The sequence below is a fragment of the Arthrobacter mangrovi genome (assembly GCF_026011795.1).
Taxonomy (GTDB): domain Bacteria; phylum Actinomycetota; class Actinomycetes; order Actinomycetales; family Micrococcaceae; genus Crystallibacter; species Crystallibacter mangrovi.
This window is the reverse complement of the sequence record NZ_BRVS01000004.1, coordinates 167,842-223,564: the sequence shown is the minus strand read 5'-3', so window position 1 is coordinate 223,564 and position 55,723 is coordinate 167,842. Positions and strand designations below refer to the sequence as shown.

Sequence of the window (55,723 nt, the reverse complement as noted above, 5' to 3'; positions counted from 1 at the left end):
CGCGCGGGCAGAGCTTCGTCTGGACCGGCGATACCGCCGGGCAGGGCTGGGGCATCAATGAGGAGATCGGCGGCATGCTCGGCTACCGCGCGATGCACCGAACCCGGCCGGACTTCTTCATCCACTCCGGCGACACGGTCTACGCGGACGGCCCGATCACCGCCGAAGTGGTGGAGCCGGACGGCCGGATCTGGAAGAACGTGGTGACCGAAGAGGTCTCCAAGGTGGCCGAGACGCTCAACGAATTCCGCGGGCGGCACCGCTACAACATGATGGACGCCAACCTGCGCGCCATGTACGCGGAGGTCCCGGTCATCGCGCAGTGGGACGACCACGAGACCACCAACAACTGGTGGCACGGCGAAACCCTCGACGACCCGCGCTACACGGTGCGCGACGTCGACACCCTCGCCGCCCGCGGGCGGCAGGCCTGGCAGGAATACATGCCGATCGCCGACTCCCGGGCCCTCCGCAAGGGCACGGGCTTCGAGCCCGCGCGCATCTACCGCAAGATCGAGCGCGGCCCGCAGCTCGACGTCTTCGCCCTGGACATGCGCACCTTCAAGGGCGAGAACACGCCCGGCCTGGAGCCGCACGCCACCAGCATCCTCGGAGAGGAGCAGCTGCAGTGGCTGATCCGCGAGGTCACCCGGTCCAAAGCCACCTGGAAGGTCATCTCCTCGGACCTGCCGCTGGGCATCATCGTGCCGGACGGCAAGGCCCAGGAGTCGATCGCCAACCGGGACAACGGCGCGCCGCTCGGCCGCGAGCTGGAGCTCGCCCGGCTGCTGAAGGCCTTCAAGGATAACAAGGTCAGGAACGTCGTGTGGCTGACCGCGGACGTGCACTACTGCGCCGCCCACCACTATTCGCCGGAGCGCGCCGCCTTCAAGGACTTCGACCCGTTCTGGGAGTTCGTCGCCGGGCCGATCAACGCCGGCAGCTTCGGCCCCAACGACATGGACCTGACCTTCGGTCCCGAGGTGGTCTTCAGCAAGGCCGGCTACACCAACCAGTCCCCGCGGACCGGCGAGGGTCAGTTTTTCGGCCACGTCGAGCTGGCCGACGACGACACCTTCACGGTCAGCCTGCGCGACGCCGCGGAGAACGTCCTCTGGCGCAAGTCCCTCAGCCCCGAGCGCTGACCCGGTCCGGCCGGGCCGCAAGCGGCGGCCGGACACCGCCCGCGCCGCCGCGCGGGAATGCCGCATAACCTCCTGCGGACCCGGCCAGGCACCGGCGGTAGGCTGAACCGGTGAGCACCCACGAATTTTCCCAGGTCGATGTCTTCACTACCGGGCCCGGCAAAGGCAACCCGCTCGCCGTCGTCGGCGGTGCCGAAACCCTGACCGACGCGCAGATGCAGTCCTTCGCCAACTGGACCAACCTTTCCGAGACGACGTTCCTCCTGCCGCCGGCCGATCCCGAGGCCGACTACCGGGTACGGATCTTCACGCCCAGCGGCGAGCTCCCGTTCGCCGGCCACCCGACGCTCGGCACCGCGGATGTCTGGCTGCGGGGCGGCGGCGTGCCGCGCACCGAGGGCCGCATCGTGCAGGAGTGCGCGGCGGGCCTGGTGGAGATCAAGAACGACGGCGGACGGCTGGCTTTCGCCGCGCCCGTCCTGCAGCGGACGGGGGAGCTGCCGGAGGAGAACGTGCAGAAGATCTGTGCCGCCCTCGGGCTGGAGCGGTCGGAGGTCCTGCGCCACCAGTGGGCGCACAACGGGCCGCGGTGGCAGGCACTCCAGCTGGCCGACGCCCAGGCCGTGCTCGACGTGGAACCGGATTATGCCGCTTTGGCGCCCTTCGGCGTCGGGCTCATCGGCGCCTACCCGCCCGGCGGGGACATCGACTTCGAGGTGCGCGGGCTCATGGGCTTCGAGGCCATGCCGGCCGAGGACCCCGTCACCGGGAGCCTGAACGCGGCGCTGGGACAGTGGCTGATCGGAGCCGGCCTCGCCCCCGAGAGCTACGTGGCCCGGCAGGGCACCCGGCTGGGCCGCGACGGGCGGGTCTACGTCTCGGCGTCCGGCGGGGAAATCTGGGTCGGTGGCGACGTGCAAACGGTCATCCGCGGAACGGTGGAGCTCTAAGGTGGCCGCGGCACGAACCGGCGTCACCGCAGCCTCCGGAACTTCCACGCGCTCCGCAGCCTGGGCCCTCGCCTCGTCACTCCTCGGGGTGCTGCTGCTCGCGCTGATGCTGGCCTACGGGCTCGGCACCGAGGGGGCCGGACTTGTGCTCGCACCGTTCGTCGCCCTGCCGGTCCTCATGTTCGCGCTGATCGGGGTGGTGCTGGCCGCGGTCGCCCTGGCCCGGAGGACGCCCCGCCGGAGGACCGCCCTGGCTGCCCTCGTCATCGGAATCGCGGCCGCGGTCCCGCCCGTCTGGCTCTGGGTGTGGCTGCTCGCCGGCTGACGCAAGCGAGGCAGTCAGGCCAGGGACAGCACGTAGGACAGCACGAAGCCGGCTGCGGTGCTCAGGGCGACCGCCGGACCGCCGTGTTCGAACGCCTCAGGCATCAGGGTGTCCGCCAGGGCGGCGATCACCGCCCCCGCGGCGAAGGCCAACGGCAGCGAGATCGTCTCAGGATCGCTGGTCGACAGAGGCCCGGCGCCAACGACCACGGCGGCAACCAGCAGCACGGAGCACGCCACCCACAGCCAGATGACGGAGGGCCTCGACATGCCCTGGCTGCGCATGGAGGCCGCGCCGACCAAGGCCTCCGGCAGGTTGGAGACGAAGATCGCCGCCAGCAGGGCCAGGCCGCCGCTGCCCTCGCCGAGCGCCACGCCCAGCGCCAGGTTCTCCGGCACGCCGTCGAGCGTGGCTGCGGCCAGCAGGGCCAGACCCGCCGCGCCTCGCGTGGACTCCGCGGTCGGGGCATGGCCCTTGGCGGCGGCATCCGTGTCCAGTTTGGCGCTGCCCCGGTACTCGTCCGCGGGGATCGATTTCGATCCGGCCTGCGCCCAGCGGTCGAGCAGCGCGCTCAAGGTCGTGAACACCACGGCGCCGACGAAGAGGCCGCCGGCCGCGCGCCAGATGCCTCCGCGCTCGTAGGCATCCTCGAACAGTTCGAAGGTCAGGGCGGTAACCAGGGCCCCGGCCGCAAAGGAGAGGATGATGGCCAGCACGCGCTTGGGCAGTTCGAACCACACGCCGATGAGCCCGCCGATCACAAGGGCGCTGGAAGTTACGATGCCGAACAGCAGCGACATTGCCACAGGGTCATTATGGGCGCTGGCTTCGTGGACGACAACGACAGGCCCATCATCCTTGCCCGGGAGCGGCTCGCTGCCGGCCTTCTTGCTCAGGCTTGGCCGGGGTGCGATCCGTGGTCGTGGGTGGTCATGAAGCGGTGGCCTGCGGTGACCAGTTCGCGCAGCACCTCCGGATCCACATCCGCGAGCTTGTTGATGTACAGGCACGCGGCTCCGGTCTTGTGCTTGCCCAGCCGCGCGAGCAATTGGGCGGACTCCGGCGCATAGGTGAGGCCGTAGAGCGCAAGGCTGGCCTTCCGCGGAGAGAACCCGACGGCCAGCGCGTCGCCTTCGCGGCCGCTCGCATAGCGGTAGTGGTAGCTTCCGAAGCCCACCATGGACGGGCCCCACATCAACGGGTCTTCGCCCGTGACCTGGCGCATCAGCTCCAGCAGCGCCTCGCCGTCCGCGCGGCGCACGGGGTGCTCGATGCCCGCGAGGAACTCGTCTACCGGCACGTCGGTCGGGGCGGTCTTGTTCTCAGCCATGGCCACAGTCTGCCAGAGTCTTCGGCGCAGGCCAGCCCGCTCGTTTCCCCGTGCTCGGCCACCATGCCGCCGGGCTAGCCTCCGGCGCTGCGTTCCTGTCGCAGTGCCGGCTAGCCCTCGGACTTGGCCGGCGGCTCGGGCTGGATCAGGCGGACGAACTCCCTCGCCTGCTGCTCGTCCGCGTCAGAGTGCTCCATCAGGAGCCGGACGGCGGCCTCCCGATCGCCGCCCAGGGCCTGGTCCTTGATCCGGCCGAAGACGTCATCGTTGAGGCGGGTGCTGGCGATCTCGCGGATCTCGTCGCCCTGCGAGACAATCGCGCGGTAGCGGTACCCGCGTGCCGCCTCCTTCGGCCGCCGGGCGAATGCGGGGGCATCGGCGGCTTCCGGGCGCGGCGTGGGAGCCGGCCCGGCAAGTGATTCGGGCGTGTCGGGGACAACCGGACGGGCCGGCGGTCCGAGCGGACCGGAGTCCTGGGACCCGGCCCCGCCGCGACCGGCAGCATCCCCGGACAAGCCGGAACCATTGGCTTCTCCTGCCGATCCGGAAGCGGCATCCTTTGCCTGACCCGGACCGGCTTGCCCGGCCAACCCTGAGGCAGCGTCCGGGGACAGGCCGGAACCTGTTCCCCCGGCAGTGCCCGGGCGGCCGGCTTCTTCGGACCGGTCCGAAGCGGCGACACCATCGGGTCGGCCCGATCCTCGTGCGCCCTCGGCGCCATCCGTAGCCGGCGCGGCCCCGTAAGCCTGTGGGTAAGCGGACATGCTGGCGACGGCGGTCGCCGCCTCGCGGAGCTTGGCGCCGGTCGCCTTCCGGTATTCCATGATTGCGTTCAGCGCGTCACCGCGCGCCAGCAGCGCGTAGATGGCCGAGTGCTGCTGCTGGTTCAACCGCGCGCTGGCTCTGATCGACTCCTCGCGGGACGCCACCGCCGCCGGTCCCCGGGACGAGCGCCCGCGGGATCCGCCGTCGTTCCCGGTCCTGGAACGGCCGCCCAGATACTTCACGGCCAGCAGGCCCAGCACCACAACGACGACGACAATCAGCAGGGGGATCAGGAAGGACTCCATGTGATTAATCCTACGGGCACGTTCGCGGGACCTTGGGGCGGGGTCGCGAATGGCAGCCACCCGATTTTGGGGCTATGCCGTCCGCCGAACAGGTCCCATCGGGCATCGATGCAGGCCCAGCCGCGAAGAACCACGGCGTTATCCACGGGAGAAGCCGCGCATCCTGTGGATAACGGTGTGGACATTCGTCCCCTACGGCCCTTTCCCACACTTGTCAAACCCACAGTGTTGGGGAAAAGATCACGCTGATTTTCTTTGATCCACAGGCTGTGCAGGGCATTTATGCAGGTCAGAGGCATGTTACTGCCGAGTTAACAAGGTTATCCACAGTTATCCACACAGTCTGTGCACAAGACACGCCAGCCAATCCACAATGTATCCACAGGACCGGTGGATAACTGGCTTTGCGGGCCGCACAAAGAGGACTAACGTACCGGGTATTCCTCCTTGTTTCGGCGCCGTCCGGGGCTATATTGCCCTGCCCGGCGCCGGGCGGAAGTGTCGGAAGCGGTTGATACATAGGAATCGGCCGGCCCCCTCCGCCAAGGAGTGTGCCGGCTGGCAGAAGCAGCGTCGAGGACAGAAAGCAGGCAGCGGTGACAGCAGTTCAATCGGACTCCGCCCAAACAAGTCGGGAACCGGATTTCGCCAGGACGCCGCCGCAGGACCTCGTCGCCGAACAATCGGTGCTGGGCGGCATGATGTTGTCCAAGGACGCCATCGCCGACGTCGTGGAGATCCTGCGCGGCAATGACTTCTACCGGCCGGCCCACGAGAGCATCTATGAGGCCGTCATTGACCTCTACGGCCGCGGCGAACCGGCCGACGCCGTCACCGTGTCCGACCTGCTGACCAAGCGCGGCGAAATCACCCGCATCGGCGGTCCGGCGTACCTGCACACCCTGATCCAGTCGGTTCCGACGGCGGCCAACGCCGGCTTCTACGCGGAGATCGTCCGTGAGCGTGCCGTGCTCCGCCGCCTCGTCAACGCCGGCACCAAGATCGTCCAGCTCGGCTACTCCCAGGACGGCGAAGTCGACGACATCGTCAACCAGGCGCAGGCGGAGATCTACACTGTGGCCGAGCGGCGCAGCGCCGAAGACTACGTGCCGCTCAAGGACATCATCGAGTCCACGGTGGACGAGATCGAGTCCGCCGGGCATCGCGGCGAGGGGCTTACCGGCGTCCCCACCGGCTTCTACGAGCTCGACGAGCTCACCCAGGGCCTGCACGGCGGCCAGATGATCGTCATCGCGGCCCGGCCCGCGGTCGGCAAGTCGACCTTCGCACTGGATTTCGCTCGATCGGCCGCGATCAAGAACAACATGACCACCGTGTTCTTCTCGCTGGAAATGGGACGCAACGAGATTGCCATGCGCCTGCTGTCGGCGGAGGCCACGATCGGCCTGCAGGACCTCCGCAAAGGCACGATCAAGGACGAGCAGTGGGGCAAGATCGCCACCACGATGGGCCGGATGAATGACGCGCCGCTCTTCATTGACGACAGCCCGAACATGTCCTTGATGGAGATCCGGGCGAAGTGCCGCCGGCTCAAGCAGCGGCACGACCTGAAGCTGGTCGTGCTGGACTACCTGCAGCTAATGTCGTCCGGCAAGCGCGTCGAATCCCGCCAGCAGGAAGTGTCCGAGTTTTCCCGTGCGCTGAAGCTGCTGGCCAAAGAGCTCGAGGTGCCCGTCATCGCCCTGTCGCAGCTGAACCGTGGTTCCGAGCAGCGGACGGACAAGAAGCCGATGGTTTCCGACCTCCGCGAATCCGGCAGCATCGAGCAGGATGCGGACATGGTCATCCTGCTGCACCGCGAGGACATCTACGACAAGGAATCGCCGCGCGCCGGCGAGGCGGACGTGATCGTGGCGAAGCACCGTAACGGCCCCACGAAAACCATCGTCGTGGGCTTCCAGGGCCACTACTCGCGCTTCGCCAACATGGCGGTCGAGAGCGGGTAGCGCTGTAGGGCCTCCATCCACTTGTCGCTTTCTCATAGTGCTTGTCCCCTGTTCGTAGCGCCGGCAGTATGCTGGCTTGCATTCTGGAAGCCAGCAGTTGACGAGGCCATCGCGGGGATTTCAGCTCAAGATCGACGTCGGGCAGTGACTGACGACAGACAATTAGGAACCAGTGGAGTTCGCTGGCTTGGAGCGCTTGAGGTGCCATCAGCGGGCTTTTTTGTGGGCGGGGCATACGCCAATCCGAGAACCCCGGAAACACAGCGTTTTCTGTGCGTGGTTTACGGCAAGTGAGCGGTGCGGTGGAGGACCGGCTTATGCGACAGGGGTCGCGGGCTGGCATTAAGAGCAGCCAAGCGGTGTCCAGCGGACCGGACAACAACTTCACAAACACGGCAGCATGCCGTGGCTCTGCCTGCACGCTGCTCTCAGTGAGCCCCGTTCTAGACTCCGCTAGCGCTCGAACCGCTTCTAAAGATCCTCGTCTTGGGAGTCCATTGCATTCCTCCGATCTTGGTCTGCCGGGGTGACCGTCCAGATCTCAAAAGCACGCACAGAACGGGCGAGCGGACCTCAGCCCTGCCCGGTTACGGCGTCGTCGTAGTTCTCGCGTGCCTCGAGGATGGACGCGGCTTGAGTTCTGCCCACTGCCGTACGGCTTAGGAACGGCGGGCGGCATCGGGTGACCGTAGACGCCCGTCCTTCCGAAGCGGCGTGACAGGAGAAGCATTGAACTGGTGACAGTGCTGCGCAGACTGAACGTTTTATGCCAGCCGGTTGCGCTCGTGGTGTTCATGGACCAGTTAAGCGGGGGCCGTCCATCATCGGTTATCCCCTGGGCGTGCAGCGGTGCGGACCAGTTCGCACAAGGTAGCCAGTACGGGAGTGCTGACGCCGTTGTCCTGTCCGAGTCGAACGACCGCTCCTCCAATTGTGTCAATCTCTGTGGGGCGGCCTGCCTCCCGGTCCATCAACATGGAGGTCTTGTGATGTGTGTGGTGAGCGAATGCGTTATCGAGCGCTGCCTCGATGCGCTGCCGGGAGACGTCGATTTGCAGGCGTCCGGCCACAGCCAGGGTTTCCTCAAGCACCGAGGCAACGAGTCCGCGGGCGTGGGGATCGGCGCCTATCCCTCCTACGGTTAGGCCAGTGACTGCGCTGAGTGTGTTCAAAGCGGCGTTGAAAGCGACCTTTTCCCACACGGGGATTCGGATGTCCTGCTCCACTGCCGCATGCAGGTCAGCGGAGTCCAAGAGTTGGGCGATGTTGGGCAACCTGGGTACGTTGCCGAGGGCCCCGAGTCTTACTTTCCCACGACTGTTGCTGGACACCATGCCGGGTGCTGACAGATCGGCGGGGAAGTCGGTCACTCCCAGCAGGGTTTTCGATGGTCCGAAGTACTCCTGGAGGCGTTCGGCATTCCCGAGGCCGTTCTGCAGCGTCAAGCCGCAGCTCTCAGCGCCGATGAGGTGCGCGATGGAGGCTACGGCCGCCTGCGTATGGAATCCCTTGGTGAAGATGATGAACAGATCGAACGTTTCGTCCAGCTCGGAGGCTCGGGCGGCTCGGGCTGGAGTGTGCTCGGTGCGAGACTCGGTCTGGAGAGTCACTCCCCGCGCGTTGAGCACATCGATGGTGGCCTGGTTCGTGTCGAGGAAGACTACGTCCGTGCCTGCCAGCTGCAACCGGGCGCCGAAGAGTTGGCCCATGGCACCCGCCCCCACAATTGCCGTTTTCACTTCATGGCCCCTTTTCTTTCCGAGGACTCAAACTCTGCTCGCTTGCCGGCATGAGCCTGTCCCTGTGCTGACGCCTTGCGGCGGTTTAGTCGGCGACGACCTGTGCATCGATGAGAAAGGGGCCGCTTCCCTCCAAGGCCTTCCTATAGACCAGCTCGAATTCCTCGCGGGTCTCCGTCCTCTGGGCCGGAACCCCGTAGCCTTCGGCAATGGCGACGAAATCGATCCTGCCGAGCTGGAGACCGGGAACGTCCGGCACACCCATGCGCTGGGCGAACGCCGCCAGAGCCCCGTAGCTGGAGTTGTTGACGATGACGAACACTGTTCGCGTCTGGCGCTGGGCCGCGGTGTACAGGGCAGTGATCCCGTAGTTGGCGGAGCCATCGCCCACCGTCGCGACGATGGTCTTCTCGGGATCGCCCAGCGACATTCCGACCGCCGCCGGGAGGCCGAAACCGAGGCCGCCCGATGCCGGGAAGTGGTACATGCTTGGGCGCTCGATGGCGATGCGCTCGAGGTATTCCAGATCCAGGGTGGTCGTCTCGTTCACGTAGGCCACGGTATCGTTGGCGTGGGCGTTGAGGACTTCGAGGATTTCGGTGCCCGTCATGCCTTCCGGGGAGGTCTTGGCCGCGGGCAGGGCGCGGGTGCCGCGTGCCCCGCGCCGCTGGCCGCGGTCCGTCACGCCCTCAGACAGGGTCTTTGCTGCGCTGGCGACCTCGGCGACGACCGCCCGCCCGTAGGGTGCCCGTGTTGCTTCGCGGGGGTCCTGAGTGAGGTGTACGACCTGTGTGCCTGCGGCAAGGTAGTTGCCCGGCTCCCAGCGGTGGTAGCGGAAGACGGGGGCGCCCAGGACGAAGACCACGTCGTGGCCGGCGAGGCGCTCTCGTACCGACGTAATGCCCGGGACGAGGACACCCTCGAAATTCGGGTGCGTGGTCGGGAAGGGACACCGCGATGGAGAGGGCGCAATGTAGACCGAGGCATTGGCCTTCTCCGCCAGAGAAGCCACTGCCTCGAAGATGGCAGGGTCCTGCACGGCAGCGGCGTCCACCTGGGGGCCGACGATAAGGGCAAGGCTCTTCGCGCCGTCAACGATGGAGATAAGTTCCTGCGCCAACGCGGGAGCCAGGTCGCCGGAGGTGGCGACTGAGCGCTCAGTCAGCAGCGAGTCGTCTTCAAGGGCCGTTTCGGCCCAGTCGTCGAGGGGGACCGACACGTACACCGGACCGCACGGCTGGATAGAGGTCTCAAAAACGGCCTGGGCCAGGGTCCGCGGCACGTCGGCGGCAGCGAGGGGTTCGTGCGAGTACTTCACGAGCGGCGCCGGCAGTGTTGCGGCATCCGCGCTGGCGAGCATTGTCTCCTGGCCCACGGTGCGCCGAACCTGCTGCCCGGCCAGAATGACCATGGGGATGTGCCCGTAGTGGGCGTTGGTCAGCGCCCCCATGGCATTGCCGGAACCTGACGCCGCATGAAGATTCACTAGGGCCGGTCGCCCTGTGGCGCGGGCATAGCCCTCGGCCATGCCCACGACCACCTGCTCGTGCAGGCCAAGGACGAAATCGAAGTCTTCGTCGAGGCCAGCGAGGAACGGGAGTTCATTGGACCCGGGGTTCCCGAAGACGGTGGTCACGCCGTGGGCACGAAACACATCCAGGCTCGATTCCAGAACGGTCTTCTTGGTGGTCATGCGCGTTCCTCTTTCAAATATTCGCTGCGTAGGTAGCCGCGGGCGTGGTGCTGGCGGCGGCTTGCTGCCGATCCGGACCATGCCGCACACGTTGCCGACAGGGGCAGCGATCGCCGATCCGAATCCGTCGGGGGATCAGAACGGGACGGGCCCCATGGCAGAGCGCACGCCCACCCAGTGCAGGGTCGTGAAATCCTCGATCGCCTGCTCGCCGTTGAACCGGCCCAGGCCGGAGTTCTTCTCGCCGCCGAACATGACATGCGGTTCGTCGTTAACCGTGGAGTCGTTGACGTGGGTCATGCCTGCCTTCACGCCGCGGGCAAACCGGACACCGCGCTCAACGTCCCGGGTAAAGACGGCGGAGGACAACCCGAATTCGGTGTTGTTGGCGATCCGCAGAGCTTCTTCTTCGCCATGGGCCTTGATGATCCCGACGGCGGGACCGAAAATTTCGTCCCTAGCGATGTCCATGTCCTCGGTCACGTCGGCGAAGACATGCGGGCCCACCAGACGCCCGTCGAGCTGGCCCCCGACGACCTCACGGGCGCCCTGCTGGCGGGCGGCCTCAATCAGCCCGGCCACCGTGGCAACCTGTTCGTCGTTGACGACCGGTCCGATAATGACGCTGTCGTCGGTGGTGTCCCCGGCCACGAGCTCTCGTGCCCGGGCGGCGAAGCGGTCAACGAACTCGTCGTAGACGGACGCGTCCACGATGATGCGGTTCGCGGCCATGCAGATCTGGCCCTGGTGGAGGAACTTGGCCATCAGGGCGCCGTTGACGGCCCCCTCAAGGTCGGCGTCGTCCAGGACCACCAGTGGAGCGTTCCCGCCCAGTTCCAGAGCGACCTTCTTCAGGTGGCCCTGGGCGGCCAGGGATGCCACGCGTTGTCCCACCGGGGTCGATCCGGTGAAGGAAATCATCGAAGGGATCGGATGCTGGACGAAGTGATCTCCGATCTCCGACCCGGCGCCGGCCACGACGGACAGCAGGCCCTGGGGGAGGCCGGCTTCCTCGAAGATCTCGGCGATGACCAGTCCGCCGGAGACCGGGGTGTCCGAGGCCGGCTTCAGGACGACCGCATTGCCCAGGGCAAGGGCCGGAGCAACGGAACGAATGGACAGGTGCAAGGGAAAGTTCCAGGGGGAGATCACGCCGATGACGCCGAGGGCCTCGCGGTAAACGCGGTTTTCCTTGCCCGGGAAAGCGGACGGATGCAGGGTCCCGTGGGACCGGTTCGGGAACGTTGCGGACTCACGCGTGATACCCACGGCGGCGCTGACCTCGATATTGGCCTTAAGAGCCGAGGATCCAGATTCGATGCGCAGCAGCGCGGTGAGCTTGGGTCGACGGCGCTCCAGGATGTCAGCGGCCCGGCTGATGATGGCGGCGCGCTCGGTAGGGGGAACGTTGGCCCATTCCTTTTGGGCAGCTGCGGCGGTTTCGTACGCCTGGTCCACATCTTGGGCAGACGCTCCAGAGAAGCGGCGCAGCACGGTCCCGTCCAACGCAGCGGTGACAGTGATAGGACGCTTCGAGGAGCCGTCCCTCCAGACGCCGCCAATGAAGCTTCCGGCCTGAAGTCCGTCAATAACGGAGACGGCGGCAGTGCGGACGTCGGGGGAGGTGGTGGCCGTAGCAGTCATGAAAGCCTCTTTCGGTAATCGAAGTGGTCTCCGAACCGCAGTTCTGAGAAGACATATAGAGGTTAGGTGAGACTGATCACCGGGGTCTAATAAAGAATGAAGGCAGGTTCCATAGGTCCAGCTTATGAGTTGGTCCCATGACTACCCTCCGAAAGACTGATGCCCTAAACCCTCCAAAGATGGAGAGGCGGGCGGACGCTGAGCTAGGCGTCGCTATAGGGACCGCATTGTCTCGATCGCCCACTCAACGAACCAAGCCGTTGCCGAGGATGAGGTGTCGAGAGCCGCGTGGGCGCGAACGGGGGCCGCGAACTCCTCACGCGGCAAGGGACTGACCGCGAAGCCCCATCGAGCGACCCAATCCGCGGTCACCACCTCCGGGACGAAGGCGATCAGCTCTGATGCAGCCAGGATCCCCGGAATTGCCCCGAACCCTGACACGTGAACCGAACCTTCCACAGGGGGCGGCAGGAGGGAGTGCATGAGCGCATGTCCTGTCGTTCCCCGGACCACCACCCGAGGCAGCAACGTCATTTCTTCCAAGGTGGGAGTTCCGCCTCCGAACCGATCGCGCTTCGACACACAGCAGTACCGATCCCAGCGAATGATCGAAGTGCGCAGCGCTCCCTCGAGGAGCGTAGACGAGACGGCGAGGTCCAGGTCCCCCGCAACAAGGCCGTCGCCTGCCGTCTCGGTGTCGAGATTAACGACATCCAGACTGCAGTGCGGAGCAGCCGCCGCGAGGCCCGACACCAGCGCCGGGAGGAATACAGTCTGCCCGAGATCAGTTAGCGCGACGCGAAAGGTAGTCCGGGCGGTCGGCGGGTCAAACCGCGAGAGCCGATCAATAGCCGCATCGGCAATCATGGGAAGCCTGCCGACCTCTTCATACAGCTGCAAGGCCGCGCGGGTGGGGGCAATTCCACGCCCTTGGCGCCGGAATAGATCACTTCCCGTTGCCCGGCGCAATCTGTTCAAACCTTGGGTGACGGACGGCTGGGACATCTTCAATCGCTCCGCGGCCGCTGTCACCGAGCCTTCCTCGATGACAGCAGAAAATACCCGGATCAGGTTCAAATCCACCACGGATGGCCTCCTACATCTGGTCTCTAAGGGGTGCCGAGGGATCACCGAAACAAGGGGCCATTGGGTCACGCGCGGAGCCTATTGCGCCGATGCGGCGAATCGGCGCGCTCGTGGCCCTCATGAGATCGATCATGCCACGGGTCCTTCCCCGGGAGCTTTCGCCCGCACGCTGGAGGGCTCCGTCCGGAATGGCATGGAGAAACGAAGACAGGGCGGGCAATAGATAGATCCAATGAAATCAATGCAATTTATCGATTGGCTCAATGACTTGCTTTTCCCTACAGTGAGTAGGGCCGCTTTGTGACGAGCGGCACGGTGCAGGTGCCGGAGGCAAGCTGCTTCCATTACACGCCCGGGGACCGTCCCGGGGTTGCTCGAAGCCTACTTCTGCACCCTGTGCGTCGAATGATGGTCTGCAGCCTCTGGTTATGGTGCGAGACGAAAAGCACCTGATCGATACCTTCCCTTCGAAGTACCTAGGAGTTCCCATGTCGAACAGAGAAATGGCGTCGCAACGGGTTGCGGTCTCCAGCCAAAAGGAACAGCGCAAAGTCCTGGCGGGGACACTCGTGGGCACGACGATTGAGTGGTACGACTTCTTCATTTATGCCCAAGCTGCCGGGCTCGTTCTCGCTAGCTTGTATTTTGCGCCGATGACCACCGAGAATCCGGCGCTGGCACAGATTGTCTCGTGGGCGTCGCTGGGTATCAGCTTTCTGTTCCGCCCCTTGGGTGCGGTCGTGGCCGGTCACTTGGGCGACAGAGTGGGGCGCAAGATGATGCTCGTATTCACACTTGTCCTTATGGGTGCCGCCACCGCGCTGATCGGCCTCTTGCCGACCTATGCGGCTTGGGGTGTCTGGGCGCCGATCCTGCTCGTTGTGTTGCGCATCGTCCAGGGTTTCTCGGCAGGTGGCGAGTGGGGTGGCGCGGCTTTGATGTCCGTGGAACATGCACCCCTAAGCAAGCGCGGGTTCTTTGGTGCTTACCCGCAGATCGGTGTGCCCTGCGGGATGATCCTGGCGACGTTCGTCATGTTTCTCACGACGACGCTGTTGAGCAATGAGGACTTTCTGGCCTGGGGCTGGCGGCTGCCGTTCCTCTTCTCCGTCGTCCTCATTCTGGTGGGTTTCCTCATCCGGCGCTCGGTGGACGAGAGCCCGGTCTTTAAGGAAATGCAGCAGCGCAAAGCTGAGTCAAGCGCGCCTCTGCGCCAACTCTTCCGCTCCAACTCGAAGCAGGTACTGCAGACTGCCCTTATCTTCCTCGCCAACAACGCTGCCGGCTACCTGCTCATCGCCTTCTTCTCGGCATATGCAACGAAGCACCTCGGTATGGAGCGCGGCCCCGTTCTGCTCGCGAGCACGCTGGCGGCGTTCTCCTGGCTGGTCTTCACGATGTTCGGGGGCATCATCTCGGACAAGCTGGGCCGGATACGGACCTTCCAGATTGGTTACGTCGCGCTTCTGCTGTGGGCAGTGCCTATGTTCATGCTGATAGATACCGGGGACATCCTCTGGTTCACCGTCTCGGTCCTGGTCCTCACCATCGGGCTCGGTCTCTCCTACGGCCCCCAGGCGGCCCTGTATGCGGAGATGTTCCCGGCCAACATCCGCTACTCCGGCGTGTCGATCGGTTACGCCATCGGGGCGATCCTCGGCGGTGCCTTTGCGCCCATGATCGCCGAGCTTATTTTGGCCGAGACCGGGGGCGGGATGGCCATCGGTATCTACATCTCAGCTCTATCCGTGGTCTCCCTGGTGGCCGTCTCCACCGTCAAGGAGCCGCAGGGGCGGGACCTGCGAAGCTAATGCACCGCACAAAGAGGCAGATTATACAAATTGCACAGAAAGCCTGTGGATCAATATCGCTTGCGTCCGTATCGTCGACTGCAAGTGAAAGGAACGAAACGATCATGCCTGCCAAAGAAGTTGGCTACGAGCTGACGATGAAGAATGGTCTGCCGACCATTTTCGGAAACCTCGGCTCGAGCGAGTTGCCGTTCCTTGGCCCGATTTCGGCGGCCTTTCGTTACATCAGTCTTCAGCCTGGGCCGCGCCGGTACGCCGTCTGGTCTTAGGGCTGCCGCCTCTGTCCGGATCTGCAGTGTCGGCCCGGACAGAGGCATGTTCAAGAACGACTACCCAGAGTGACAGGACAGCACCACCATGACCAAGAACGACCTAACCAGCAGTGGCGGTAGCCGCAGCGCATGGCCCTCCACCGTGGCCGTTATCGGCGCGGCCGGGCTGATCGGTTCCGGTGTCGTTGAACGACTAGCCGTTGAAGGGCTGGCCGACACCGTGTACCTGACCGACCTACGGGACAACATCCTGCAGGCGCACGCCATCGACATCGCCGAAGCACAGATCCTCGCGGGTTCAACCCATACCCAACTGGTCGTCGGCCCGCCTCCGCCCGGCCTCCCCGTCGACCTGGTCATCGTCGCCGCTTCAGCGCCGGAAACACCGGACGGTGACCGTCGGGACTTCCTCCTCGCCAACCTCCGCCTGCTTAGGATCCTTCTGCCCGACATCGAACGCCTGGCCGGGGACCACGGAGTGGTCATGCTCCTCTCCAACCCGGTGGACGTCCTGTCGGACGCGCTGCACCGGATGTCCTGCATCGCTCCCGACCGCATCGTCGGCTACAGCCTCAACGACTCCATCCGTTTCCGTGCCGCCGTCGGCCGGGAAATCGGGGCACGTCCGGAACACGTTTCCGGCCTCGTGCTCGGTGAACATGGCGACGGGCAGGTGCCCTTGTACAGCACGCTTGCCGTTAACAGCGTCCCCCTGGTCCTGAGTTCCGACCAGCGGGACCGAATCACGGCCGACATAACAGGGTGGTTCTCCCGGTGGTCCGCCCTCAAGCCCGGCCGTAGCAGCGGATGGACCACGCCCCTCGGAGTCGCCCAGATCATCAAGTCCATGGCTTCCGGGGGCGTGCATCCGGCGACGATCTGGACCGGCGCGCTCCCCGAACTTCCCGACACCTTCGTTTCCGTGCCCACCGTGTTTCGGGACGGGCGGCTGGTTCCCGTGCTCCCCACGCTCTCGGAACAAGAGATTACGGGCCTCGCCCAGGCGGCGAGGTCAGTGGGTACCGCCGCCGCCGAAGCAGTGGAAGCCTTGCAGGCTACGCCCAAATAGCAGAGCCATAACCGAGTCCTCGACGTCTATAACAGGCGCGGGTCAGATCGGCAGACTCTATTCTTGGATCATGACAGGAATGGATCTGAATCTTCTCCGGGCCTTCACTGCCATTTATGAGACCGGAAGTCTGACCCGCGCCGCGCTGGAACTGTCGATTACCCAGCCATCGGTCAGTTACGCGCTGGGCAGGCTGCGCAAGCAGCTTGCAGACCCGCTTTTCGCACGCACCGCAGAGGGAATGGTGCCGACCCGGCGGGCGACGGAACTTTTCGAAACGATCAGGCCGGCCGTCGCCGCGATCGACGCGACAGTGGAAGCGGGACGAGCCTTTGACCCCGCCTCAACGCGGCAGGAGTTTCGCTTGTGCCTCACTGACCTGGGGGAACTGGCCTTTCTGCCGCCGCTTCTCCGGGTCTTCGGGAATGAGGCCCCCCATGCGACGTTGGAAATCGTCCCGATGCAGATCGACTCGGTGTCCCAATGGCTGATGCGGGGAGAAATAGATGCCGCGGTCGCCAGCGTGCCCATCGAAGGGGCTGAACACCACAAGATCCTCTATGAGGAACGGTACGTGTGCGTCCTGCCCGAAACGTTCGCGGGATCAGACGAACCGCTGGCACTCGACGAATTCGCTGCCCTTCGTCATGTTGCCATCCATCAGTCCTCCGGCCATTCCCAGGCCGACCGCATGCTTGAATCCATGGGTGTCGAGCGGCGGGTGGTGCTCCGCCTCCACCACTTCTCCGTGCTCCCACAGATCGTGGCCAGCAACGATTGTGCGGCAATCGTCCCTTTGCGCGTCGCCGAACTGTTCGCCGCCCAGCAGCCCGTGACTTTTCGCGAGCTTCCCTTCGCCATCCCGACGTTCAACGTTTCTCTCTACTGGAACGGGGCACCACCCGTATCGTCCGCCCGGACATGGTTCCGAGAGACGATCGCCGATGCGCTGAAGTAGGTGCCCCCGTCTGTTGCGGGCGCCGGCGGCGGACCGCACCCGTCCCAGGGACTGATGGCCCTCGAGGGCGCTACGATGCGTAACGGGAACGGAAGCACCTGCGCGGGGACGTTCAGAGGCGGCTCTCTCTTAGCCGGCTGCGGACGCAATCGGGAGCCGTCGAAGAATCATTCAAGCAAGCCGAAGGAGTCGTTTTGTCCCAAGTCGCCAAAGCACCGATAACCGTGACTATGTCCGATCGGCGCCGCGCGTACAGGCAAGCGAACAAGACCTCCTGGCGCTCTAGCCGCAGATGCGGGACTGTGATCATCGGCCGTTCTGCCTGGAACGTGCGTCAGCCTCGGTATGGTCCCGGTGCAGGGTGGCCCGGGACAAGACCAGCTCCCGGGTGAAGCGTGCAGCGGCGCTGTCTTCATTCCCTGCGGTAGAGAGCCCCATCAGCCTTTGGTGAATCTCCTGTGCCCTATCGGCAATGGAGCGCGGAGCCAAGGTCGGATGACAGTACACCCAGCCTCGGAGGCAGGTCTGTGCATCTAGAGGAGAACGGCGGTCATTGACGCATGACAAGTGACAAGTGCGTTGAGATCCTGCAAGTGCGTCAGGGGCTCCGGACGCCCAGCCAGCCACAGCGCGGCGGGTCGAGGGCTGTGCGTGCGGTCACTTTCGGTCACATTCAATGGGCCCACCGTGGGTGGCCGGATACAGTGGACCCGCTTCCTCAGCGACGAGGTGGCGGGAAAACGACGAAGAAAGCAGCGGTGCATGAACTTTGAATCGCACTCGATGACGCTCAAGATCTGGGACCACTCCACGATGGACCACACGCTGGAGGCCGCCATCGCGCACGTGTCTACCAAGGCCAACGCCCCGCGGGATCGGGTGAGGGTCACGCGCAGCGGCCCCAACGTGTTCACGGTCAGCCTGCCGGGCGACGCGGCCCCAGGCTCTTTGGCTTAAGCCGTCTCGAGCCTTACGGGAAAAAGGAACAGCACCGCTGCAGCGTCCGGCTGCGGCGGTGCTTCTGTTGTGCGTAAGTTGTTGCTGCCGTTCCCTTCGCCGGGGAGCCTGGCTAGGCCGGTTCTGCCGGGAGCACGGGGACGCGGTCGCTCAACTCGGTGGCGGTGAGGTTTGCCGCGTTGCTGATTGCGTCCGGATCAGCTCCGGCCTTCACCGCTTCGTCGATGGCGGTGTCGAGCTGGCTTTCGGCTTGGTCAATTTCTCCCTGCAGGGATTCGACCGCCGCCGAGGCGACCCAAACCTGTTTCAACTCTTCATCCATACCATGAGCTTACGGCGTAAGCTCTGCCCGGTCGAACGATTGGAGGCCGGTTCTCCCTCGGCATAACGAAAACACGGCGCCTTCGTTCCCCCGATGTTCCGGATGCCGGGACAGGGGCGCCCGCCTGAGCGTAGGCTGGATTGAGCCGCAGGAAGGGGCTGACAGTGTCCGGTCCAGCGCCAGCAGGCCACGACGGAAGCCAGGAACCCGGTGCCGAACGCGCCCGCTTGGAGCGCGGGATGATCCTTGAGGCCGGCGTTGAATATGTGGAGCGCTTCGGAGTCCGGCAGCTCACCATGCGCCGGCTCGGCAAAGAACTGGGTGTGGAGGCGATGTCGCTCTACCGCTACGTGCATTCGCGGGAGGACCTGCTGGACGGCATTGTGGAATCCGTAGTGGACGAACTTTACAGCGACCCTGAAGTCACCGTAGAGCCGGTCCATGGCTGGCAGGACTACCTGCTGCGGCTGGCGCACGGTTCGCGGCGCCTGGCCCAGACGCGGCCGCAGGTGTTCCCGCTGGTTGCCACCAGGCCGACCGAGGCTCCCTGGGTCCGGCCGCCGCTGCGCAGCCTGCGCTGGGTGGAGTCCTTCCTGGCCGCACTGACCGGCTCGGGCTTCAGCGAGCGGGCCGCCGTGGATGCCTACCGGGCCTTCAGCAGTTTCCTGCTCGGGCATTTGCTGCTCGAGGTTTCCGCCATGGGCGCGGACGTCGGGCCGGCCGAGGAGGCCGAGTTGCGGCCCCCGCGCCCGGCCGACCTGTCAGGCTACCCGCTGCTGCGGGAGTTCCAGTCCCTGCTCTCCGAGGACCGGGCCGAGCAGGAGTTCGAGGAAGCGCTGGAACAACTGTTGGAACGCCTCGAAACGCTGCGCAGCTGACTCAAAATTCGACCAGTTTCGATGGAACGTTTTGCGCAAATAAAGTAAGCATGCTTTGCTTACCCTGTAAGCAAGATCCGATGGCGGTGCCGATCCTTCAGGGGAGGCGCCGCTGGACCCTTCAGCCCGAAATGCCGGCCTCCAGCTACGGCCGAGGCTGAAGGGGAGAAACAGAGGAGAGAGCATGCAGGTCATTCGAAACAACTTCGGTGCTTCGCAGTACGACGCCTACGTTGATGGAGCGGTCGCAGGATCCCTGCACTACCGCATTGAGGGCGACCAGATGTGGCTTCTTCACACCGCTGTGGACCAGGAATTCCGCGACACCGACCTGGACGACCGGCTGATCCGCACCGCCCTGGCGGATGCGCACAGCCGCCGGCTGTCCGTGTTGCCGTTCTGCCACCAGGTCCGCAAGCGGGTCTTCAACCACCCCGTCTACCTCCAGCTGGTTCCGGCCGGGGAGCGGGAGCGTTTCCGCGAGTCGTTCGAGGAGATCCTCAAGGACGAGGCCGCCTGGCGGAAGGCGGAAGCGAACCGTGCGGCGCGCAAACCCGTGCTGGTGTCCGTCGGCAAGGCGGAAGCCGCTTAGCATGGAGGGCGACAAACTCAAGGTCCTGGTGAGCATGGACGTGGACTGCGACAGCGCCAGGATCGAAGTCAAGGGAAGCGTGGATTCCCGGAACGTGCAGGCACTGCATGCCGTCGCCCGGCGGGTGAACGCGCTCATGCCGGGTCTCGGAATCGTCCTGGATCTTGCGGCGGCCTCCGCAACAGCCGAGGCCGCCCGGGAGCTGCAGGAGTGCGCCGACGCGCAGACGCTGCCGGCATGTGCCGGTGAGGATCCGGTTCCCTGCAACCTGAGCGCTGTCCTTCCGGCCGAGGCGGCCAAGCCCGCCCGGTGCGCGCAGAGGGCCGGGGAGGCCGGCAGGCTGGCCGGCGCGTCCGTGGCATCGGGATCCGACGTTGCCCTGGCGGCCTAGCGGCTAGGCGAACCAGGTATCCGGCGGACCGAGGAACAGCAGGAAACTGAAGACGGCGGCAACGGCCACCAGCGTAACGACGACGGCGGTGGCCGGCCGCCGCAGGACCCACGCCTGGAGCTTTTCCAGCGGTCCGCGCGGTTCCGCACCGCCCGAGGCCAAACGCCAGCCGCCGTGGAGCAGGCCGCGGCGGTCCAATGACCTTTCCACGGGAATGGTGGCATAGGGAACGACGGCGGAGGCCACGGTGAGCAGGCCCGTCCCGGTGGTCCATTTCTGGTTCACCCAGGTGAAGCACGTGCTGGCCACGTAGCAGAGGAACACGAAGCCGTGCAGTCCTCCGGCGATGCTCATGACGGCCTCTCCGGTGTGCAGGACGTACTTCAGGAACAGGGCGATGAGCAGCAGCGTCCAGGTGGCTGCTTCGGCAAAGGCGACTGACCGGAACAAAGTGCGGGGCGGCATGGAAGTCCTCGGTTGGGGAAAGGGATCCCTACCAAGGTAGCCGCCGCGGACCGCCGGCGCATTTCCACCGGCGCCGGCTCGCTCCCGCGGCAGGACCGGCGCCTCCGGGGAACGCCGGGACGGTCAGCTGCCGCCGATGGCCTTATTGACCTCGGCGGGCGTCTCGTACTGCCGGTCGGGCAGGCCGCGCAGGGCCTTGAGGACGCTGCTGTCCGCGCCGGAGTCTTCGGCTTTCTTGACCAGGTCGGCGGCGGAGGCGGGGTAGTCGACGCCGCCGAGGGCCTTCTGGATGTCGATCGGGCTGGGATTGGCCACGGGAGGTCCTTCCTGAAGGGCGGAACGGGGTTCAATCACCCAACCTACTGGCCCCTCGGGTCCTTGGGAATGCCTTAGGCCAACTCCGCGCCGGAGCCCCCCGGGTGGCCGGAGGGGCAGGCACAGCCGCGGCCAGCGGCCGTAGTAGCCTCTTGTGGTGATTCCAGCGGACCTGATCCAGGCGGCGCTCCTCGGCCTCGGCACCGGCCTGGCCCTCATTGTCGCCATTGGCGCGCAGAACGCCTTCGTGCTGCGGCAGGGCATCCGCGGGGAGCACGTAGCGGCGACGGTGCTGATCTGCGCCCTGTCCGACGCGGTGCTGATCGCGGCGGGCATCGTGGGGATCGGCACGCTGATCGGGGCGGCCCCCGCCGTCGTCGTTATTATCCGCTTTGCCGGCGCGGCGTTCCTGCTCGCGTACGGAATCCTGGCCGCGAAACGGGCGATCCGGCCCGGGGCGCTCACCGCGTCGGCGCAGCAGGGGCCGCTCAGCCGGAAGGCTGCGGTGGCCACGGTGCTGGCGCTGACCTGGCTGAACCCGCATGTCTACCTCGACACCGTACTGCTGCTCGGCTCGGTCGCCAACAGCCAGGCCGGCGGCGCCCGCTGGTGGTTCGGCGGCGGTGCGATGTTGGGCAGCGTCCTCTGGTTCAGCGCGTTGGGCTTCGGCGCCCGGCTGCTGCGCCCGTTCTTCGCGAGGCCGATGTCGTGGCGGATCCTGGACGGGCTGATCGCGCTGGTGATGTTCGGGCTGGGCCTGCGGATGGCGCTTGGCGCCTAGCCCGGCCCTTCGCAGCCGCGGTACGGGCTGGCATGCTGGTGGCATGAGCCAGGATCCGGCGGTGGAGATCGTGGAAATAACGACGGCGGCGTGGCCGGTTTTCGAGCAGCTGTTCGGTCCCGGCGGGGTGCAGGGCGGCTGCTGGTGTTCCTGGTTCCGTATGAATTCACGCGACTATGCGGCTGCCGGCGGCGCCGCACGCAAGGACCTGGTGCGCGGGCTGGTGGCGGCGGGCGAACCTTTCGGCCTGGTGGCCAAGGTGGACGGTGAGCCGCTGGGTTGGGTTTCGGTGGCGCCACGCCACTGCCATGTACGGCTACAGCGCTCCAGCGTCGCCCGGCTGGCTCCGGGCGAGGACGCCGCCGGGCTGTGGACCGTCGCGTGCTTCTACGTGGACCGCCGCGGGCGCGGACGCGGTCTGGGGCTGTCACTGCTGGAGGCCGCGGTGCAGTATGCGCAGCGGAACGGGGCGGCTGCCGCCGAGGGGTATCCGGTGGACACGGCGGGGGAGCGGACACCGCCGCAAGACCTCTACTACGGCACGCTCGGCACCTTCCTGGCCGCAGGCTTCGTGCCGATCGAGCGCCGAGGTACGCGCCGGGTGCTGGTGCGGAAGGAGTTCGGCGCGCCGGGGTAGCCAGCAGAGCCCCGCCGGCCTGCGGGTCGCGATCAGAGCCAGGCGACGACCAGCCGGGCGGCCTGCGCGGGGACGGTGGGGTCGACGCCGGTCAGGTCTGCGAAACGGCGCAGCCGGTTCATCAGCGTGTTGCGGTGGCAGAAGAGACGGGCGGCGGAATCGGTGACGCTGCCGGTGGCGAGGTAGGCGCGCACGGCTTCCATGAGCCGCTCGCGTTCCACCGGTCCGCAGCCGGCCAGGGCGCCCTCCACGTCCGGGGCTATCGGGAGGTTGGCGGCGGCGAGCCGGAGCCGGGCCAGCCGCGACCAGGCGCCGCCGAGCGTGAGCGCGCCGCCGTCTTCGGGCTGCGCGAGCTGGGCGAGGTCCCGTGCGAGCCGCGCGCTGTTCCAGAGGTCCGCGAGGCCGTCCACCCGGTCGATCAGGCCGCAGCGGAGCCGGCCGATGCGCTCTGCTGCCTCGTGGAGCGCAGACCCGTGGCGCTCGTCCAGCACCCAGAACGCGACGAGCGCATCGGCCAGCGGGTGGGTGAAGATTTCGCCGCCCCGGCGGGCGGCCTGCGCGATGACGATCCGCAGGGCGGCGGCGTTTTCGACCGTGGCAACCGCGACGCCGAAGGGGCCGTCCCGCTCCAGGCCAAGCTCCGCCGCGATGCGTTCGAGCAGGTCAGGCGCCGGCGCCGCGGGGCCGAAGAGGGCCGCCACATAGCCCTGCCGGACCGACGATTCTTCATGGGCCATGCGCTGCCGCTCCGCCAGGTACGTCACCTGGGTCTGCGCGGCGTAGGTGTCCACGACCTGCCACACCGTCTCGGCCCGGCGCACGAGCAGCGGCGCGTCGTCCGGCCCGGCCAGGGCCATGAGATGGCTCCACAGGACGGTGAAGTCCAGCCGGATCGCGGTCATCAGCGACTCCACGGGGACGCCGGCCCGGGCGCGGGAGACGCCGACGTCCAGCGCGATGTTCTGGCGTTCGCTGACCAGGCGGCTGCTGTCGGCGCCGGGCCGCAGGCTTTCGATCAACGCTTCGAAGGAGGCGGCACCGGTCCGGCGGATCTCGCTGGCCGGAAGCGCGCCGTCGCGGTAGTCCTCCAGCTGCAGCACGCGCTCGAGGAACGCGTCCGTGAGGGCATCGACGGAGAGCAGGTCGAGCAGCTCGTTCCAGCGGGCGGCCGCACCGCCGTCGTTAATTCCCTGTTTCGAAGGCATTTCCACCGCGTCAGGACCCTCCGAACTTGTGCTTTTGCACATCCTACTCCTCCAAACCCGCCTCGATTCGTGCGCGTGTGACCTGCTGCACTCTGGCATGCTGGTGTGCATTCGAAGGCGAGGCCTCGGCGTCCGTGTAGCGCCGGCCTACTAGAGTGCGGAGGCACCATGACGCAATCCCTGAACCTCGAAGCCGGGGCTACCAGGAAGATCTCGGACAAGGAGGCGACCAAGGTAGCCATCGGCGCCCTCGTCGGCACCGCGATGGAGTGGTACGACTTCTTCCTCTTCAGTGCGGCCGCCGCCCTGGTCTTCAACGTCCAGTACTTCACGAACGAGAACGCGACGGCGGCCGCGATGGCCTCCTTTGCGACCTTCGGCGTCGGACTCGTGGCCCGCCCGATCGGCGGCATGATCTTCGGCGCAATGGGCGACCGGATCGGCCGGCGCAAGACCCTGATGGTCACCATCGTCGGCATCGGCATCATCACCGGCCTGATCGGCCTGCTGCCCACCTACGCGGCGATCGGCGTCGCCGCTCCCATCCTGCTGGTGCTGCTGCGCATTGCGCAGGGGCTGTTCGTGGGCGGCGAGTGGTCAGGCGCCATGACCATCGTGGTGGAGAACGCGCCGCTCGAGCGCCGCGCACGCTACGCCGCGCTGCCGCAGATCGGCTCTCCGATCGGTACCATCCTCTCCTCCGGCGGCTTCTTCGTGATGACGCTCCTCTTCTCGCAGGAGAGCTTCGACTCCTTCGGCTGGCGCATTCCGTTCCTGGCTGCGTTCCCGATGCTGCTGCTGGCCCTCTACATCCGTTCCCGGCTCGACGAGTCCCCGGTCTTCGCGGAGCTGATGGAGGCCGGCGAGACCGAGAAAGCCCCGATCCGCACCGTGCTGCGCGAGAGCTGGAAGCACATCATCGTGGGCATGGCCGCGGCGCTGCTCGGCGTCGGAGGCTTCTACCTGGTCACCGCGTTCGTGGTCTACTACGGCGTGAAGATCCTGGGCTACGAGTCCTCGCTGATGCTCGCGGGCGGCATGATCGCCGCCGTCGTCGAAATCCCCGTCCTGATCGCGGGCGGCCGGCTGGCCGAGCGCTTCGGCGCCAGCAAGGTGATCATATACGGCGGCATCCTGTCCGCCGTCGCCGCGGTGCCGTCCTTCCTGCTGGTCGAGAGCGGCAACGACTTGCTCGTCATCACCGGCATGGTCCTGGCGGTGGCCACGCTGTCCTTCCCGTACGCGGCCTCCGGCACCGTGCTGACCGGCCTGTTCCCGGCCCGGACCCGCTACAGCGGCGTCGGCTTCGCGCAGAACGTGGCGGGCATGCTCAGCGGTTTCGTGCCGCTGCTGGCCACGGGCTTCGTTGCCTCGGCCGGCAACCACTGGTGGCCCGCCGCCGCGATGCTGGTCTTCCTGAGCCTGTTCACCGCCGTGGCCGGCGTGATCGCGCCGCGGATGAGCGTGAACCTGCCCGGGTTCAAGCACTAGCCGCCGGCCAGGCCCGGCCGCGGCCCTTTCAAACGATTGGCCCGAAGTGGCTCGTTAGGACCTCCATTCCAGCCATTACGGGCCAATCGTTTGCAGATACCAGCCCCTGAGCGATTGGCGGGCCTTCCCGCCAGCCCAGGCCAGCATCATCAGCACGAACAAAGGAACCAACGCTTCATGTCCAGCACCGCCGGCCACCTGATTGTCAGCCAGCTTGAGCAGCACGGGGTCCGCCGCGCCTACGCCGTCCCCGGGGAGAGCTTCCTCGACGTGCTCGACGGGCTCTACGACTCGCCCATCGAAACGGTGGTCTGCCGCCACGAGGGAGGGGCCGGCTTCATGGCCCTGGCGGAGGCGCGGCTCACCGGCACGCCGGGCATCGCCATGGTGACCCGGGGGCCCGGAGCGGCCAACGCGATGATCGCCGTCCACACGGCCTGGCAGGACGCCACGCCGCTGGTCCTCTTCGTGGGGCTCATTCCGGTGGCCGATCGGGAGCGGGACTCGTTCCAGGAATTCAGCCTCTCCGGCTGGTTTTCTACCACGGCCAAGCGGGTGATGGTGCTCGACGACGAGCACCGTGCCGCGGAGATGGTCGCGGAGGCCATGCGGCTGGCCTCGTCCGGCCGGCCCGGTCCGGTGGTCGTGGGGCTGCCCGAGGACGTCCTTGTCCGCCGCACGGAGGCCCGGGCCGTGCCGCCTCGGGCGCTTCCCGCGGCGGTGCCCGCTCCGGCCTCGCTCGACGAACTGGCGGGCCGGCTGGCCGGCGCGAAGCGCCCGTTGCTGGTGGCCGGCGGCGACGGCTGGACCCCGGACGCCGCGCAGCGGCTCGCCGGCTGGGCCGAGGATGCCAACATCCCGGTGGCCGCCGACTGGCGGGCCTACGACGCGGTCCCGCACTCCAGCCCGGCCTGGGCCGGATGGCTGGGCTACGGCCGCGCGGACACCCTCGCGGCCCGGCTCGACGAGGCGGACCTGCTCGTCTTCATCGGCTGCGGCCGCTCCGACGTGCTCAGCGACGGGTACACCCGCGGGCTCGAGGCGCCTACCGTCGTCGTTCTTCCCGATCCCGACGCCGCGACCCATGCCGGCCGCATCGACCAGCACATCCCGGCGGGGCCTGCGGCCTTTGCCGCCGCCCTGCCGGCCGCCTCCGCGGCCCGCGGCGCCCGGGGCCGGGACTGGATGGACGCGCTCGCGGCCGACCAGCGGCGCTACGCCACCGCCCGCCCGGACTACGGCCCCGGCGACTCCGCGCGCGGCGTGGACCTGGGCGAGGCCTTCGGCCTGCTCGAACGGGAGCTGCCCGCCGACCGGATCGCCACCTACGGCGCCGGCAACGCGACCATCTGGGGCCACCGCTACCTGAGCCACGCCGGTCCGGGCACGCTGGTCGGCCCGCGCAACGGCGCCATGGGCCTGGCCGTTCCGGCAGCCGTGGCCGCCGCGCTGGTCCATCCGGAGCGGCAGGTGGTCGCGGTGTGCGGCGACGGCGACTTCCTGATGAACGCGCAGGAGCTGGCCACCGCCGTCGGCTACGGTGCCGCGCCGCTGGTGATCGTGGTGGACAACGGCATCTACGGGACCATCGTCGCGCACCAGCAGAAGCATTATCCGGGCCGCCCGTCCGGAACCTCGATGGCCAACCCGGACTTCGCCGCGTGGATGCAGACCTTCGGCGGGCACGGGGAGCGGGTGGAATCCACCGCGGACTTCGCGCCTGCCCTGGAACGGGCGCTGGCCAGCGGCAAGCCGGCCCTGCTGCACCTGCTCATGGACCCCGCCACGATGCCGCCCAGCCAAGCCAACGCGGCGCTGCACGGGGATATTAACGACGACGGCGGGGAGCCGGCCGAACTGGCCGCCGCTGCTGCCGAAGGGGCGGGCAAATGAAGCTGGACCTGATCCTCCGCGACGCGGACATCATCACGCTCGAGCATGAGCGGCCCCGCGCGCACAGCGTCGGTGTGCTGCATGGGCGGATCGTCGGCTTCGACGAGGAGCTCGCCGGCTGCACCGCCGCCCGCGACATCAGCCTGGGCGGGGCGGCCGTGGTGCCCGGCTTCATCGACGCGCACTGCCACACCACCTGGTGGGGACTCGGGCTGGACGCCGTGGACCTCAGCCAGGCCCGCGGCCTGGACGAGCTCTACGCGCTGCTGGAGGCGGAGGCGGAGCGGCTGGCCGGGGAGCCGGGCCGCTGGGTGCAGGGCACCGGGTTCAACCAGAAGCACCACGGCGGTGCCTTCCCGGACATCCGGCGGCTGGACGCGATCACCGGGGACCGGCCGCTCTACCTGCGGCACACCTCCGGCCACCTGTCCATCACCAACACCGCGACGCTGCGGCTGGCCGGGGTCTTCGAGCCCGGCTTCGACAACCCCACGGGCGGCGCCGTGCTCCGCGGTGCGGACGGCTACCCCACGGGCATCGTGGAGGAATCCGCCCAGGCCCTGATCCAGAACCTGCTGCTGCCGTATCCGGTGGAGCGGATCGTGGAGGCGCTGGACGCCGCGACCGCCCGGTACGCCGCGGAGGGCATCACCAGCTTCACCGAGGCCGGAATCGGCGGCGGCTGGATCGGGCACAGCCCCGTGGAAGTGCAGGCCTACCAAGCCGCCCGACGTGCCGGGAAGCTGCATGCGCGGGCCCAGCTGATGCCGGCCCTGGACGCGCTCCGGCCGCTGGAAGCCAACGCCCGCGACATGCACGGCACCGGCTCCGGCCGGGGGCTGGACCTGGGTGCCGTTGCCGGCTTCGGCGACGAACACCTTTCACTCGGACCGATCAAGGTTTTCATGGACGGCTCGCTGCTCGGCGCCACCGCCGCGGTCACCGAGGATTTCTGCGGTCACCAGCACAATACGGGCTACCTGCTCGACACTCCCGAGGCCTACCGCGAACGCATCGACGCGGCCTACCGGGCCGGCTGGCCGGTCGCCCTGCATGCCATCGGGGACGCCGCAATCGACCTGGCCATCGAAATCATCACCTCATGCCAGGACCGCTACGGCCGCAACGCGCTGCCCAACCGGATCGAGCACTTCGGCATCGCCCGCCCGGAGCAGGTCGCCGCCGTCGCGAAGGCAGGCATCGCGGTGACCCCGCAGGCCTCCTTCATTTCGCCGCTCGGCGACCAGATGGCGGCACTCGTGGGACCGGAGCGGGAAGGCTGGCTCTACCGCGGCCGCTCGCTGGTGGACGCCGGAGTGCTGCCGGCCGGCTCCTCCGACCTGCCGGTGGCGGACAACAACGTCCGCCGCGCCCTGCAGTCCAGCGTGGACCGGCGCACCGAGAAAGGCCGCCTGCTCGGCGGCGCCGCTGAGGGCCTCACCCCGGAGGAGGCGCTGCGCAGCTACACGGAATGGGCCGCGATCGCCACCGGGACGGACGCCGACAAGGGCACCCTGCGTGCCGGCAAGCTGGCCGACTTCGCCGTGCTGTCCGGTTCCCCGCTGGATGCGCCGGACATCGGGGCGCTCGAGGTGCTGGCCACCATCGTCGGCGGGGACTTCACGCACAACCTCATCACTGAATCCGCACTGATCGGAGCAGACTCATGACCACCATCGCCGCATCAGCCGCCCGCACCGAGGTCGACCCCCGCCAGGCCTTCCTCGCCGACTTCCGCTCGATGAGCACCTTCGGTGCCACCGCCGGCGGCGGCGTGGACCGGCAGGCGGGCACCATCGCCGACGGGCAGACCCGCAACTGGTTCCGCGGCCTCGTCGAAGGCCACGGCTTCGACGTCCGCTACGACCAGGTCGGCAACCAGTTCGCGCTGCTCGAGCTCACTCCCGGCGCCCCGTACATCGCCGTCGGTTCGCACCTGGACTCGCAGCCGCTCGGCGGCCGGTTCGACGGGGCCTACGGCGTGCTCGCGGGAGCCCACGCCGCCATCCGGCTCAAGGAACGCTTCACCCAAGGCGACGAAACCGCAACATTCAACATCGCCGTCGTCAATTGGTTCAACGAGGAGGGCTGCCGCTTCAAGCCGTCCATGATGGGCAGCTCGGTCTTCACCGGCAAGCTTCCGGCGGAGCAGGTGCTGGCCACCACGGACCCGCACGGGACCACCGTGCGCGAGGCGCTGGAGGCCATCGGGACCGTCGGCGACTTCTCGCTGGACGTCGCCGCCTACCTCGAGATCCACATCGAACAGGGCCGCTCGCTCGAGGACGCCGGGCTGACCATCGGCCTGGTCGAATCCACCTGGGGCGCCAACAAGTACGAGTTCGTGGTGCACGGCGAGCAGGCGCACACCGGAGCCACCGTCATCGCCGACCGCCATGACGCCCTGCTCGGCGCCTCGCTGCTGGTGGTCGCCGCCCGCGACATTGCCGACGAATTCTCCACCGAGGAGCACGCCGTCATCACCTCCTGCGGCGAGCTCAACGTGTTCCCGAACTCGCCCGTGGTCGTGGCCAGCCGGGTGAACCTGCTGGTGGACCTGCGCAGCACCGATGCCGGCGTCCTGGCCGCGGCGGACGCCGAGCTGCACCGCCGGATCCAGGCCATCGAGAAGCGCGCCAGCGTGAGGATCGAGCGCGGCGCTGAACACGTCTGGGCCTCCAAAGCCTACGACGAGGCCGGCATGAAGCTCGCGGCCGAATGCGCCGAGGCCCTCGGCCTGCCGCACGGCACCGTCCGCACCCTCGCCGGCCACGACTCGACGAACATGAAGGACAAGGTCCCCACGATCATGCTCTTCGTGCCCAGCGTCGAGGGCATCAGCCACAACGAGAAGGAACTCACCAGCGACGAGGACATGCTCGCCGGCCTGGACCTGCTCACCGAGCTGCTCGGCCGCGTGGCCGACGGTGGATTCGTCCGGCCGTAGCGGCGCGGCGCGGAGTGGAACGGGCCGGAGCGGACCGGGTAGCGGCGCCCCATCAGTAACATGTGACACATGCCACCTATGCTGACCGCTCCCCGCTCCCTCGTCGCCGAACTGCGGTCCAGGGGCGTCGCGGATGCGAGGGCGGATGCCACGACCCGCGCCGTCTACTCGAGCGACGCCTCGCTCTACCGGGTCCAGCCGACCGCCGTCGTCTTTCCCCGGCACATCGACGAGGTGCTCACGACACTCGAGGTCTGCCGGGAGCGGGGGATTCCGCTGACCTCCCGCGGCGCCGGGACGTCGCTGGCCGGGAACGCCATCGGCCGCGGCGTCGTGATCGACTTCAGCCGCCACCTCAACAGGGTGCTGGAACTCGACGCGGAAGCCCGCACCGCCGTCGTGGAGCCGGGGGCCGTCCATGCGACGCTGCAGAAGGCCGCCCTCGCCCAGGGCCTGCGGTTCGGGCCGGACCCGTCCACCCATACCCGCTGCACCGTCGGCGGCATGATCGGCAACAATGCCTGCGGCTCCCGGGCCCTCGCCTACGGCCGGACGGCGGACAACGTCACCCATCTCGAGGTCGTCACCGGCGCCGGCACCCGGCTGTGCCTCGGCGCGGAGGGCACGCCGCCGTCGCCGGAAACGGACGCCCTGCGCTCGCTGGTCGACGCAGAGCTCGGCACCATCCGCACCGAACTGGGCCGGTTCGGGCGGCAGGTCTCCGGCTACTCGCTGGAGCACCTGCTGCCCGAGCGCGGCTTCGACCTCCGGCGCGCGCTGGTCGGCAGCGAAGGGACGCTGGCCGTCGTGCTGGAGGCGGGGATCCGGCTGGTCACCGATGCGCCGCACAAGACCATGGTGGTGCTCGGATTCGACACCATCGGCGACGCCGGCGATGCGGTCCCCGCGGTGCTGCCCTTCACCCCGACCGCCTGCGAGGGCCTGGACTCGCGGATCGTCGAGGTGGTCCGGACCCGGAAGGGCCCGCAGGCCGTGCCCGAACTGCCCGGCGGCGCGGCCTGGCTGTTCGTCGAGGTCTCCGGCGAGGACGCCCTCGAGGTCGCCGACCGTGCGGCCCGCGTCAGCCGCATCGGCGCCGTCCGCTGGTCCCGCATCGTCACCGACCCGCTGCAGGCCGCCGCGCTGTGGCGGATCCGCGAGGACGGCGGCGGGCTGGCCGGACGCTCGCCAGCCGGGGCTCCCGCCCACGCCGGCTGGGAGGACGCCGCCGTGCCGCCGGAGCGGCTGGGCGACTACCTCCGCGACTTCGATGAGCTGCTGCTGGCCCACAACCTCACCGGGTTCCCGTTCGGGCACTTCGGCGACGGCTGCGTGCACGTGCGCCTGGACTTCCCGTTCCAGTACGACGGCGGAACGGCGGCTTTCCGGTCCTTCCTCACCGACGCGGCGAAGCTGGTGGCCGCCTACGGCGGTTCGCTCTCCGGCGAGCACGGCGACGGCCGCGCGCGCAGCGAGCTGCTGCCGTACATCTATTCGCCCGCGGCGCTCGCGCTGTTCGGGAAGGTCAAGGGCATCATGGACCCGGACAACGTCCTGAATCCCGGCGTCTTGGTCGACCCCGAGCCGCTGGACGCCAACGTCCGGGTGGCCGAGGCGGGGCCGCTGCGGTCCGGGCTGGCATTCGGCTACCGGCACGACGGCGGCGACTTCAGCCAGGCGGTGCACCGCTGCACCGGGGTGGGGCAGTGCCGCGTGGCCAATCCGGACAACCGGACGGTGATGTGCCCGTCCTACGCCGCCACGCGCGAGGAGAAAGACTCGACCCGCGGCCGGGCCCGCGCCCTGCAGGAGATGATCAACGGCAGCGTCACCGGGGGAGCGAAGGACGGGCCGCCGAATTGGCGGGCGCCGGAGGTCCACGAGGCGCTCGACCTGTGCCTCTCCTGCAAGGGGTGCGCGTCGGACTGCCCCACCGGCATCGACATGGCCGCCTACAAGACCGAGGTGCTGCACCAGAGCTACAAGGGACGGCTGCGTCCGGCCTCCCACTATTCGCTCGGCTGGCTGCCCCGCTGGGCGAGGCTGGCCTCCGTTGCTCCCCGGCCGGTGAATTTCCTGACGCGCCTGCCCGGGGTCCGGCAGCTGGCCCTGCGGCTGGCCGGCGTGGACCGGCGGCGGAAAATCCCGGCCTTTGCAGCGCAGACGTTCCAAGACTGGTTCGCATCACGCCCCGCATCGGAAGCCGGCGCCGCGGAGGACCGGCCGCAGGTGCTGCTGTGGGCCGATACCTTCACCAACTACTTCTCGCCGGAGACGGGGCAGGCGGCCGTGCGCGTACTGGAGGCGGCCGGCTACCGCGTCCGCGTTCCGGACCGGCCGGTGTGCTGCGGGCTGACCTGGATTTCCACCGGCCAGCTGGATGCCGCACGGAAGATCCTCCGGTCCTCCGTCGAGACGCTGGCCGGCTACGCGGCGGACGGGATCCCGATCGTCGGGCTTGAGCCGTCCTGCACGGGGGTGCTGCGGGCCGACGCCGTCGAGCTGGTCGGGCCCGGCGCCGCCCCGGTGGCCGCCGCCACCCACACCCTCGCGGAACTGCTGGCGAAGACGCCCGGCTACGCGCCGCCGTCGTTGTCCGGCACCACGGTGGTTGCCCAGCCGCACTGCCACCACCACGCGGTCATGGGCTGGAGCCCGGATGCAGCCCTGCTGGAAGGGGCCGGCACCACCCTGCGGAAGCTGGGCGGCTGCTGCGGCCTCGCCGGAAACTTCGGCGTGGAGCGCGGCCACTACGAGGTCTCGGTCGCCGTCGCCGGGCAGCAGCTCCTGCCTGCCGTGCACGCCGCGGAGCCGGACGCCGTGGTCCTGGCCGACGGCTACTCCTGCCGCACCCAGCTGGAGGACCTCACCGACCGCCGGGGCATCCACCTCGCGCAGCTGCTGGACCGGGCCGCCGGCTCCCGCCGCCGGTGACGGGAGCCGGCAGGGCTACCCCGCGGAGCGGTTGACCCGGCCCGGGGCGGGCGATGCCGCCGATCCGCTCAGCCGCCCGCGCTGACCGGATTGCAGAGCGTGCCCACGCCGGACACGCGCGCCTCCGCCGTGTCGCCCGGCCGCACGTGGATGGCCCCGGGCGTGCCGGTGGAAATGATGTCCCCCGGGTACAGCGGCATCACCTTGCTGTGGAAGCTGACGAGGTACTCGGGGCTGTAGCGCATGTGCGAGACCGTGTTGGTGCGCCGCACTTCGCCGTTGACCACGGTGGACACCTCCATGTCCGCCAGCGTCCCCGTGCCGACCGCCTCGGCCAGCGGCACGATCCGCGGACCGAAGGAGAAGAACCCGGGGAAGTTCTTCGAGCGGGTGAGGAACCGCGGGTTGCGCTGCAGGATGTCTTCCGCGGTCTGGTCCAGCACGGGGACGACGCCGGCGACGTAGTCGAGCGCGTCCTCCACCTCCACGTTGCGGCAGTACCGCCCGATGACGACGGCGACCTCCGCCTCCGTGGTCGTGCGCTCGCTCTGCACCGGGATGGGGATGTCCTCGTCCGGGCCGATCACCGTGTGGTCGCCCTTGATGAAGGACGCCGGCTCTTCCGGCACGCCCTCGGACAGGTCGGACGCGTGCTCCACGTAGTTCAGGCCGATGCCCCACAGCATGCGCGGATGCCGGTAGGGCGCACCGTAGGTGGCGCTGTCCGGATCGCGGAACACGCCGTCGCCGGCCGCTTCCGCGGCTTTTTCCAGCCGTTCCAGCAGGTCGTCGGCGAGGACCTGCCGGATGTCGCCGGTGAAGTCCGGCAGCAGGTCGCGGACCAGGGCCAGGCCGCGCCGGGGGTGGACGACGGCGGCAAGCTCCTCCGCGTCAGCGCGGACCGAGCACAGGTGCAGGGTGTGGTTCATGGTTCCCTTTCATGGAGGCGTCCAGGGCGGTTCATCGACGGCATGGAATCAGACGGAATCAGTAGGAGCGGACCATGCCGCCGTCGACCCGGATCTGCTCTCCGGTGACGTAGGCGGCCGGCGTGCCGGCGAGGAACGCGACGACGGCGGCGAATTCCCCGGGCTTGCCGTAGCGGCCTGCGGGAATGCCTGCCTCTGAGGACCGGCGGGCCTCCTCGGGGGTGCTGCCGGTGCGCTTCGCCGCCGCCGCGTCGAGGGAGGCCACCCGGTCGGTGTCGATCCGGCCGGGCAGCACCATGTTGACGGTCACGCCGTCACCGGCGACCTCGGCGGCAAGGGTCTTAAGGTAGCCGGCCAGCCCGGCGCGGCCGATGTTGGACAGCGCCAGGTTGGGCAGCGGCTGCTGCACGCCGCTGGAACCGACGGCCACGATCCGCCCCCAGCCGCGTCCGCGCATGCCGGGGAGCACGAGGTTGGTGAGCCGGATGTGCTGGAGCAGCAGCTGGTGCGCCGCGGCGAGGGCCTGCTCGTCGGTGACGTCCGCGGCGCCGCCCGGGGGCGGACCGCCGCCGTTGAGGACCAGCACGTCGATGGGTCCGAAGGCCTCCTCCGCGGCCTCCACCAGCGCGGCCGGGGCTCCGTCCGCGTTGAGGTCCAGGGCGATGCCGATGGCTGAGGGCAGCTTCGCGGCCTCGGCCTGCACCACGTCCTCGCGGCGGGCAGCGAGCACCACGTTGGCGCCTTCCTCGGCCAGCGCCTGTGCGATGGCCAGGCCGATGCCGGAGCTTGACCCCGGCACCAGCACGTTCTTTCCCTTCAGTCCGGTATCCATCAGGCAAGCTCCTTCACGGCGTCGAGGTGGGCGTCGATCATGTCGGCCAGCTCTGCGGGCAGGGTGGGGGCCGGCGGGCGGACGAGCGCTTCGGAGATGACGCCGCGGCGTTTGAGGATCTCCTTGCGCAGCGCCAGACCGACGCCGGGCTGGCCCTCGAAGTTGGCCAGCGGCAGCCACGGCGCGAACACCTCGCGGGCGGCGCTGAAGCCGCCTTCTTCGTACGCGGTGATCGCCAGCTGCAGCGCCTCCGGGTGCGAGAATCCGGTCATGGCGCCGGCCGCCCCGGCGGCGAGTTCGTCGATCAGCCCCACGCCGCCGAGTCCGCCGAACACCGGGATATCGATGGCGGCGGTGAGCTGGGCGATGGCGGCGGCGGTCGGCGGTGCCTCGGACTTGACCGCGACGATGAACGGGCACTGCCGGATCGCGGCCAAGAGCTGCGCGCTGCTGACCTTCACGCCCGAGGCCACCGGGTAGTCCTGCAGCACAATGCCGGCGCCGGTGGCCCGGTGGATGGCAGCAAGGTGGGCGGCGAGGGCTTCCGGATCCGGGGTGTTGGCCTGCACCATGAGGGCGGCGAGGCTGGCGCCCGCGGCGTCGACGGCGTTGCGAGCCTGCTCGATGGCCACGTTGGTGGTGCGGGCGGACAGCCCGATGACGAGCGGCAACTCCCCGGCTTCCTCCGCCACCGTCCGGACGGCCAGGGCCTGTTCGGCGGTGTCGAGGGCGGCGCCTTCGCCGAAGACGCCGAGCACTACCAGGCCGCTGGCCGGAATGTTCCGGTAGAGCCGGACCTCGCGGCGCAGGGATTCGGCGTCCACCGCGTACTCGGATCCGGTGAACGGGGTCGCGAGCACGCCCCACAGTCCGCGGGCGAAGGGTTGTGTACTCATGGGGCGGGAGTGTCCTTTCGGTCGAGGGCCAGCGCGACGATATGCTCGGCGATGGCCAGGGAAGACGTGGCTGCAGGGGAGGGGGCGTTGCGGACGCTGAGCACCGACCCGTGCCGCGTGATGCGGAAGTCGTCCACCAGCGAGCCGTCCCGGCCAAGCGCCTGGGCGCGGATGCCGGACGGGCCGGGAACGACGTCGTCGATGGTCAGCTCGGGCACGTATTTGCGGGCTTCGGCGACGAACTTCCGCTTGCTCAGCGAGCCGAGCATCTCGGTCGCGCCGGTGCGCCAGTGCTTCTTCGCGAAGGCGCGGAAACCGGGCCAGCCGAGGGCATCCGCAAGGTCGCGGGGGGAGACCGTGGTCCAGCCGTAGCCTTCGCGGGCGAGGGCGAGGACCGCGTTGGGGCCCACCATTACCTCGCCGTCCACGCGCGGGGTCAGATGGACCCCGAGGAACGGGTACCGCGGATCCGGCACGGGGTAGACCAGGCCCTTCACGAGATCCCGCTTTTCCGGGCGGAGCAGATAGTACTCGCCGCGGAACGGCACGATTTTCGGATCGTCGTCGTCTCCGGCGAGCTTGGCCACGCGGTCGGCGTGCAGGCCGGCGCAGACGATGACGGCGTCGAACGCCTCGGCGGTTTCCGCGCCCTGGCGGCGGCCGGACACCAGGGTCTCGCCGCCGCGGCGGGCCAGGCCGGTGACCTCGAACGAGGTGGTGACGGTGCCGCCGGCAGCCGCCACATCGTCGGCCAGCGCCCGGGTGACGGCGCCGTAGTCGACAATCGCGGTGTGCGGCGAATGCAGCCCGGAGGTGCCCTCGACGTGCGGCTCGAGAGCGCGCAGTGCATCGCGGTCAATGGTCCGGACATCGGGGACGCCGTTGGCCCGCGCACGGGCCAGGATGTCGCCCAGCCGCGCCTCCTCGGTGCTGTTCCGCGCCACCAGGACCTTGCCGCATTCGTCATAGGCGAGGCCGCGCTCGCCGCAGTACTCCTGCAGCAGCCCGACCCCGCGGCGGCACAGCCGGGCCTTGAGCGAGCCCGGGGTGTAGTAGAGCCCGGCGTGGACGACGCCGCTGTTCCGGCCGGTCTGGTGCGAGGCCAGTACCGGCTCCTTTTCCAGCACCGTGACCCGGGCATCCGGCTGCACGGCCAGGAGCCGGCGCGCGACCGCCGCACCGAGGATGCCGCCGCCGACGACGGCGTAGCGCCGCCCCGTCATCGCGCCGCTTCCGGCGCCGCGACGCTGTTTGCGTGCCGCTTGGTGCGGACAACGTGGAGCAGGAGCCCGGCGGCGACCATGGCGGCGCCGATGGCCAGGTACATGGGTTCCATGACCAGCAGGGGCAGCGAGCCGAGGCCGATCACCGCGCGTTCGAGCCAGCTCGCCGGTCCGATGATCCACCCTCCGGTCGCCACTGCCAGTGCAGCCACCGCGACCGCGGAGACGGCCAGTGCCAGCAGGACGGTGAGGAAGCCGCCCTGCATCAGCAGTCCGATGCCCGGCCCCGACAGCACGAAGATGAACGGGACGAGGAAGGCCGAGAGCGTGTAGCGCCAGGTCAGCCACATCGTGGGGATGGGCTTGCCGCCGGTGATGGCCGACGCCGCGAACGGCGAGAGCGCGGTCGGCGGCGACACCTCGCTCAGCACCGAGTAGTAGAAGATGAACATCGCCGCGGCGAACGCCGGCACCCCGACGTCCTGGAGGGCCGGACCGATGATCACCCACGAGATGATGAAGCTCGCGGTGACCGGCACGGCGAGTCCGAGCAGGATCACCGAGATCGCGGAGAACAGCGCCGTCAGGAACAGGCTGCCGCCGGCGAAGTCCACGATGATGTTGGCGAGCTTCAGGCCGAGGCCGGTCAGCGTCATGACGCCGACGATCAGGCCCGCCGCCGCCATCACGGGAATGACGGACAGGGCGCCTGTCGCGCCGGTGGCCAGCGCGTCCCAGATCCGCTTCGGCGTCATCCACGACTCGCGGTCGAAGAAGCTGAGCACGAAGGCGAGGGCGGTCGCGTACACGACGGCCCGGAACGGGGTCATGCCCATCGCCATGAACACGACGATCGCGGCGAGGGAGCTGAAGTGGTAGCCGAAGCGCAGCAGCAGCCTGCCCACCGGCTTGGCCTCGAACTCGACGGGCTTCGTCTTGAACCGTCGGGCATCCATCTCGATGGCCAGGATGATGCCCAGGTAGTAGAGCAGCGTCGGGATGGTGGCCCAGATCAGCACCTCGAGGTAGGAGACATTCAGCAGGGCCGCAATGATGAATGCCGCGGCGCCCAGGGTAGGCGGAGACATGATGGCACCGATGCCGGCGGCCGCCAGTACGGCGCCGCCGTGTTCCTTCGGATACCCGGCCTTGCGCAGCAGCGGCCATGAGATGCCGCCGAGGGTGACGGTGGTGGCGACGCCCGAGCCGGAGACCGTGCCGAGCAGGAAACCTGCCATGGTCACCGTGCGGCCGGGGCCGGAGCGGGACTGGCCGAAGGCCGAGAAGGACAGGTCGATGAAGAACTTCGTGGCACCGGAGGCGCCGAGCACCGCGCCGTAGATCGTGAACAGGATGATGTAGGTCGCCGCCACTTCCGTGGGGACGCCGAAGATGCCCTGGGTGCCCATGACGTTGTGGCCCACCAGCCGGATCCAGCCGAACGGCGAGGTCTGGAACGGATCCGGGAAGTACGGGCCGAAGTAGGCGTAGGCGAAGAAGAACAGCACGACGGCGGGCACCAGGATGCCGACCGTCCGCCGGCACGCCTCGAGGACGAGCAGGATGGCGATGGTGCCCATGATCAGGTCGAGGTAGGTGGGGATGATGGCCCGGCGGAAGAAGCCGTCCCAGTCCGAGATGATGTACATGAACGGGACGATGGAGATGATCGCGAGCACCCAGTCCACGGCGTGCGGGTTGTCCGCCCGGCCGGACTCCCTCGCCCGCTCGGACCGGCCCCAGCCGCGGTAGACCAGGAAGGTCAGCGACAGGCCGAGCATCAGGAAGGCCGGCAGGTAGAACTGGGTGGGCATGGGGTTGAATACCCAGTAGAGGGCGAACAGCGACAGGGCCACGCCCAGGACCTGCACGATCAGCGCGGGCTTGCCGCTCAGGTGCCGGGCCGGCTTTTCCGCCTCGAATTCGGCTATCAAGGCCTCTTCGTCAATCGAGTCCCTGCCGGGGTCGAAGGCACCCTTGGGCGCCTGGATGACGCCGAGGTCCTCCTTGGAAGCCGGCGCCTCGGCCGGGCGCGGGCCGCGCTTCCGTCCGTCCGGCGGCAGCGCACGGGCGGTCACGGCGCCATTGCCGTCGAGTCGCTCGGTCATGGGGTCTCCTTGATATCTAGCTCAACGTATGGATCGTCGTTTCCGGCCAGGCGCCACAGCTGAAGAGGCGGCTCACCGGGAACATGGAGGGTGCGCTGCCCCAAATCCGTGGCGGCGATGGAGAGCGTCTCGAAGACCGCCGGACGCGAGGGGTCCGGCGGAACCACGTAGTTGCGGCGGTCGTCCGGGCCCGCGGCAGCGGGTGTTCCCGGGACGCCGTAGTACTCCTCGAGGACGGCCAGCTGGTCCGCCGCGATCTCCGCCAGCCGGTAGCTGCCGTCGGCCTGCACCACATAGCGCTCCTCGGCCAGGGTTCCGTAGATCGAATTGCGGTAGCTCACCGCGAAGGTATCCGCGGCCAAAGGCACCCGGGCCAGTTCGCCGTCGTCGTTCGTGACCACGAGGCTGCGGCCGCCGGTTCCGCCGTGCCCGGAGGCGGCGGCGACGGCGGCGGCCGACACCGCGCCTAGGGTGCCGAGGGACACCAGGACGGCAACGACGACGGCGAACGGGCGGCGCATCGGCTGCTAGCTTCCGGCTCCGTCGAAGTACTTCTTCGACCCGGGGCAGGTCTCGATGAACTGCAGCTCGCCGGCGGTTGCCGGGTCCAGCTCCGCCGCGGCGGGATGGACCTTGACGAGCTGTTCCTTTTTGTCGAAGACGGCGGCCGTGATGTCCTGCTGCAGCTGCTCATCCATTTGCTTGGAGGCCACGAGGACGTTCGGCGATGCCACGACCGGGACCGCCGTGTCCTGGCCCTCGTAGGTGCCGGCGGGGATGTCGTCCTCGACGTAGTACGTGCCGTACTTCTCGGCCAGCGGTGCCGCATACTCGCCGATCGGGATGAGGACCATGTCGCCGTCCGCGGCGAGGTCGATCAGTGCGCCCGTGGGCAGGCCGCCGGACCAGAAGCCGGCGTCGATGGTGCCGTCGCGCAGGGCCGCCACGGTCTCGGCGACGCCGAGCTGGCGCCGGTCGATGTCCTTCTTGGGGTCGAGGCCTGCGGCTTCGAGGGTGCGGACCGCGGCCACCTCGGTGGCGGAGCCCGGTGCGCCGACCGAGACGACCTTGCCCTTCATGTCCTCGACGCTCTTGATCCCGGTGTCCTTGACGGTCACCGGCTGCAGGAAGTTGTGGTAGACGTTGCCGAGCGAGCAGACGTCGAGGGGATCGCCCTCGAAATCGCCGACGCCTTCGACGGCGTCGGCCGCCACGTCGCCCACGGAGAACGCGAGCTGCGCCGCGCCGCTCTTGATGAGCAGCATGTTGTCGACGGAGGCATTGGTCTCCTGGACGGTGGCATCGTAGCCGTCGACGTTTTCGCGGATGACGGTGGCGAACCCGCCGCCCAACGGATAGTAGACGCCGCCCGTGCCGCCGGTGGCGATCGACAGCGTGCCGCCGCTGCCGTCCACGGCGCCGCCGCCGCCTTCCGCGGCGGGGCTGCCGCAGGCGCTGAGGAACAGCGCGGGAATGACGGCTGCGGCGGCGAGGCGGCGCGCGCGGCGGGCCTTGGTCGAGATGCTGGGCATGGTTTTCTCCCTTTGCTGGTGCGGGTGCTGCTGCAAGTGATGGGTCGGTCTGAGCGGTTGGGCCTATTCGTCCGGGGCTGGGATATCACCGGCGGCGAGCAGCCCGGCGAGGGTCCGGTAGTACCCCACCAGCACCGTCAGCTCGGTGATTCCGGAGTGGCCGAGCTGCTGCAGGGCCAGGGCATGGGTCCGGTCGGACACGCCGGCCTCGGCGAGCAGTTCGCGGGTGAGCAGCAGTGCCGCGGCCTCGCGGTCGCTGGCGGTGTCCGGCACCGTGCCAATGCGGACCTGGCCGAGTTCGGCGTCCGTCACACCCACGCTGCGGGCCACTCGACTGTGCGCGTACCACTCGTAGCCGGCATCCAGCGCGGCCGCGACGGCGCAGACGGCGAGTTCGCGCGTGCGGTCGGGGAGGGTGCCGCCGAAGCGGAGTGCCGCCCCCAAGTGCTGCACCGCCTGGCCGATGGCGGGAGCGTGCAGGAGAGCGTTGAACGGTCCGGCCAGCGTGCCGTCGTCGTGCCGGATCCGGAAGGGCCCGCCGGCGCGCGGCGGCGCGGTGATCTCCTCGTACAGGCTGCGCTGCTCCGCATCCATGGCAGCCGGCCGCAGCAGCGGAAAGCGGTCAGACAAGGGTCCGCCCTCCGTCCACATACATGACGTGGCCTGTTACGAAGGCGGCCTGGTCGGAGGCCAGGAAAAGGACCGGGCCGGTGAGGTCATCGACCGAACCGAGCCGGCCGGCCGGGACCAGCGAGGTGTAGTGCTCGCGCACGCCCGGCTTGTCCAGGTGCGTCCGCGTGAGGTCCGTTTCGGTGTAGCCGGGCGCGATGGCGTTGACCGTGACGCCGCGGGGCGCCCACTCGCGGGCCATCACGCGCAGCAGTTGGTTGATGCCGCCCTTGCTCGCCGCATACGGGCCGTGCTCCGGGTGGGCCAGCAGCCCCGACACCGAGGAGCAATACACCTGCCGGCCCCACCCGGCGTCGACCATGTGCCGTCCTGCGGCGCGGCCGAGGCGGAAGACGCTGGAAAGGTTGATGCCGACGATGCGGTCCCAGTCGTCGTCGGAAGTGTCCAGGACCGGGACGCGCTGGTTGACGCCGACGGCGTGGACCAGGATGTCCAGCCCGCCGAGGGCGCCGGCAGCGCGGGCGACCGCGTCGTCGCAGCCGGCGGTGGTGGAGAAATCCGTGACCAGCGGGTGCTCCTGCCCGGCGAGCCGGGCCGGGTCCCGATCAGCGACGGCGACCCTGGCACCCGCGGCAGTGAACGCCGCCGCGCAGGCCGTTCCGATGCCCCCGCCGCCGGCGACCAGCACGCGCCGGTCCGCCAGGCCCAGCCAGTTCTCCACGGCATTCCCCTTTGACTACAGCGGGTCCGACGGGTGGGCCGTGCTTCGGCACATCCCGTTCCTCGATGACATTGGAGACTGTATACAAAATTGCCGCAAACTGTAACCCCCGTCACATAAACGTTTAGCAACGCCTTCATTCCACGGTGGCATGGAGGCCTTGTGGGCATACGAAGCGCGGGCGGGCCCGCGGTGCCGGTGGGGAAGGGGCTGGCGGGAGGGCTACTGCCGCTCGAGGAAGGCCCGCAACGCGTCGACGGCATGGTCGCGGTGCTGGTCGAGGTTCTTGACCAGCCGCCCGGCGTCCCGGTCGGCGAACGCCTCGATGATGAGGTTGTGCTCTTCTTCCACGCGCTGCCGGTTGGCCGGGACGCCGTAGTAGATGAAGCGGTACGTATCGGTGGCGTCCCAGAGGACCTGGATGAGCCGCTCGAGCCGGGGCATCCGGGCGCCCGAGAGCAGCACGAAGTGGAAGCGCCGGTTTGCTTCGGTCATGGCCAGGATGTCGGCGGCCTCGGCGGCGCGTTCCACCTCGCCGGCAGCCTCCTTCATCGCCTCGAGGACCTCGTCTCCGGCCCGTTCGACGGCGGCGTGCGCGGCTTCGGTTTCCAGCAGTTGCCGGATGCGGTACACCTCGAGCAGGTCTTCGAGGGACAGCCGGGCGACCTTGAAGCCGCGGTGCGGCTCGTAGACGATCTGGCCCTCACCCTCCAGGATCTTGAAGGCCTCGCGGAGGGGCACGCGGCTGACTCCGAGCCGGTCCGCGAGGGCGTCCTGCCGGAGCGGCTGGCCCGGCTCGAGCTCCCCGGCGATGATCATGCGCCGCAGCTCCGCCAGTACGAAAGCCTGCGCCGTGGGAGGACGCTTATGCGGCGTCTCTGCCATGGTGCCCTCCCCTGGAGTCCGTCTACGCGATGTCGCTAACTGTAGTCGAACGCGGCGCCGGGACTCCGGACAGTCCGGGCGGCGACCCCTTCCAACCTGCGCGGACAGGGCCGCTGCCGGCGTCGGCAACGGCCCCTTCCGTGCGGTAACTTAGGGGGCGGGAGCCGCCGCGCTTCCGATGGCCGTTGCCTGCTGTGCGGCGGTGGTTTTCCCGCGCGGGATCAGCAGGATGGCCACCAGGCCGAGGGCGGCGGCCAGCAGGAAGGCGTAGAAGTTCCACTCGAAGCTCAGATTCGAGTCGAGAATCATGCCTACCAGAAGCGGGGCCACGACTGCCCCGAGCCGGCCAATGCCCAAGGTGATGCCGACGGCCGTGCCCCGGGTCCACGCCGGGAAGTAGGCGGCTGCATAGCCGTTGACCAAGATCTGGGTGCCGATCGACCCGAGTCCGGCCAGGGCCACGAATACGTACAGCAGGCCGGCGCTCGGCTGCAGGCTGAGCCCAACGAGGGTGGCGACCGCAGCGAGGAATGCCAGGGTCACCGCGATCCGGGAGCCAACCCGGTCCGCCAGGGCGGCCGAGCAGATGGTGCCCAGGACGGCACCGAGGTTGAGGACCAGCAGGAAGCTGATCGACGACCCGAGCGGGTAGCCTGCCGAGCGCATGATCTGCGGCAGCCAGGTGTTCAGTCCGTAGACCAGCAGCAGGCCGGCGAAGGAGGCGGTGGAGAAGAGCGCCAGGGGACGGAGCCGCCGGGGGCCGAGCAGGTAGCGGAACGCGCCGGTCCGCCCGGCCTCCTGCTCCCGGCCGGTCGACGCCAGCTCGATGCCGTAGGTTCGGGACAGCTCCTCCGCCCGCCCGGTCTGGCCGCGCCGGGCAAGGTAGCTCATGGACTCGGGAAGGTACTTCGCGATCACCGGAACGAGGAGGATTCCCGGAACGGCTCCGAAGGCGATCAGCCACCGGAATCCCAGAGGCTGGACCAGGATGAGGGCTAGGAGCGCGGCGAGCACCCCGCCGACCGAATAGCCGACGAACATCATCGCGTTGTAGAACTGTTTCCGGTTGGCCGGCGCGTATTCGACGGTCAGGGCGATCGCCGTCGGCATGACGCCGCCGAGTCCCAACCCGGCCAGCAGGCGAAGCAGCCCGAACAGCTCAGGGGTGGGAGCGAGGGCGCTCAGCAGGGTCATGGCGCTGAACCAGATGGTGCTCGCCATGAAGACCCGGCGCCGCCCGAAGATATCCGAGAGCGTACCGACCAGCAGCGCGCCTACGAGCATGCCGAAGGTGGTGAGGCTGCCGATGATGCCCACCTCACTGGGGCCAAGTCCCCACTGCGGGAACTCCAGTAGCACCGGGACGATGGCTCCGAAGATCATCAGGTCATAGCCGTCGAGGACGATGACGGCAAAGCACAAAGCGACCACGAGCAGCGGACTGCGCCGCTTCAAGGTGGCAGGAAGATTAGTCATGGTAAACCGTTCTGGTTGGGAAGGTAGGCAGGCCGCGGCCGGGAGGCCGCCTCTGGCGTCGGAGTTCAGGTGGCGACGGCGGGGCTTGCCGGGACCTGGTCATCGGCCCTGAATGCGTGGATCCAGTCCAGGTGCCGGTCGAAGGCGCCGGGGGCGGCCAGCCGTGCGTTGCGTTCCTGCGCGCGCGCACCGTCGGGCAGGTGGAGCATCTCTCCGACGGTCACGGACGCATCGACGACCTTGCGGGTGCGGAAGCGGCGGCGCTCTTCGTATTCCGTGCGTGCGCGGTCCCAGTCCGTGGATCCGGAGAGCAGGTCGGACAGGACGATGGCGTCCTCGATGGACTGGTTCGCGCCTTGGCCGTGGTGGGGCACGGTGGCATGGGCGGCGTCACCCAGCAGGGTCACCCGGCCTTGCGACCAGCGGGTGAGCGGAGGTCGGTAGAAGAGGGCCCACTGTTCGTGGACGGGAACGGCCGAGATCATCTCGACGACGGCCGGCGCCCAGTGCGCGAACGGCTCAATGTGCTTCTTGTCTTCGGCCGGCACCACCCAGCCCTTCTCGGCCCACGGCACGGACTCGCGCTTGACGAGGAAGAAGTTCTGGTCGCCGTTGCCGATCGGGTAATGCAGCAGATGCCCTCCCGGGCCCATCCAGAACTGGATGGCCTCCGGATCCGGCAAGGACGGCAGCAGCTCCGGGGCAACGATGCCGCGGGCGGCGGTGCAGCCCGAATAGCGTGCGTCGTCGTAACCCAGCAACAGCCTGCGGGTCAGGGACCGGGCTCCGTCCGCCCCGATGACCAGGTCGGCTTCGGCCTCGTCACCGTCCGCGAACGTCAGGCGCGCGGCCGGGCCCGCGTCGTCAATGCCGGTCATCCGCTTGCTGAGATGCAGGCTGGCCGGGTCGAGGGCGCCGAAGAGCACGGCCTGCAGGTCAGCTCGATGGATGCCCGCGTACGGAGCCCCATAGCGGCGGCGGTACTCCTCACGGGACGAGAGTCGGGAGATCTGTTCGCCGGTGCGCCCGTCGCGGAAGATCAGCCCGTCGACCTCCGCCCATTTATCGCCCAACTGTGCCGCCATGCCAAACCGGTCCATGTAGAACCGGGTGGCGTTGGCCGACAGTGCGACGGCGGCTCCTACCTCCTTGAGGACGGGGGTCTGTTCGTAGATCCGGACGTCCAGGCCCTTGCGCTGCAGGTCGATTGCAAGGGTCAGGCCGCCGATCCCCGCGCCGATGATGGCAATCCGCTTGGGCATGGTGAAGGCTCCTTCTGGTTGGCTGACCTCGAGCCTATGCAGCGACTGTGAGGCAGCGCACTACACAGATGTGCGAATATGGGACGGTTCATGCCGACACAGTGTCCATATGGAGGAGCGGCCTCATGTCTGCTGCGGCTGGGTTGGATGATGCCCTGCAGGATCTATCGGAGGCCGCCGGGCGCCGCTTGGCGGTGCTGGACTGGACCATGGCCGTGGTCGGCTACTCCATCCACGAGGTGGAGGAGGACCGGCGCCGGCTCTCGCTGCTCCTGGCCCATTCCGGCGGGTGGGAGCCGCCGGGACCCACGGGTGGTCCGTACGTCGAAATGGCCCTGCCCCCGCTCGGGCGCTGCCTGCTGGTTCCGCTCACGGACCATCGACGGCTGGTCGGGTTCCTGTTGACCGTTGTCGACGACACGCCGCTCGGCGAGGGAGTGCTTCCCATCCTGTTGCAGGGCTCATCGGGGCTGGGCGTGCTGCTCTCCCTGCGGTTGCTGTATGAGGAGCATGACCGCTCCCGGGCCCGCGAGCTGCTGATCCGTGCCACCGGAGCCGACCCGGTGGAGCGGCGGGCGGCGGCAGAGGTCCTGGTCGCCGAGCGCCATGTGGGCGCGGCATTGCAGTACACGGCCGTGGCCATGGACGGGGACCCGCGCCCCGGGCGCCCATCAGGCCGCGCAGCGCTCGCGGTGCAGACGACTCTGGATTTCGTGGCCCGATCCTCGACGGCCTCCGTCGTGGGCACCACCCTTGATGACGGCACCGGTGTGCTGATCTTCCCGCGGCCCGTGGTCAAGGAGCGCCTGGCCCGGATCCTCGCCGGCCCCAAGCTTGGCCAGGTGCGCGCCGGGATCGGGCCGGTGGTCGGCCGGCTGGATGAAGTGCACCATTCACTCGCGCTGGCCCGCAGGGCTCTTCGGGTGGCATGGCTGGCGCCCGGAGATCACGGACCCGCGCTGGCCTGGGACGATGCGGGGCTGGACGGGCTGCTGGCGCTGCTGCCCCTGGAGAGGATGACCATAGACGACCTGCCCCGCTCAGCGCGAACCCTTCTCGCGGCGGGCCTCTCCTCGGAGACCCTGGCGACGCTGCAGGCCTACCTGGACTGCGGCGGCGATGCGCAGCGCACCGCCCTCACCCTGAGTATTCACCGTTCGACGCTGTACTACCGGCTAGGGAGGGTGCGGTCCGTCCTTGGCGCCGACCTGGGCGACGGGCGGCTGCGGGCTGAACTGCACATGGCTCTGCGCGTACATCAGATGCAAAGGGCACTGCAAACGCAGTGAGCCCTACGGCGCACCGGGCCTACGGTGCACCGGACCTGCTCGCACCGGCCTGCTCATGGGCCGCCTAGGCGGGGAGCGTGGTGCGGTAACACCTCAATAACGCGGGCATTGCTATCCCTGACGGACATCGCGCACTCAGGGGGAGGCACATTATGAGGGGATGCATGCTGCACGGGTCTCGCGATATGGATCCGTCGTGTTAGGGGCGGCGGCCGCCATGCCCGGCTGGGCCTGGTGGGGTGTGGCCTTTGTCCTGTTCACCGGCTATGCAATGTGGCGGGCGCGCCGCCGAATGCGAGCAGGAATCGACGGGACTTCCAGAGGGACAGCCGGCAGTTGGGAAGCACCCGACCACGTGGCCATGGGAGGAGTCTGGTTGAGCCTGCTGTTGCTGGTGATCGGAGCCATTCTTGACTTTGGCAACGTCGATCTCGGGCGGAGCCTGTCTGGCCTCTGAAGCCTCTTCGCCGGGCACATCATGGACTGTTTCTCTGGTCCTGGGCGCCCCCTGATGTTTCCGCCATGCCTACGTGGCTGCTGCCGGCCGGATCCCAGGAGCTTTTGCCATATTGACGGTTGTGCCGGCGGGGCAGAAACTGTTCTCATCCAAGCTGATTGCCCCTTTGGATGGCCAGTATGTTGTTGTCCTCCTGCGGGAACCTGCACCTGGCCCGTGGACTGGCCGGGCCGATAAATCCAGGCCGCAGCCAAGGGGGACTGCCGCCGGGGCGGGCGGACCACACCACTCCGTTTGAAGACGGGCCGTTCCCGGTGGGCCTGCCCGAGTTGATGGACTTCAGGCTGAACTGGCTGCTGGCCCTCTTCCTCGGCGTCTTGGGCGTGGATCGCTTTCACCGTGGCCAGGTGGTCACCGGGATGCTGAAGCTGGCCACCCTCGGCGGTGCCGGGCTCTGGTGGGCTTGGGATCTGCTCGCGGTCGCGACCGGATATGCCGTCGACGGCAGAGGGCATCCGATGAAGGGACGACCCGGCCAGCGGATCCTGGCCATGGGCATCTCCGTGGCGATTATCGCAGGGGCGGGCACCGCCTTCGCAGCGGCTGTGGCACCCGCCGCCCAGGATCTTGTTGCTGCGGCAGGCCGGCTCACGGACTCGGCAGTGCATCCGCCGCGGCCTGTCTGGGAGCCGCTGGCACGGTTCGCGGGGAAGGACGAAGGGCCGACGCGCCCGTTCACGATTGCAGGCGACGCGCTCACTCTCAGGTACACCTTCGACGATGCAGGATTCGTCTACCTGCTTCCCGCGGGGATGGAGAGCGTGCCCGACGGATCGAAACCCGTTATCTCCTCGTTCGACCAGTCAGCCGGAACGATTACCATCGGTGTCCGGCCCGGCGACTACCTGCTCTACGTGCAGTCCCGCAACGGCTGGATGGTCGCAGTCGTCGAGCGTGTCATCCGCTAGGCAGCCAAGTCCGAAAGCGGAGCCGAACCCGGATCTGCCACGTCGGCAGCAGCCCTTCGATCCGGCTGCTGGCGGTGCCTTCGGAGGTGGACGGCTGTTCAGTCCACTGGTTCAAGGACCATGGCCGATCCCCCGCCGCGCCTGCGGGGCTCAGCGGCGGCGATGGTGCTGCCGTCCGACATGAACTCGATGGCGGTCGCCGCACCGATCTCTGCCGCCGAGCTGAATTTGTCTCCGGCCGGGGTGAGCTTGTGGCCATAGGGTGCCAGCTGGTCGCCGTAGGCGTCGATGAACTCCGGCTCGGCGCTGACGTCGGGGGTGTTGCGCTGTGCAGCACGCGGCGCCGCGATCGCGTCCGGGATGTTCATGCCCAGGTCGACGCGGTTCAGGATCGTCTGCAGGACGGTGGTGATGATCGTCGAGCCGCCCGGCGAGCCGAGCGCGAGGAAGGGCTTGCCGTCCTCGAGGATGATGGTCGGAGACATGGAGGAGCGGGGGCGTTTTCCGGGGTCGATCCGGTTCGGGTCGGCGGGGTCGTACACGGTGGAGAAGTCGGTCAGCTCGTTGTTGAGCAGGAAGCCGCGGCCGGGCACCACGATGCCGGATCCGCCGGTCTGTTCGATCGTGAGGGTGTATTCGACCACGTTGCCCCACTTGTCGGAGACCGTGAGGTTGGTCGTCGAGATGTTCTCCGTGTCCCTCTCGCTGGCTGGTGCCGCCGCGGAAGCCGGGCACACGCCGTCGTAATTGGACACGTCGCCGGGTGCGACGGGCTTCCCGGCCGCCCCTTGCGGGTCGATCCGGCATGCGCGTTCCTTGCCGAACAGCGGATCCGTGAGCGCGTCGGCGGGGACGTCGACAAAGGCCGGGTCGCCGACGTACTTGCCGCGGTCCGCGAAGGCAAGCGCGCTGGCCTCAAGATAGTGGTGCAGGGCGCCGGGCGCTGACATCCCGGAGAGATCGAACGGGCCCAGGATGTTCAGCGCCTCGCCGACGGTGGTGCCCCCGCTGCTCGACGGTGCCATGCCGTGGACCTCCAGGCCGCGGTACTCCACATGCGTCGGAGCCTGGTCCAGGGCGCGGTAGGCAGCGAGGTCGTCCGGTGTCATGTGGCCGACCGGCACGGGCAGGGTGGTGGTGGGCGTCTTGGGAGGAACCTGCACCGTGGCCGCGATTTCGGCCGCGAGCGGCCCGCGGTAGAAGGCGGAGGTGCCCTGATTCGCCAGAAGCCGGTACGTCCTGGCGAGGTCGTGGTTGCGGAAGACGCTGCCGACGGCCGGGGCGTCGCCGCCCGGGAGGAAGAGGCTGCTGGTCGAGGTGAATGCTGCGAAGCGCAGCTTGTTGTCAAGGGTCTGCTGGCGGAATGTCTCATCGACCACGAAGCCGCGGGCCGCGACCTCGATGGCCGGTTCTAGGGCGTCGCCCAGGCCAATGGTTCCCCAGCGGTCGAGTGCGCGTTCCCAAGTGGCCGGCGTTCCGGGTACGCCTACGGAGACCCCGCTGGTGACAAGCTCCGGCGTGAAGGGGTAAGGCTTGCCGGTTGCCGGGTCGATGAACGCGTCGTGCGGCATCGCTGCCGGCGCGGTTTCGCGGCCATCGATGGTGCCGATGCTTCCGGTCTCCGCGTCGTAGAACATGAAGTAGCCGCCGCCGCCGATCCCGGCGCTGTACGGTTCGGTCACGCCCAGGGTCGCGGCGGCCGCTACCGCTGCGTCCGCGGCGTTGCCGCCCTCGCGCAGGACTTCAACCGCCGCTGCCGACGCCTCCGGGTCGACGGTACTTACCGCGCCGCCGTAGCCCCTGGCGGTCGGGGTCTTGACAGGGTCCGCCTGGGCGCCGAACGCAGGGCTGGCGGCGACTCCGCTGGTGACGCTCATAACCAGCGCCGCCGCGAAGGCAGCGAACCGACATCTCACGTGTGCCATGGTTGCTCCGCAGTGAGGACGATGCGGGTAGTCGATAGATGCCACGCTACTCCCCGCGGTCCGGCCGCTCAACGTCGCTGCCGCCGGCGTTCCATAGCTTTTTCACAGTTTCGCCACAGTAGGGTCTTATGGCCGGGCCCGACCGTGGAGGTATTGCAGGCAACCTGATAGATCCCATATTCGCACCATCGTGTAGCAACAGCCCGGCCGCCGGTTCCGCTGCGGAATCGCCTGCGGCCGGGGCCGCCGAATAAACGCCCAGCGTCCAGAACGCAGACTTGGGGGAGTCGACATGCGACGTGCAGAATCCGTTCCGAAGCATTTCCGGAACCATCCTCACCGCCGGACCCGGCTGTGGACCGTTGCGCTGTGCGCGGCAATGGTCGGCGGCGTTGCCGCCTGTTCGGGCGACCCGAGGCCGCCAGTGGTCGTGGAAGCCCCACCGGACCCGTCTTTCGTGCGCGAGGTGGTGAGGCCCAGTGGACTGACCCAGCACTTGGAGGCGCTGCAGGCAGCAGCCGATGCGAACGGCGGGAACCGGGCCGATGCGACCGGGGGCTACGAGGAGTCCGCGGCGTACGTCGAGGCGCAGTTGCGCGCGGCCGGGTACGAGCCCCGGCGCCAGGAGTTCAGCTACGGCCGGCGCAACCCGGTGGACGCATTCAACATTCTGGCCGAGACAGGCAGCGGTTCCGGGAGCGTGCTGCTGCTCGGCGCGCACCTGGACTCGGTCGAGGAAGGGCCCGGGCTCAATGACAACGGCAGCGGGGTCGCCGCGGTGCTGGAGGTCGCGCTGCGGCTCGCCGAGGAGGGCGCCGTGCCGCGGGAGCGGATACGGTTCGCGTTCTGGGGCGGCGAGGAGGACGGGATGCACGGCTCGGAACACTACGTGGAGGAACTGTCCCGCCAGGAGGCTGCGGCGCATGTGGCCTACCTGAACGTCGACGTAGTGGGCTCGCCTAACGCGGTGGCGTTCGTGTACGACGGCGACGGTTCGGACAGCGAGGAGGCCGGCCCCGAGGGCTCCGGCACCATCGAACAAGTGCTCCGGGATATCCTGCGCACCGAAGGAGTCGAGGCGCTGCCGTTCGGGTTCATCGAGGATTCGGACTACGACGCGTTCGTGAAGGGCGGCATCCCGGCCGGAGGCCTGTTCACCGGCGACGGGGGGACCAAGAGCGAGGCGGAGGCACGCACGTTCGGCGGGCAGGCCGGGCTGCAGTACGACGAGTGCTACCACCGGGCCTGCGACACCATCGGGAACGTCGACATGGCCGTGCTGGAGCAGATGACCGAGACGCTCATGAGCGCGACGGTGTCGCTCGGCGGCATCGAGGGCGGCCTCGCCGGGCGCGCGGCAACGGAGGGCGCGGGCTGAGCCGCATTCGCACGCGGGTCCTCGGAGGATCAGGATGAACAGGTCGGCGGGCGGGCGACGGATCTGTGAAACCTTCGCCTCAGGCTCCCGGATCGTTGCCCGGCCCCTGCGTGACATCCTGGATGACCTCATTGCGGCGGAGGAACCAGGGTTTGAACGGCGGGTCGAATCGGGCAAACCGCGGCGGCCCCGAGGCCCTCATGCCAGCGGCAGCGATGGCGTCCTGGAGAGTTCGGTTGTGCTTCGCGAAGGCGGAGCCGGATCCGCCGCCGGAGAAGCGAATGGCGGCGGCAGTAGAGCCCGGTACGGTCCGAATCCTGACCAGCGGGTCGGCGGGGACCGGGGCCGAATCTTCGGTCATTCCGGCAGGAAGCACGAACGCGACCAGGTAAGGGCCGTCGTCCGACTTACCTTCGGCGGAAGGGCTGCTCTGAAGGACCGGCGCCGTCATCTGTATCTTCCGGGATTGCGGCGCGGCGCTCTGGATCACGGGAGCGGTCATCGCCAGGGACTGTCGAGCGGTGTTATTGCCGCTGATGTACTTGAAAAGGGGGCGAAAGGCGGCGTTGCCTGCGTGGTCAAAGGACGCGCTGACTTCCACCTCTGCCACTGTGTGCACGGGGTAGCGCCGCAGCTCAAAATCCGCGTATCGCTGCACTAGCTCGTAGGGCTGCTGCTCGGTCATCGCCTCGTACGATACGCTCTTGGACCAGTCGGAAAAAGGGCCACGAGGTCTCTTGACCGCGATACATGAAGCGTGCTTCACTTATCGCACACGGAGGGGAGTACCCCCGAATCGTCCCGTCGTCAGTACGGCCCGTAGCGGCCCGGCGGACAGGCCCCCGGGCCGGGAGAGACCTCCGATCGATTCGATCGGAGGGTTTTTTCATGGATGTACCGTTTTGGATTTGGGCCGCGGTGCTGGCCTTTATCGTGGTGATGCTGGCCATCGACCTGTTCGCGCACCGTCACGCCCACGTGATCGGTGTGCGCGAGGCGGCCCTGTGGTCGGGCGTGTGGGTGGCCTTCGGTGTCGCCTTCGGTGTTTTGGTGTGGATGGGCTGGGGTGCGGAGTTCGGCCAGCAGTACTTCGCCGGATACCTCATCGAAAAGTCGCTCTCGGTGGACAACGTCTTCGTCTGGGCCATCATCTTCAGCTACTTCGCGGTCCCGCGGGAGTTCCAGCACCGTGTCCTGTTTCTGGGCGTGCTCGGTGCGCTCATCTTCCGCGGAATCTTTATCGCCGCGGGCTCCGTGCTGATCCAGAACTTCGCCTGGATTCTGTACGTCTTCGCAGCCTTCCTGCTCTACACCGGGTACCGGATGATCCGGCAACGCAATGATCACCTGAACCCGGAGCAGTCCGTAGTGTTGCGGCTCTTCCGCCGGATGGTTCCTATGACGGGGGCCTACCACGGGCAGAAGCTGCTGGTGCGGCGCCAGGGTGCGCTGCTGGCCACCCCGCTGTTGGCGGTGCTGGTGCTGATCGAGGCCACCGATGTGGTCTTCGCGGTGGATTCGATCCCGGCCATCTTCGCTATCACGGACGAGGTGTTCCTTGTCTTCACTGCCAATGCCTTCGCGATCCTAGGCCTGCGCGCCATGTACTTCCTGCTCGCCGACTTGATCCACCGCTTCATCTACCTCAAGGTGGGACTTGCCTTGGTGCTGATCTGGGTGGGCATCAAAATGTTCCTCAAAATCGACCTGTTCTACATTCCCACCGTCGTCTCGCTGGCAGTGGTTGTCTCCATCATCACGGTCTCGGTCGTGGCCAGTCTCCGCGCCACCCGCGGACAGGGCCGGAAGCCGCTGCCTCATCCGGTCGACCCGCCCTTCCCCATCGCCAGCGCGGAAGAGGACGCTGAACTGGAACCGGTATGGCGGAGCCGCCACGCTGTGGCCACGTCGAATCTGCGAGTTGGCGGTGCAACCGCTGTCGATGACAAGCGGGAGTCAGCCGGGCATGATGGCGGCACGCGATGAGGGCGGATGTCTCCAGCCGCGCGTCGACGCGTCTGCAGTACCCGCGCCGGGCACGAAGATGGTGCGTGTTTCGAAGGACGAACCGCGACTCCCTTCCGGCACACTGGTGAGGATTCTGGTACATGCGAGGGAAGGGCAGCACCCATGGCACGCGCGAACTCCACGAACACGGACGTTGACCGCCCGGACCCGGTCCCGCGACCTCCTTGGACGTTCCTCACTAACCACGGCCACGTTCTCATCGCCGTAGCCAGCAACCCCAACATGCTGGTGCAAAACATCGCTGAGACCGTCGGAATCACACAGCGTGCAACCTTGCATATCCTGGCGGACCTCGAAAAGGCGGGCTATCTCCACCGCCGCAAATCAGGCCGGCGGACTCACTACACGGTCGAAGAGCACGAGCATTTCCGGCACCCTTCAACCGCGCATCAGGAGATCGGCGCGCTGCTGAGCATTTTCGCCGCGACTCAGCCGGAGGAGACAGAGAAGCCCGCCATCCAGCCGCAAGCATGAGTCTTAGAGGATGTCCCTGACGATAGGGCTGGTGCGCTGGCCGGAAGCGCCATCCTGCTGGCCGCTAAATTCCCCAGCATCTTCACAGTTGCGCCTCAGGGCGGATTCATGCTGGTGCCCGAAACTGGATATGTGTCGAGCAACCTGGATGGTGCCGGCCGTCCCGACGACAGTAAAGCAGTACATCCGCCGGCCGGAGCCGACGCGCCATCCGCGGCCGGGGCAGGCATGCCTTCTCCCCCGGACTCCTCCTCCACGCCCCCTGCTGACGAGCAAGCAGGGAGTGGCGGACGTGGGTGGCACATGGTCTCCCTCTGGCAATGGATCATGCTCGTCCTCGTGTTCATCGGCCCGTTGATCGTTTTGGGCATCTACGCGGTCTTCCGCTATTAGCTCTGCCGCTGCCGGGGTCGATGGGCGCGAAAGCCGTCATTGCATGTGCCTTGCTTTTCCGGCCCGCGGCTAGTGCCGGCCGTACTTCGCGTCCCGCCAGGATGTCACGGCGACGGTGATGGCGAGTCCGACGGAGATGATGCCCAGCGGGTTGCACAGTGCAGTCGACATGCCGAGCGCGGATTCACCGGCCAACGCGGACATGGCGGAGCCCCCGTTGTCGCCGAAGTCCGGCACGGTGAAGCCAAAGCCGATGGCCGCCAGCCAGGCCCCGAGCAGCAGGGCGCAGGTCTTCGCGGGTGGGCCGGCAGGACGGCTGCGGAAGGCGTTCGCGGTGGTCTTCACGCCGGCGATGAGCAGCAGGATGAAGAGTGCCGGCCCGAGGCTGTAGCCGAGGATCGCGACCATGGGCCCGGAGACGCCGAAGAGCAGCCGCCCGGCCACCACCCAGAGCGCCACCAGCGTGGCCATCGGGATGCTGGCCACCGCCACCAGCCATTGGAAGGGATTCGCCTTGCGTACGACGGCGGGACGGGACACTGCTTCGGTACTCACCCGTCTACTGTAGGCAGGGATTTGCCGCGCGGCGCCTCTGCCGCGGTTGCCGGACCACCGCCCGGCAACGCGCCCCGCGCAGTCGACGCGCCGCCGTCGTTAGCGGCCTGCCGAGCCCGGCGCACGTGGCTGCGCGCATGCTCCACCGCCGGTTCCAGCTCGGCAAACAGATGCTTGTGGTGGCGCAGCGACTCCAGCATGCCGACCCGCGCGGCAAGCTTGAGGTGCCGCTCCTGGATGCCCTTGATGAGCACGGTGACCCCTCGGCGCTCCAGCGCGGTGACGAGCTCGGCCACCACCCGGGCGCCCGTCGCGTCGAGGATCTGCAGCTGCGACATGCGGATGATGACCACCTGTACGTTGCGGATGGCGCCGACGCGCTCGAGCATCCGTTCCGCCGCGCCGAAGAACAGCGCGCCGTCCAGCCGGAAGAGCGCGATCTGCTCGTCCCCCTCGCGGGCCGGACCGGGGAGCTCCTCGCGGTGCACGCCGCTGGCCTTCGCCAGGGACCGCAGCGCGAAGAACGCCGCCACGATGATGCCGATCTCGACGGCCTGGATCAGGTCGAAGGAGACGGTGATGACGGCCGTCACCACGAAGGTGGCGGTGTCCGCACGGGTGGAGCCGATGACGCTGCGCAGCGCGGCCGGCGAGACCATCCGGAAGGCGGTCACCATCAGCACGCCGGACAGCGCGGCCAGCGGGATCCGGGAGACCGGTCCCGTGGCGAGGTAGACGACGGCGAGCAGCACCAGGGCGTGGACGACGGCGGCGGCGCGGGTCCGGGCGCCGGCCCTGATGTTGACGGCGGTGCGGGCGATCGCGCCCGTGGCGGGCATGCCGCCGAAGAAGCCCGACGCGAGGGAGGCCAGGCCCTGGCCGACCAGCTCGCGGT

At 68.2% G+C, this 55,723-nt stretch carries 51 protein-coding genes (2 of these 51 running past the window's edge); 24 read left to right on the top strand and 27 right to left on the bottom strand.

Going from position 1 to position 55,723, the window contains the following annotated elements; all coding sequences use genetic code 11:
• The 3 genes from AHIS1636_RS05115 to AHIS1636_RS05105 form a co-directional block, all read left to right on the top strand.
• Positions 1-1,145: the 3' portion of an alkaline phosphatase D family protein gene (locus tag AHIS1636_RS05115; protein ID WP_264794732.1), read on the top strand. The gene continues 487 nt to the left of window position 1, outside the view; 1,145 of the gene's 1,632 nt are visible here — the last part of the coding sequence; its start codon lies off the left edge, out of view; its stop codon occupies positions 1,143-1,145.
• A gap of 110 nt (positions 1,146-1,255) precedes the next feature.
• Positions 1,256-2,095: a PhzF family phenazine biosynthesis protein gene (locus AHIS1636_RS05110; protein WP_264794731.1), complete on the top strand. Its 840-nt coding sequence runs from the start codon at positions 1,256-1,258 to the stop codon at positions 2,093-2,095.
• A 1-nt stretch (position 2,096) separates the two neighbouring features.
• A complete protein-coding gene (locus AHIS1636_RS05105; RefSeq protein WP_264794730.1) occupies positions 2,097-2,420 on the top strand; it encodes a hypothetical protein in 324 nt (107 codons plus the stop codon).
• Positions 2,421-2,434: 14 nt separating this feature from the next.
• Here AHIS1636_RS05105 and AHIS1636_RS05100 read toward each other — a convergent pair whose 3' ends face one another.
• The 3 genes from AHIS1636_RS05100 to AHIS1636_RS05090 all read right to left on the bottom strand — a co-directional run bounded on the left by AHIS1636_RS05100 (position 2,435) and on the right by AHIS1636_RS05090 (position 4,820).
• A complete protein-coding gene (locus AHIS1636_RS05100; protein WP_373875790.1) occupies positions 2,435-3,220 on the bottom strand; it encodes a ZIP family metal transporter in 786 nt (261 codons plus the stop codon).
• Between the two features lie 92 nt (positions 3,221-3,312).
• On the bottom strand, positions 3,313-3,750 hold the full coding sequence (locus tag AHIS1636_RS05095; protein ID WP_264794728.1) for a DUF1801 domain-containing protein: 438 nt from the start codon (positions 3,748-3,750) through the stop codon (positions 3,313-3,315).
• Between the two features lie 110 nt (positions 3,751-3,860).
• Positions 3,861-4,820 (bottom strand): hypothetical protein, encoded by a 960-nt coding sequence (locus AHIS1636_RS05090; RefSeq protein ID WP_264794727.1) that lies wholly within the window; start codon positions 4,818-4,820, stop codon positions 3,861-3,863.
• Between the two features lie 596 nt (positions 4,821-5,416).
• Between AHIS1636_RS05090 and dnaB the strand changes: the two genes are divergently transcribed.
• Complete coding sequence (dnaB, locus tag AHIS1636_RS05085) at positions 5,417-6,787, top strand: replicative DNA helicase (RefSeq protein ID WP_262107030.1); 1,371 nt, start codon at positions 5,417-5,419, stop codon at positions 6,785-6,787.
• 821 nt (positions 6,788-7,608) lie between these two features.
• On the opposite strand, the gene AHIS1636_RS05080 is transcribed toward dnaB, so the two are convergent.
• From AHIS1636_RS05080 to AHIS1636_RS05065, 4 genes are all read right to left on the bottom strand, one after another.
• A complete protein-coding gene (locus tag AHIS1636_RS05080) occupies positions 7,609-8,526 on the bottom strand; it encodes a ketopantoate reductase family protein (RefSeq protein ID WP_264794726.1) in 918 nt (305 codons plus the stop codon).
• 85 nt (positions 8,527-8,611) lie between these two features.
• Positions 8,612-10,219, bottom strand: coding sequence for a benzoylformate decarboxylase (gene mdlC, locus AHIS1636_RS05075; RefSeq protein ID WP_264794725.1), 1,608 nt, complete (start codon positions 10,217-10,219; stop codon positions 8,612-8,614).
• 135 nt (positions 10,220-10,354) lie between these two features.
• A complete protein-coding gene (locus AHIS1636_RS05070) occupies positions 10,355-11,863 on the bottom strand; it encodes an aldehyde dehydrogenase family protein (protein WP_264794724.1) in 1,509 nt (502 codons plus the stop codon).
• Between the two features lie 213 nt (positions 11,864-12,076).
• The gene (locus AHIS1636_RS05065) at positions 12,077-12,949 is read right to left on the bottom strand and encodes a LysR family transcriptional regulator (RefSeq protein WP_264794723.1); all 873 of its coding nucleotides are present in this window, start codon (positions 12,947-12,949) and stop codon (positions 12,077-12,079) included.
• Between the two features lie 488 nt (positions 12,950-13,437).
• Between AHIS1636_RS05065 and AHIS1636_RS05060 the strand changes: the two genes are divergently transcribed.
• The 5 genes from AHIS1636_RS05060 to AHIS1636_RS05040 all read left to right on the top strand — a co-directional run bounded on the left by AHIS1636_RS05060 (position 13,438) and on the right by AHIS1636_RS05040 (position 18,016).
• Complete coding sequence (locus AHIS1636_RS05060) at positions 13,438-14,760, top strand: MFS transporter (protein WP_264794722.1); 1,323 nt, start codon at positions 13,438-13,440, stop codon at positions 14,758-14,760.
• Positions 14,761-14,864: 104 nt separating this feature from the next.
• Positions 14,865-15,029: a hypothetical protein gene (locus tag AHIS1636_RS05055; RefSeq protein WP_264794721.1), complete on the top strand. Its 165-nt coding sequence runs from the start codon at positions 14,865-14,867 to the stop codon at positions 15,027-15,029.
• An 88-nt stretch (positions 15,030-15,117) separates the two neighbouring features.
• Positions 15,118-16,101, top strand: a complete 984-nt coding sequence (locus tag AHIS1636_RS05050; protein ID WP_264794720.1) for a lactate/malate family dehydrogenase — start codon at positions 15,118-15,120, stop codon at positions 16,099-16,101.
• A 70-nt stretch (positions 16,102-16,171) separates the two neighbouring features.
• On the top strand, positions 16,172-17,059 hold the full coding sequence (locus AHIS1636_RS05045; RefSeq protein ID WP_264794719.1) for a LysR family transcriptional regulator: 888 nt from the start codon (positions 16,172-16,174) through the stop codon (positions 17,057-17,059).
• A 762-nt stretch (positions 17,060-17,821) separates the two neighbouring features.
• Complete coding sequence (locus AHIS1636_RS05040; protein ID WP_264794718.1) at positions 17,822-18,016, top strand: hypothetical protein; 195 nt, start codon at positions 17,822-17,824, stop codon at positions 18,014-18,016.
• Positions 18,017-18,128: 112 nt separating this feature from the next.
• On the opposite strand, the gene AHIS1636_RS05035 is transcribed toward AHIS1636_RS05040, so the two are convergent.
• On the bottom strand, positions 18,129-18,338 hold the full coding sequence (locus AHIS1636_RS05035) for a hypothetical protein (protein WP_264794717.1): 210 nt from the start codon (positions 18,336-18,338) through the stop codon (positions 18,129-18,131).
• A gap of 239 nt (positions 18,339-18,577) precedes the next feature.
• On the opposite strand from AHIS1636_RS05035, the gene AHIS1636_RS05030 reads away from it, so the two are divergent.
• From AHIS1636_RS05030 to AHIS1636_RS05020, 3 genes are all read left to right on the top strand, one after another.
• The gene (locus tag AHIS1636_RS05030; RefSeq protein ID WP_264794716.1) at positions 18,578-19,216 is read left to right on the top strand and encodes a TetR/AcrR family transcriptional regulator C-terminal domain-containing protein; all 639 of its coding nucleotides are present in this window, start codon (positions 18,578-18,580) and stop codon (positions 19,214-19,216) included.
• A 184-nt stretch (positions 19,217-19,400) separates the two neighbouring features.
• Positions 19,401-19,808, top strand: coding sequence for a GNAT family N-acetyltransferase (locus tag AHIS1636_RS05025; RefSeq protein WP_264794715.1), 408 nt, complete (start codon positions 19,401-19,403; stop codon positions 19,806-19,808).
• A 1-nt stretch (position 19,809) separates the two neighbouring features.
• Entirely contained in the window at positions 19,810-20,199 is a 390-nt protein-coding gene (locus AHIS1636_RS05020; protein ID WP_264794714.1) for a hypothetical protein, read from the top strand.
• A gap of 3 nt (positions 20,200-20,202) precedes the next feature.
• Here the strand turns inward: AHIS1636_RS05020 and AHIS1636_RS05015 are convergent, their stop codons facing one another.
• The gene (locus AHIS1636_RS05015) at positions 20,203-20,664 is read right to left on the bottom strand and encodes a DUF3817 domain-containing protein (RefSeq protein WP_264794713.1); all 462 of its coding nucleotides are present in this window, start codon (positions 20,662-20,664) and stop codon (positions 20,203-20,205) included.
• A 123-nt stretch (positions 20,665-20,787) separates the two neighbouring features.
• Positions 20,788-20,979, bottom strand: coding sequence for a DUF2795 domain-containing protein (locus AHIS1636_RS05010; RefSeq protein WP_264794712.1), 192 nt, complete (start codon positions 20,977-20,979; stop codon positions 20,788-20,790).
• Between the two features lie 157 nt (positions 20,980-21,136).
• Between AHIS1636_RS05010 and AHIS1636_RS05005 the strand changes: the two genes are divergently transcribed.
• Positions 21,137-21,760 carry a LysE/ArgO family amino acid transporter gene (locus AHIS1636_RS05005; protein WP_264794913.1) on the top strand — a complete coding sequence of 208 codons (624 nt, stop codon included), beginning with the start codon at positions 21,137-21,139 and terminating at the stop codon, positions 21,758-21,760.
• A 43-nt stretch (positions 21,761-21,803) separates the two neighbouring features.
• Positions 21,804-22,397, top strand: a complete 594-nt coding sequence (locus AHIS1636_RS05000) for a GNAT family N-acetyltransferase (protein ID WP_264794711.1) — start codon at positions 21,804-21,806, stop codon at positions 22,395-22,397.
• Between the two features lie 32 nt (positions 22,398-22,429).
• On the opposite strand, the gene AHIS1636_RS04995 is transcribed toward AHIS1636_RS05000, so the two are convergent.
• Positions 22,430-23,602, bottom strand: coding sequence for a PucR family transcriptional regulator (locus tag AHIS1636_RS04995; protein WP_264794710.1), 1,173 nt, complete (start codon positions 23,600-23,602; stop codon positions 22,430-22,432).
• Between the two features lie 168 nt (positions 23,603-23,770).
• Here AHIS1636_RS04995 and AHIS1636_RS04990 point away from each other — a divergent pair, with 168 nt between their 5' ends.
• The 5 genes from AHIS1636_RS04990 to AHIS1636_RS04970 all read left to right on the top strand — a co-directional run bounded on the left by AHIS1636_RS04990 (position 23,771) and on the right by AHIS1636_RS04970 (position 32,867).
• A complete protein-coding gene (locus AHIS1636_RS04990) occupies positions 23,771-25,093 on the top strand; it encodes an MFS transporter (protein WP_264794709.1) in 1,323 nt (440 codons plus the stop codon).
• 177 nt (positions 25,094-25,270) lie between these two features.
• Complete coding sequence (locus AHIS1636_RS04985) at positions 25,271-26,986, top strand: thiamine pyrophosphate-dependent enzyme (RefSeq protein ID WP_264794708.1); 1,716 nt, start codon at positions 25,271-25,273, stop codon at positions 26,984-26,986.
• Entirely contained in the window at positions 26,983-28,656 is a 1,674-nt protein-coding gene (locus AHIS1636_RS04980; protein WP_264794707.1) for an amidohydrolase, read from the top strand. Before AHIS1636_RS04985 ends, AHIS1636_RS04980 begins: the two co-directional genes overlap by 4 nt.
• The gene (locus AHIS1636_RS04975; protein ID WP_264794706.1) at positions 28,653-29,933 is read left to right on the top strand and encodes a M20 family metallo-hydrolase; all 1,281 of its coding nucleotides are present in this window, start codon (positions 28,653-28,655) and stop codon (positions 29,931-29,933) included. Before AHIS1636_RS04980 ends, AHIS1636_RS04975 begins: the two co-directional genes overlap by 4 nt.
• 69 nt (positions 29,934-30,002) lie before the next feature.
• Positions 30,003-32,867 (top strand): FAD-binding and (Fe-S)-binding domain-containing protein, encoded by a 2,865-nt coding sequence (locus tag AHIS1636_RS04970; RefSeq protein WP_264794705.1) that lies wholly within the window; start codon positions 30,003-30,005, stop codon positions 32,865-32,867.
• Between the two features lie 68 nt (positions 32,868-32,935).
• Here the strand turns inward: AHIS1636_RS04970 and AHIS1636_RS04965 are convergent, their stop codons facing one another.
• The 12 genes from AHIS1636_RS04965 to AHIS1636_RS04910 form a co-directional block, all read right to left on the bottom strand.
• Positions 32,936-33,796, bottom strand: coding sequence for a fumarylacetoacetate hydrolase family protein (locus tag AHIS1636_RS04965; protein WP_264794704.1), 861 nt, complete (start codon positions 33,794-33,796; stop codon positions 32,936-32,938).
• Positions 33,797-33,854: 58 nt separating this feature from the next.
• On the bottom strand, positions 33,855-34,628 hold the full coding sequence (locus AHIS1636_RS04960) for an SDR family oxidoreductase (RefSeq protein WP_264794703.1): 774 nt from the start codon (positions 34,626-34,628) through the stop codon (positions 33,855-33,857).
• Entirely contained in the window at positions 34,628-35,524 is an 897-nt protein-coding gene (locus AHIS1636_RS04955; RefSeq protein ID WP_264794702.1) for a dihydrodipicolinate synthase family protein, read from the bottom strand. The genes AHIS1636_RS04960 and AHIS1636_RS04955 overlap by 1 nt, the downstream gene beginning before the upstream one ends.
• Positions 35,521-36,747, bottom strand: coding sequence for an L-2-hydroxyglutarate dehydrogenase (gene lhgD / locus AHIS1636_RS04950; protein ID WP_264794701.1), 1,227 nt, complete (start codon positions 36,745-36,747; stop codon positions 35,521-35,523). Before lhgD ends, AHIS1636_RS04955 begins: the two co-directional genes overlap by 4 nt.
• Positions 36,744-38,855: a TRAP transporter permease gene (locus tag AHIS1636_RS04945; protein ID WP_264794700.1), complete on the bottom strand. Its 2,112-nt coding sequence runs from the start codon at positions 38,853-38,855 to the stop codon at positions 36,744-36,746. The genes lhgD and AHIS1636_RS04945 overlap by 4 nt, the downstream gene beginning before the upstream one ends.
• Complete coding sequence (locus tag AHIS1636_RS04940; protein WP_264794699.1) at positions 38,852-39,376, bottom strand: hypothetical protein; 525 nt, start codon at positions 39,374-39,376, stop codon at positions 38,852-38,854. Before AHIS1636_RS04940 ends, AHIS1636_RS04945 begins: the two co-directional genes overlap by 4 nt.
• 6 nt (positions 39,377-39,382) lie before the next feature.
• Positions 39,383-40,387 (bottom strand): TAXI family TRAP transporter solute-binding subunit, encoded by a 1,005-nt coding sequence (locus tag AHIS1636_RS04935; RefSeq protein WP_264794698.1) that lies wholly within the window; start codon positions 40,385-40,387, stop codon positions 39,383-39,385.
• Positions 40,388-40,450: 63 nt separating this feature from the next.
• Complete coding sequence (locus AHIS1636_RS04930) at positions 40,451-41,017, bottom strand: carboxymuconolactone decarboxylase family protein (protein ID WP_264794697.1); 567 nt, start codon at positions 41,015-41,017, stop codon at positions 40,451-40,453.
• Positions 41,010-41,738, bottom strand: coding sequence for an SDR family NAD(P)-dependent oxidoreductase (locus AHIS1636_RS04925; protein WP_264794696.1), 729 nt, complete (start codon positions 41,736-41,738; stop codon positions 41,010-41,012). Before AHIS1636_RS04925 ends, AHIS1636_RS04930 begins: the two co-directional genes overlap by 8 nt.
• 222 nt (positions 41,739-41,960) lie before the next feature.
• Positions 41,961-42,623 carry a GntR family transcriptional regulator gene (locus AHIS1636_RS04920; protein ID WP_264794695.1) on the bottom strand — a complete coding sequence of 221 codons (663 nt, stop codon included), beginning with the start codon at positions 42,621-42,623 and terminating at the stop codon, positions 41,961-41,963.
• Between the two features lie 150 nt (positions 42,624-42,773).
• Positions 42,774-44,099 (bottom strand): MFS transporter, encoded by a 1,326-nt coding sequence (locus tag AHIS1636_RS04915; RefSeq protein WP_264794694.1) that lies wholly within the window; start codon positions 44,097-44,099, stop codon positions 42,774-42,776.
• A gap of 65 nt (positions 44,100-44,164) precedes the next feature.
• Complete coding sequence (locus AHIS1636_RS04910) at positions 44,165-45,361, bottom strand: FAD-dependent monooxygenase (protein ID WP_264794693.1); 1,197 nt, start codon at positions 45,359-45,361, stop codon at positions 44,165-44,167.
• 125 nt (positions 45,362-45,486) lie between these two features.
• Between AHIS1636_RS04910 and AHIS1636_RS04905 the strand changes: the two genes are divergently transcribed.
• Positions 45,487-46,650 (top strand): PucR family transcriptional regulator, encoded by a 1,164-nt coding sequence (locus tag AHIS1636_RS04905; RefSeq protein ID WP_264794692.1) that lies wholly within the window; start codon positions 45,487-45,489, stop codon positions 46,648-46,650.
• A 636-nt stretch (positions 46,651-47,286) separates the two neighbouring features.
• Complete coding sequence (locus tag AHIS1636_RS04900) at positions 47,287-48,075, top strand: TM2 domain-containing protein (protein ID WP_264794691.1); 789 nt, start codon at positions 47,287-47,289, stop codon at positions 48,073-48,075.
• Between the two features lie 98 nt (positions 48,076-48,173).
• Here the strand turns inward: AHIS1636_RS04900 and ggt are convergent, their stop codons facing one another.
• Positions 48,174-50,000: a gamma-glutamyltransferase gene (gene ggt / locus AHIS1636_RS04895; protein ID WP_264794690.1), complete on the bottom strand. Its 1,827-nt coding sequence runs from the start codon at positions 49,998-50,000 to the stop codon at positions 48,174-48,176.
• Between the two features lie 430 nt (positions 50,001-50,430).
• Between ggt and AHIS1636_RS04890 the strand changes: the two genes are divergently transcribed.
• Positions 50,431-51,378: a M20/M25/M40 family metallo-hydrolase gene (locus AHIS1636_RS04890; RefSeq protein WP_264794689.1), complete on the top strand. Its 948-nt coding sequence runs from the start codon at positions 50,431-50,433 to the stop codon at positions 51,376-51,378.
• Between the two features lie 79 nt (positions 51,379-51,457).
• Here AHIS1636_RS04890 and AHIS1636_RS04885 read toward each other — a convergent pair whose 3' ends face one another.
• A complete protein-coding gene (locus AHIS1636_RS04885; RefSeq protein ID WP_264794688.1) occupies positions 51,458-52,063 on the bottom strand; it encodes an SOUL family heme-binding protein in 606 nt (201 codons plus the stop codon).
• A gap of 203 nt (positions 52,064-52,266) precedes the next feature.
• Between AHIS1636_RS04885 and AHIS1636_RS04880 the strand changes: the two genes are divergently transcribed.
• Together AHIS1636_RS04880 and AHIS1636_RS04875 are read left to right on the top strand one after the other, a co-directional pair.
• Positions 52,267-53,364 carry a TerC family protein gene (locus AHIS1636_RS04880; RefSeq protein ID WP_264794687.1) on the top strand — a complete coding sequence of 366 codons (1,098 nt, stop codon included), beginning with the start codon at positions 52,267-52,269 and terminating at the stop codon, positions 53,362-53,364.
• 144 nt (positions 53,365-53,508) lie between these two features.
• Complete coding sequence (locus AHIS1636_RS04875; protein ID WP_264794686.1) at positions 53,509-53,880, top strand: helix-turn-helix transcriptional regulator; 372 nt, start codon at positions 53,509-53,511, stop codon at positions 53,878-53,880.
• A gap of 462 nt (positions 53,881-54,342) precedes the next feature.
• Here the strand turns inward: AHIS1636_RS04875 and AHIS1636_RS04870 are convergent, their stop codons facing one another.
• Both AHIS1636_RS04870 and AHIS1636_RS04865 read right to left on the bottom strand, forming a co-directional pair.
• Entirely contained in the window at positions 54,343-54,828 is a 486-nt protein-coding gene (locus AHIS1636_RS04870) for a hypothetical protein (RefSeq protein WP_264794685.1), read from the bottom strand.
• Positions 54,825-55,723: the 3' portion of a SulP family inorganic anion transporter gene (locus tag AHIS1636_RS04865; RefSeq protein ID WP_264794684.1), read on the bottom strand. The gene runs 844 nt beyond the window's last position; the window shows 899 of its 1,743 coding nt (coding positions 845-1,743); the start codon falls outside the window, past its right edge — the gene reads right to left on this strand; the stop codon is at positions 54,825-54,827. Before AHIS1636_RS04865 ends, AHIS1636_RS04870 begins: the two co-directional genes overlap by 4 nt.

What these genes read in the sequence shown, in the direction of transcription:
- AHIS1636_RS04910 (WP_264794693.1), bottom strand. Translation starts at nt 45,361, where the DNA reads ATGCCCAAGCGGATTGCCATCATCGGCGCGGGGATCGGCGGCCTGACC.
- AHIS1636_RS04935 (WP_264794698.1), bottom strand. Translation starts at nt 40,387, where the DNA reads ATGCCCAGCATCTCGACCAAGGCCCGCCGCGCGCGCCGCCTCGCCGCC.
- AHIS1636_RS04915 (WP_264794694.1), bottom strand. Translation starts at nt 44,099, where the DNA reads ATGACTAATCTTCCTGCCACCTTGAAGCGGCGCAGTCCGCTGCTCGTG.
- AHIS1636_RS05055 (WP_264794721.1), top strand. Translation starts at nt 14,865, where the DNA reads ATGCCTGCCAAAGAAGTTGGCTACGAGCTGACGATGAAGAATGGTCTG.
- AHIS1636_RS05040 (WP_264794718.1), top strand. Translation starts at nt 17,822, where the DNA reads ATGAACTTTGAATCGCACTCGATGACGCTCAAGATCTGGGACCACTCC.
- AHIS1636_RS04875 (WP_264794686.1), top strand. Translation starts at nt 53,509, where the DNA reads ATGGCACGCGCGAACTCCACGAACACGGACGTTGACCGCCCGGACCCG.
- AHIS1636_RS04990 (WP_264794709.1), top strand. Translation starts at nt 23,771, where the DNA reads ATGACGCAATCCCTGAACCTCGAAGCCGGGGCTACCAGGAAGATCTCG.
- AHIS1636_RS04955 (WP_264794702.1), bottom strand. Translation starts at nt 35,524, where the DNA reads ATGAGTACACAACCCTTCGCCCGCGGACTGTGGGGCGTGCTCGCGACC.
- AHIS1636_RS05090 (WP_264794727.1), bottom strand. Translation starts at nt 4,820, where the DNA reads ATGGAGTCCTTCCTGATCCCCCTGCTGATTGTCGTCGTCGTTGTGGTG.
- AHIS1636_RS05025 (WP_264794715.1), top strand. Translation starts at nt 19,401, where the DNA reads ATGCAGGTCATTCGAAACAACTTCGGTGCTTCGCAGTACGACGCCTAC.
- ggt (WP_264794690.1), bottom strand. Translation starts at nt 50,000, where the DNA reads ATGGCACACGTGAGATGTCGGTTCGCTGCCTTCGCGGCGGCGCTGGTT.
- AHIS1636_RS04985 (WP_264794708.1), top strand. Translation starts at nt 25,271, where the DNA reads ATGTCCAGCACCGCCGGCCACCTGATTGTCAGCCAGCTTGAGCAGCAC.
- AHIS1636_RS05030 (WP_264794716.1), top strand. Translation starts at nt 18,578, where the DNA reads ATGATCCTTGAGGCCGGCGTTGAATATGTGGAGCGCTTCGGAGTCCGG.
- AHIS1636_RS05015 (WP_264794713.1), bottom strand. Translation starts at nt 20,664, where the DNA reads ATGCCGCCCCGCACTTTGTTCCGGTCAGTCGCCTTTGCCGAAGCAGCC.
- AHIS1636_RS04975 (WP_264794706.1), top strand. Translation starts at nt 28,653, where the DNA reads ATGACCACCATCGCCGCATCAGCCGCCCGCACCGAGGTCGACCCCCGC.
- lhgD (WP_264794701.1), bottom strand. Translation starts at nt 36,747, where the DNA reads ATGACGGGGCGGCGCTACGCCGTCGTCGGCGGCGGCATCCTCGGTGCG.
- AHIS1636_RS05100 (WP_373875790.1), bottom strand. Translation starts at nt 3,220, where the DNA reads ATGTCGCTGCTGTTCGGCATCGTAACTTCCAGCGCCCTTGTGATCGGC.
- AHIS1636_RS04945 (WP_264794700.1), bottom strand. Translation starts at nt 38,855, where the DNA reads ATGACCGAGCGACTCGACGGCAATGGCGCCGTGACCGCCCGTGCGCTG.
- AHIS1636_RS04940 (WP_264794699.1), bottom strand. Translation starts at nt 39,376, where the DNA reads ATGCGCCGCCCGTTCGCCGTCGTCGTTGCCGTCCTGGTGTCCCTCGGC.
- AHIS1636_RS05095 (WP_264794728.1), bottom strand. Translation starts at nt 3,750, where the DNA reads ATGGCTGAGAACAAGACCGCCCCGACCGACGTGCCGGTAGACGAGTTC.
- AHIS1636_RS05050 (WP_264794720.1), top strand. Translation starts at nt 15,118, where the DNA reads ATGACCAAGAACGACCTAACCAGCAGTGGCGGTAGCCGCAGCGCATGG.
- AHIS1636_RS05035 (WP_264794717.1), bottom strand. Translation starts at nt 18,338, where the DNA reads ATGGATGAAGAGTTGAAACAGGTTTGGGTCGCCTCGGCGGCGGTCGAA.
- AHIS1636_RS04900 (WP_264794691.1), top strand. Translation starts at nt 47,287, where the DNA reads ATGTTGTTGTCCTCCTGCGGGAACCTGCACCTGGCCCGTGGACTGGCC.
- AHIS1636_RS04970 (WP_264794705.1), top strand. Translation starts at nt 30,003, where the DNA reads ATGCCACCTATGCTGACCGCTCCCCGCTCCCTCGTCGCCGAACTGCGG.
- AHIS1636_RS04885 (WP_264794688.1), bottom strand. Translation starts at nt 52,063, where the DNA reads ATGACCGAGCAGCAGCCCTACGAGCTAGTGCAGCGATACGCGGATTTT.
- AHIS1636_RS05045 (WP_264794719.1), top strand. Translation starts at nt 16,172, where the DNA reads ATGACAGGAATGGATCTGAATCTTCTCCGGGCCTTCACTGCCATTTAT.
- AHIS1636_RS04905 (WP_264794692.1), top strand. Translation starts at nt 45,487, where the DNA reads ATGTCTGCTGCGGCTGGGTTGGATGATGCCCTGCAGGATCTATCGGAG.
- AHIS1636_RS05060 (WP_264794722.1), top strand. Translation starts at nt 13,438, where the DNA reads ATGTCGAACAGAGAAATGGCGTCGCAACGGGTTGCGGTCTCCAGCCAA.
- AHIS1636_RS04980 (WP_264794707.1), top strand. Translation starts at nt 26,983, where the DNA reads ATGAAGCTGGACCTGATCCTCCGCGACGCGGACATCATCACGCTCGAG.
- AHIS1636_RS04960 (WP_264794703.1), bottom strand. Translation starts at nt 34,628, where the DNA reads ATGGATACCGGACTGAAGGGAAAGAACGTGCTGGTGCCGGGGTCAAGC.
- AHIS1636_RS05070 (WP_264794724.1), bottom strand. Translation starts at nt 11,863, where the DNA reads ATGACTGCTACGGCCACCACCTCCCCCGACGTCCGCACTGCCGCCGTC.
- AHIS1636_RS05020 (WP_264794714.1), top strand. Translation starts at nt 19,810, where the DNA reads ATGGAGGGCGACAAACTCAAGGTCCTGGTGAGCATGGACGTGGACTGC.
- AHIS1636_RS04965 (WP_264794704.1), bottom strand. Translation starts at nt 33,796, where the DNA reads ATGAACCACACCCTGCACCTGTGCTCGGTCCGCGCTGACGCGGAGGAG.
- mdlC (WP_264794725.1), bottom strand. Translation starts at nt 10,219, where the DNA reads ATGACCACCAAGAAGACCGTTCTGGAATCGAGCCTGGATGTGTTTCGT.
- AHIS1636_RS04995 (WP_264794710.1), bottom strand. Translation starts at nt 23,602, where the DNA reads ATGCCTTCGAAACAGGGAATTAACGACGGCGGTGCGGCCGCCCGCTGG.
- AHIS1636_RS04920 (WP_264794695.1), bottom strand. Translation starts at nt 42,623, where the DNA reads ATGGCAGAGACGCCGCATAAGCGTCCTCCCACGGCGCAGGCTTTCGTA.
- AHIS1636_RS05000 (WP_264794711.1), top strand. Translation starts at nt 21,804, where the DNA reads ATGAGCCAGGATCCGGCGGTGGAGATCGTGGAAATAACGACGGCGGCG.
- AHIS1636_RS04880 (WP_264794687.1), top strand. Translation starts at nt 52,267, where the DNA reads ATGGATGTACCGTTTTGGATTTGGGCCGCGGTGCTGGCCTTTATCGTG.